The sequence below is a fragment of the Microvirga sp. GN3 genome (assembly GCF_055792825.1).
This window is the reverse complement of sequence record NZ_JBVVAK010000059.1, coordinates 1-50,193: the sequence shown is the minus strand read 5'-3', so window position 1 is coordinate 50,193 and position 50,193 is coordinate 1. Positions and strand designations below refer to the sequence as shown.

45 protein-coding genes and 1 tRNA gene are annotated in these 50,193 nt (G+C 62.1%); 19 read left to right on the top strand and 27 right to left on the bottom strand.

The window, feature by feature from the left end; all coding sequences use genetic code 11:
• Positions 1 to 30 precede the first annotated feature (30 nt).
• Positions 31 to 657, top strand: a complete 627-nt coding sequence (locus tag ACS5Q1_RS25000) for a hypothetical protein (protein ID WP_473100713.1) — start codon at positions 31 to 33, stop codon at positions 655 to 657.
• Between the two features lie 261 nt (positions 658 to 918).
• Here ACS5Q1_RS25000 and ACS5Q1_RS24995 read toward each other — a convergent pair whose 3' ends face one another.
• A complete protein-coding gene (locus ACS5Q1_RS24995) occupies positions 919 to 1,398 on the bottom strand; it encodes a hypothetical protein (RefSeq protein WP_473100709.1) in 480 nt (159 codons plus the stop codon).
• Positions 1,399 to 2,094: 696 nt separating this feature from the next.
• Here ACS5Q1_RS24995 and ACS5Q1_RS24990 point away from each other — a divergent pair.
• On the top strand, positions 2,095 to 2,778 hold the full coding sequence (locus ACS5Q1_RS24990; RefSeq protein ID WP_473100708.1) for an AAA family ATPase: 684 nt from the start codon (positions 2,095 to 2,097) through the stop codon (positions 2,776 to 2,778).
• A gap of 215 nt (positions 2,779 to 2,993) precedes the next feature.
• On the opposite strand, the gene ACS5Q1_RS24985 is transcribed toward ACS5Q1_RS24990, so the two are convergent.
• On the bottom strand, positions 2,994 to 3,278 hold the full coding sequence (locus tag ACS5Q1_RS24985) for a hypothetical protein (protein ID WP_473100707.1): 285 nt from the start codon (positions 3,276 to 3,278) through the stop codon (positions 2,994 to 2,996).
• Between the two features lie 636 nt (positions 3,279 to 3,914).
• Here ACS5Q1_RS24985 and ACS5Q1_RS24980 point away from each other — a divergent pair.
• Together ACS5Q1_RS24980 and ACS5Q1_RS24975 are read left to right on the top strand one after the other, a co-directional pair.
• On the top strand, positions 3,915 to 4,328 hold the full coding sequence (locus ACS5Q1_RS24980; protein WP_473100706.1) for a hypothetical protein: 414 nt from the start codon (positions 3,915 to 3,917) through the stop codon (positions 4,326 to 4,328).
• A 12-nt stretch (positions 4,329 to 4,340) separates the two neighbouring features.
• On the top strand, positions 4,341 to 4,676 hold the full coding sequence (locus tag ACS5Q1_RS24975; RefSeq protein WP_473100705.1) for a DUF6894 family protein: 336 nt from the start codon (positions 4,341 to 4,343) through the stop codon (positions 4,674 to 4,676).
• A gap of 122 nt (positions 4,677 to 4,798) precedes the next feature.
• On the opposite strand, the gene ACS5Q1_RS24970 is transcribed toward ACS5Q1_RS24975, so the two are convergent.
• Positions 4,799 to 5,338 carry a hypothetical protein gene (locus ACS5Q1_RS24970; protein WP_473100704.1) on the bottom strand — a complete coding sequence of 180 codons (540 nt, stop codon included), beginning with the start codon at positions 5,336 to 5,338 and terminating at the stop codon, positions 4,799 to 4,801.
• Positions 5,339 to 5,531: 193 nt separating this feature from the next.
• Between ACS5Q1_RS24970 and ACS5Q1_RS24965 the strand changes: the two genes are divergently transcribed.
• Positions 5,532 to 5,711, top strand: coding sequence for a hypothetical protein (locus ACS5Q1_RS24965; protein ID WP_473100703.1), 180 nt, complete (start codon positions 5,532 to 5,534; stop codon positions 5,709 to 5,711).
• Positions 5,708 to 5,938, top strand: a complete 231-nt coding sequence (locus ACS5Q1_RS24960; protein WP_473100701.1) for a hypothetical protein — start codon at positions 5,708 to 5,710, stop codon at positions 5,936 to 5,938. The genes ACS5Q1_RS24965 and ACS5Q1_RS24960 overlap by 4 nt, the downstream gene beginning before the upstream one ends.
• Positions 5,939 to 6,650: 712 nt before the next feature.
• Here ACS5Q1_RS24960 and ACS5Q1_RS24955 read toward each other — a convergent pair.
• The 6 genes from ACS5Q1_RS24955 to pobA form a co-directional block, all read right to left on the bottom strand.
• Positions 6,651 to 6,740, bottom strand: a tRNA-Ser gene (locus ACS5Q1_RS24955).
• Between the two features lie 118 nt (positions 6,741 to 6,858).
• Positions 6,859 to 15,351 (bottom strand): Ig-like domain-containing protein, encoded by an 8,493-nt coding sequence (locus ACS5Q1_RS24950; RefSeq protein WP_473100700.1) that lies wholly within the window; start codon positions 15,349 to 15,351, stop codon positions 6,859 to 6,861.
• Positions 15,352 to 15,359: 8 nt separating this feature from the next.
• Positions 15,360 to 16,808 carry an HlyD family type I secretion periplasmic adaptor subunit gene (locus tag ACS5Q1_RS24945; protein WP_473100699.1) on the bottom strand — a complete coding sequence of 483 codons (1,449 nt, stop codon included), beginning with the start codon at positions 16,806 to 16,808 and terminating at the stop codon, positions 15,360 to 15,362.
• A complete protein-coding gene (locus ACS5Q1_RS24940) occupies positions 16,805 to 18,991 on the bottom strand; it encodes a peptidase domain-containing ABC transporter (protein ID WP_473100698.1) in 2,187 nt (728 codons plus the stop codon). Before ACS5Q1_RS24940 ends, ACS5Q1_RS24945 begins: the two co-directional genes overlap by 4 nt.
• Entirely contained in the window at positions 18,988 to 20,652 is a 1,665-nt protein-coding gene (locus ACS5Q1_RS24935) for a peptidase domain-containing ABC transporter (RefSeq protein WP_473100697.1), read from the bottom strand. The genes ACS5Q1_RS24940 and ACS5Q1_RS24935 overlap by 4 nt, the downstream gene beginning before the upstream one ends.
• A gap of 362 nt (positions 20,653 to 21,014) precedes the next feature.
• Positions 21,015 to 22,184, bottom strand: coding sequence for a 4-hydroxybenzoate 3-monooxygenase (gene pobA, locus ACS5Q1_RS24930; RefSeq protein WP_473100696.1), 1,170 nt, complete (start codon positions 22,182 to 22,184; stop codon positions 21,015 to 21,017).
• 144 nt (positions 22,185 to 22,328) lie between these two features.
• On the opposite strand from pobA, the gene ACS5Q1_RS24925 reads away from it, so the two are divergent.
• Positions 22,329 to 23,222: a helix-turn-helix domain-containing protein gene (locus tag ACS5Q1_RS24925; protein WP_473100695.1), complete on the top strand. Its 894-nt coding sequence runs from the start codon at positions 22,329 to 22,331 to the stop codon at positions 23,220 to 23,222.
• A gap of 10 nt (positions 23,223 to 23,232) precedes the next feature.
• On the opposite strand, the gene ACS5Q1_RS24920 is transcribed toward ACS5Q1_RS24925, so the two are convergent.
• The 13 genes from ACS5Q1_RS24920 to ACS5Q1_RS24860 form a co-directional block, all read right to left on the bottom strand.
• Entirely contained in the window at positions 23,233 to 24,297 is a 1,065-nt protein-coding gene (locus tag ACS5Q1_RS24920; RefSeq protein WP_473100694.1) for a 3-carboxy-cis,cis-muconate cycloisomerase, read from the bottom strand.
• A gap of 13 nt (positions 24,298 to 24,310) precedes the next feature.
• Positions 24,311 to 25,516, bottom strand: a complete 1,206-nt coding sequence (gene pcaF / locus ACS5Q1_RS24915; RefSeq protein ID WP_473100693.1) for a 3-oxoadipyl-CoA thiolase — start codon at positions 25,514 to 25,516, stop codon at positions 24,311 to 24,313.
• A gap of 1 nt (position 25,517) precedes the next feature.
• Positions 25,518 to 26,306: a CoA-transferase subunit beta gene (locus tag ACS5Q1_RS24910; RefSeq protein WP_473100692.1), complete on the bottom strand. Its 789-nt coding sequence runs from the start codon at positions 26,304 to 26,306 to the stop codon at positions 25,518 to 25,520.
• 2 nt (positions 26,307 to 26,308) lie between these two features.
• Entirely contained in the window at positions 26,309 to 27,154 is an 846-nt protein-coding gene (locus ACS5Q1_RS24905) for a CoA transferase subunit A (RefSeq protein ID WP_473100691.1), read from the bottom strand.
• Positions 27,155 to 27,175: 21 nt separating this feature from the next.
• A complete protein-coding gene (pcaG, locus tag ACS5Q1_RS24900; RefSeq protein WP_473100690.1) occupies positions 27,176 to 27,802 on the bottom strand; it encodes a protocatechuate 3,4-dioxygenase subunit alpha in 627 nt (208 codons plus the stop codon).
• Complete coding sequence (gene pcaH, locus ACS5Q1_RS24895) at positions 27,802 to 28,527, bottom strand: protocatechuate 3,4-dioxygenase subunit beta (protein WP_473100689.1); 726 nt, start codon at positions 28,525 to 28,527, stop codon at positions 27,802 to 27,804. Before pcaH ends, pcaG begins: the two co-directional genes overlap by 1 nt.
• Before the next feature lie 50 nt (positions 28,528 to 28,577).
• Positions 28,578 to 28,946, bottom strand: a complete 369-nt coding sequence (pcaC, locus tag ACS5Q1_RS24890) for a 4-carboxymuconolactone decarboxylase (protein ID WP_473100712.1) — start codon at positions 28,944 to 28,946, stop codon at positions 28,578 to 28,580.
• A gap of 31 nt (positions 28,947 to 28,977) precedes the next feature.
• Positions 28,978 to 29,772: a 3-oxoadipate enol-lactonase gene (gene pcaD, locus ACS5Q1_RS24885; protein ID WP_473100688.1), complete on the bottom strand. Its 795-nt coding sequence runs from the start codon at positions 29,770 to 29,772 to the stop codon at positions 28,978 to 28,980.
• Positions 29,773 to 29,780: 8 nt separating this feature from the next.
• Positions 29,781 to 30,497, bottom strand: a complete 717-nt coding sequence (locus tag ACS5Q1_RS24880) for an ABC transporter ATP-binding protein (RefSeq protein ID WP_473100687.1) — start codon at positions 30,495 to 30,497, stop codon at positions 29,781 to 29,783.
• Entirely contained in the window at positions 30,478 to 31,242 is a 765-nt protein-coding gene (locus tag ACS5Q1_RS24875) for an ABC transporter ATP-binding protein (protein WP_473100686.1), read from the bottom strand. The genes ACS5Q1_RS24880 and ACS5Q1_RS24875 overlap by 20 nt, the downstream gene beginning before the upstream one ends.
• Positions 31,239 to 32,219, bottom strand: coding sequence for a branched-chain amino acid ABC transporter permease (locus ACS5Q1_RS24870; RefSeq protein ID WP_473100685.1), 981 nt, complete (start codon positions 32,217 to 32,219; stop codon positions 31,239 to 31,241). The genes ACS5Q1_RS24875 and ACS5Q1_RS24870 overlap by 4 nt, the downstream gene beginning before the upstream one ends.
• A gap of 34 nt (positions 32,220 to 32,253) precedes the next feature.
• The gene (locus ACS5Q1_RS24865; RefSeq protein WP_473100684.1) at positions 32,254 to 33,117 is read right to left on the bottom strand and encodes a branched-chain amino acid ABC transporter permease; all 864 of its coding nucleotides are present in this window, start codon (positions 33,115 to 33,117) and stop codon (positions 32,254 to 32,256) included.
• Positions 33,118 to 33,201: 84 nt separating this feature from the next.
• The gene (locus ACS5Q1_RS24860; RefSeq protein WP_473100711.1) at positions 33,202 to 34,335 is read right to left on the bottom strand and encodes an ABC transporter substrate-binding protein; all 1,134 of its coding nucleotides are present in this window, start codon (positions 34,333 to 34,335) and stop codon (positions 33,202 to 33,204) included.
• A gap of 224 nt (positions 34,336 to 34,559) precedes the next feature.
• Here ACS5Q1_RS24860 and ACS5Q1_RS24855 point away from each other — a divergent pair, with 224 nt between their 5' ends.
• Positions 34,560 to 35,336 carry an IclR family transcriptional regulator gene (locus ACS5Q1_RS24855; RefSeq protein WP_473100683.1) on the top strand — a complete coding sequence of 259 codons (777 nt, stop codon included), beginning with the start codon at positions 34,560 to 34,562 and terminating at the stop codon, positions 35,334 to 35,336.
• Here ACS5Q1_RS24855 and ACS5Q1_RS24850 read toward each other — a convergent pair.
• Entirely contained in the window at positions 35,333 to 36,205 is an 873-nt protein-coding gene (locus ACS5Q1_RS24850; protein WP_473100682.1) for a 3-oxoadipate:acetyl-CoA acetyltransferase, read from the bottom strand. The two genes, ACS5Q1_RS24855 and ACS5Q1_RS24850, sit on opposite strands and share 4 nt — an antisense overlap.
• 439 nt (positions 36,206 to 36,644) lie before the next feature.
• Between ACS5Q1_RS24850 and ccoN the strand changes: the two genes are divergently transcribed.
• The 11 genes from ccoN (at position 36,645) to ACS5Q1_RS24795 (ending at position 46,578) form a co-directional block, all read left to right on the top strand.
• Positions 36,645 to 38,312, top strand: a complete 1,668-nt coding sequence (gene ccoN, locus ACS5Q1_RS24845; RefSeq protein WP_473100681.1) for a cytochrome-c oxidase, cbb3-type subunit I — start codon at positions 36,645 to 36,647, stop codon at positions 38,310 to 38,312.
• Between the two features lie 11 nt (positions 38,313 to 38,323).
• The gene (gene ccoO, locus ACS5Q1_RS24840) at positions 38,324 to 39,058 is read left to right on the top strand and encodes a cytochrome-c oxidase, cbb3-type subunit II (protein WP_473100680.1); all 735 of its coding nucleotides are present in this window, start codon (positions 38,324 to 38,326) and stop codon (positions 39,056 to 39,058) included.
• A gap of 12 nt (positions 39,059 to 39,070) precedes the next feature.
• Positions 39,071 to 39,226: a cbb3-type cytochrome c oxidase subunit 3 gene (locus ACS5Q1_RS24835; protein ID WP_203439415.1), complete on the top strand. Its 156-nt coding sequence runs from the start codon at positions 39,071 to 39,073 to the stop codon at positions 39,224 to 39,226.
• Positions 39,227 to 39,230: 4 nt separating this feature from the next.
• Positions 39,231 to 40,127: a cytochrome-c oxidase, cbb3-type subunit III gene (ccoP, locus tag ACS5Q1_RS24830; protein ID WP_473100679.1), complete on the top strand. Its 897-nt coding sequence runs from the start codon at positions 39,231 to 39,233 to the stop codon at positions 40,125 to 40,127.
• Between the two features lie 131 nt (positions 40,128 to 40,258).
• Positions 40,259 to 41,728, top strand: coding sequence for a cytochrome c oxidase accessory protein CcoG (gene ccoG / locus ACS5Q1_RS24825; RefSeq protein ID WP_473100678.1), 1,470 nt, complete (start codon positions 40,259 to 40,261; stop codon positions 41,726 to 41,728).
• Positions 41,729 to 41,739: 11 nt separating this feature from the next.
• Positions 41,740 to 42,237 carry a FixH family protein gene (locus ACS5Q1_RS24820; protein ID WP_473100677.1) on the top strand — a complete coding sequence of 166 codons (498 nt, stop codon included), beginning with the start codon at positions 41,740 to 41,742 and terminating at the stop codon, positions 42,235 to 42,237.
• 11 nt (positions 42,238 to 42,248) lie between these two features.
• Positions 42,249 to 44,486 (top strand): heavy metal translocating P-type ATPase, encoded by a 2,238-nt coding sequence (locus tag ACS5Q1_RS24815; RefSeq protein WP_473100676.1) that lies wholly within the window; start codon positions 42,249 to 42,251, stop codon positions 44,484 to 44,486.
• A 3-nt stretch (positions 44,487 to 44,489) separates the two neighbouring features.
• Positions 44,490 to 44,639, top strand: a complete 150-nt coding sequence (gene ccoS, locus ACS5Q1_RS24810; protein WP_203439410.1) for a cbb3-type cytochrome oxidase assembly protein CcoS — start codon at positions 44,490 to 44,492, stop codon at positions 44,637 to 44,639.
• The gene (locus ACS5Q1_RS24805) at positions 44,636 to 45,289 is read left to right on the top strand and encodes a hypothetical protein (protein WP_473100675.1); all 654 of its coding nucleotides are present in this window, start codon (positions 44,636 to 44,638) and stop codon (positions 45,287 to 45,289) included. Before ccoS ends, ACS5Q1_RS24805 begins: the two co-directional genes overlap by 4 nt.
• A gap of 69 nt (positions 45,290 to 45,358) precedes the next feature.
• The gene (locus ACS5Q1_RS24800) at positions 45,359 to 45,751 is read left to right on the top strand and encodes a hypothetical protein (protein WP_473100674.1); all 393 of its coding nucleotides are present in this window, start codon (positions 45,359 to 45,361) and stop codon (positions 45,749 to 45,751) included.
• A gap of 140 nt (positions 45,752 to 45,891) precedes the next feature.
• Entirely contained in the window at positions 45,892 to 46,578 is a 687-nt protein-coding gene (locus ACS5Q1_RS24795; protein ID WP_473100673.1) for a helix-turn-helix domain-containing protein, read from the top strand.
• A gap of 168 nt (positions 46,579 to 46,746) precedes the next feature.
• Here the strand turns inward: ACS5Q1_RS24795 and ACS5Q1_RS24790 are convergent, their stop codons facing one another.
• From ACS5Q1_RS24790 to ACS5Q1_RS24775, 4 genes are all read right to left on the bottom strand, one after another.
• On the bottom strand, positions 46,747 to 47,115 hold the full coding sequence (locus ACS5Q1_RS24790) for a response regulator (protein ID WP_203439407.1): 369 nt from the start codon (positions 47,113 to 47,115) through the stop codon (positions 46,747 to 46,749).
• 113 nt (positions 47,116 to 47,228) lie between these two features.
• Positions 47,229 to 47,840, bottom strand: coding sequence for a response regulator FixJ (fixJ, locus tag ACS5Q1_RS24785; RefSeq protein WP_473100672.1), 612 nt, complete (start codon positions 47,838 to 47,840; stop codon positions 47,229 to 47,231).
• Entirely contained in the window at positions 47,830 to 49,365 is a 1,536-nt protein-coding gene (locus ACS5Q1_RS24780; RefSeq protein WP_473100671.1) for a PAS domain-containing sensor histidine kinase, read from the bottom strand. The genes fixJ and ACS5Q1_RS24780 overlap by 11 nt, the downstream gene beginning before the upstream one ends.
• 631 nt (positions 49,366 to 49,996) lie before the next feature.
• On the bottom strand, positions 49,997 to 50,193 hold a 197-nt coding region (locus tag ACS5Q1_RS24775; protein ID WP_473100670.1), incomplete at its 5' end, for a hypothetical protein.

Genomic DNA, 50,193 nt, shown 5'->3' with positions numbered 1-50,193 from the left:
CAAGGACATCCTCGATCATTGCTGTGACGCGTGGAACAGGCTCACCGAGCAGCCCTGGACGATTATGTCCATCGGCTTGCGCGACTGGGCACACGGGTTCTGATCACCAGGACGTGGTATAAGCTGGATCTCGCTAAGCTCATCCCGAGTGGTGCTGGCAAGCCCGGCAGCCACATTCAATGTGTGTTCACGTATGGTTCGGGCGAGACCATTAAAGCAATTCTAAAGCTATTCAAATATGGTGGGCTCCTGGAGTTGTCCTTCCAGGGGCAGCAGCAGGCATTTTCTCTGGTGTCTGACACGAGGCATTTTGGCGGGCTGCAATGGTACGTCGTCTGCTCAAAAACCGGTCGGCGCGTGCGTGTGCTCTATCGGCCACTCGGAGCCACGTTCTTTGGCAGTCGGTACGCCTGGGGCCGCAGAGCAGCGTATGCCTCCCAGTTTCTAGATCCGATTGGACGCGCATGGCGAACCAAGGCAAAGGTGAAAGCGGCTCTGCTCGGAAATGAAGATCCAGATGAATGGGATCTGCCGCCCAAGCCCAAAGGCATGCGGTGGCCGACATATGAGCGGTGGGTAGCCAAGTACGACGCCGCTGAGGAGATGCTCGATGCGCAGCTCGTCGTGGCAATGCATCGATTGATGAAACGACTGTAAATGAACGCGTTGGGGCGTGCTCTGGCTCAAGTGCTAGAGCACTAGAGCGGTTTGCGAATAAATGGAACTGGGAGTTTTGACGATAGTGGTCAGGGGCGTGAGCAGCGACTCTCACTATGACAGCCTGCTCTCGGATCGAGCTCAAATCTGGTGAGTGTGGCGGCAGGCAGAGAGCGCTGGCCCCGACCAGGACAGGCAGTAGTCTATGTCCAGCGCTCCCGCAGTCAATCGTGCCCCCGTCCATACTGAGCAGGGTTCGTGTTACCCCTCGCGGGTCTCCTGAAGGTAAATCACGTGGCCGTGCTCGTTGGCTATCCACAGCGGATTATTGTTGGCGCTGACGAAAATTTTCTTTGAAGGTGCCGATGGCCCATACAATACAACTTTTACGTCTTTTAGCCTATAAGCATCATCATCTTCCTTGGTGAGATTACCTTGCTTCCGAAGATAAACATAGTCCACTCTATCCATATCTAATGGATAATATGCTGGGTCATTGTTCTTCCCTACATCTGATTGTTTGGGAAACTTCGTAGTAGAATCAATAACACCCCCTTCGAATATGAACCCGAGCGCGAATTTTTCTTGTTGTCCTGTATTGAAATCCGCCTTTGGTGAATCAAGTGCGAACTCCCGCCCCCCGCCTTTGCCTACTACACCAATGTAGATGTGGTTGGGAGTGCCAGAATCGTCACTGGAAGACGTATTCAGTGTCACTGCCATTCCTGTCAATTGAACCATTACTTCAACTCCATTGTCCATATATGTACCACATTCCCACGAAGTCGGGGCAATTATGATGTTGCGCCCCTTCCACGTGAAGGAGCACTAGAACATACTGGGCAATAGACTTCTGTGACGAAGACCACGGTGAAGAAGAGCACAATCTGATATGGGCCCGCGTCACGCGAAACCGCTTCTGTGACGAAGACCACTGTGAAGAAGAGCACCGTCGGATATGGGCCCTTGTTTGCGAAACCGGTCTAAATGAACAGGTGCCCAGTGCGGGCGCCTATGTTGAGCAGAACCACTCAGCTAGGCTCGGTCAGCGAGATTTGAGAGCAAGTGGCCCCTTATCAAATATGATGCCGCTGAGATGATGCTGGATACACAACTCGTGATGGCGGCGGCGCGGCTGAAGGTGGAAGGGTAAGGGAGTGCCAAGAACGTCTGTCCGGGCACTCCGATTGCAGTGGTCGTAGATAACGAAGAAGTCCTTATAGGTCAGGGCACGACCCTTCCTCAGCATTGCTTATCGCGAGCGGACCTCAAAACAATGGTCGGCGCAGGTAGCAGGAATGAATAAACATCCGAGCGACTGGTCTAGTAATTGTTCATTTACTATAAGAGTGCAGCCTTATCTTGTGCCTCTTGGCACGGTCGTTCTCCCTGAGACGGTCGCGTCAAGCGACCGAACGGTTTGGCGGAGATGCTTCAGTGAAAATCATTTCATTCGTCACGCAGAAGGGCGGGACAGGCAAGAGCAGCCTTGCTGTCTCACTTGCCGTGGCTGCAGTGCAAAACGGCCTGAAAGCAGCTGTTCTCGATATCGACCCACAAAGTACAGCTGAAGAGTGGTACAAGCGGCGCACTGCTGAAGCTCCGGCGGTCCATTCGATTTCCTGGGCCAATCTCTCCTCTCGTCTCTACAGGCTTGGCCAAGAGGGCTACGACCTCGCCATCGTTGACACGCCGGGGTCGGAAAGCCATGCTGCGTCAGAAGCGATGAAAGAAGCGCACTTTTGCTTTCTGCCGGTCCGCCCCAGCGTCGCCGATATCGAGGCTAGCAAACCCACAGTTCGGTATCTGACCGAACACGCCAAGCCGTTTGCATTCGTTCTCAATCAATGTCCAACTGGCGGACGTACGAGCCGAACACAGAATGCACGTATGGCTCTCCAACTGCTCGGTGGGTTGTGCAACCCGACACTGGCGCACCGGTCTGACCATGTAGATGCTCTTGCCGCAGGTCTCGGGGTGACTGAATTCAGTCCGTATGGAAAGGCTGCTGATGAGATACGCGCGGTTTTGCAATGGCTCACAGCCAGGCTACGAAGGTTAGATGCCACCGAGATAGCGGATGACGAAGGCGGAGCAATCCCTCTGAGAGCAATCTCATAAGGGATCATTGCTATGATGCCGCTGAGGAGATGCTCGATGCGAAGCTCGTCGTGGCAGCGGCGCGGCTGATGAGGCGGCTATAGCGGGGAAGAATGTGTGGCCGACCTTAGCAAGAGAGGCCGGCCTGCAGTCTTTGGGCCAAACAGGAGTAGACCAAGCTCGTTCAGTCACCTGACGATGGCCTCCAGAGTGGCACCTCGCGTACAGCGCAACCTCTATGCAAACGTCCTCTGGAATTGCATCTCCAGCTTATCAAGCTCTTGCAGAAAGGAATCACGTCGCTCGTGATGGCGCTTTGCAAGTGTGGCAATGGCCCTCTGTTTGAAAGGCTCGTCGATTGCGCTCATCAGGATTGTCTCTCGGTCCTTCTGGTACTCAAAATCAATGTCAGCCAGAGCCGCCAGCAACGACTGCATCAAAGGCAGAATGTCTGGCGAGTAGGTGCCTGGAGGCTGTTGAGGCGATTCTGAGGTCAGGCGGTTGAGCATGGCAAAAGACATCGTGTTCCTCCGAGTTTTTGTTGTTCTTCCGTAACATCGCTGACACGCGACGATATGCTGCGAGCGCTGGTGGGGATCTGCGCGAGAGCAGGCTTAGCTCCTGACAGATTGGGGCCTAATGCAGCACCGGTGGGCGTTCGGTCATAAAGAGGGATGGCCGCTTCCAGAGGAGAAAGTGGTCACGGATCGCAAGGCCCAACTGCGGATCTTTTTCGAGGCGTGCAATCTGCGCCTCCACAGCAGCGAGCTGACGCTCAAGTCGCGTAAGGTCTCGTCGCTTACTCGTCGGTGTCTGTCTCGGCTTCCTGCCCTTCATAACGCACCTCACGTGCGCAGCCATGCCATTGCTCTTCCCAGAGGAAATGCTTGGCACGTGGCTGGCTATGACGTAGCGCCCCCGGTCGTTTGTTTTGGTGGATGAGTATCCTGATTCGGGAGTAACCCGTCTGTCGGGAAGCCAACAGAACGGTAAGGATTTCTTAACTTACGTAAAATTGCTGCAGCGGGTCGAATGGTAAAAGGTCAAGGCGCGGCTCCTCCAGGAAAGGGGAGTGGGAAGAGTGGGACGCGCTAAACCCGACACGATGTATTGTGATACAGGAATTCAGCCCTACCTTTTTATGAGGAGGGCTGAACATGACCGACGAGGAAGTCGAGGCTGTGGCGGCGGAGCTGGCCAAAGCCGGTGGGGTCTCCTGGCACTCAGGACAGGAGCACGGCCCCTTGAAGCTGGTCATGGACCGCTACCGGGACCGCGCCCGACTGGCGATTGCTGCTCTTGACCGCATTCGGGCAGCCAATCCGGTTATCTCTTCTGGTCGCATTGAGGGCGAGCAGCCCGGCCCCAGCACACAAGCCGCCCTTGAGCCGGTCTCCAGCGATGTTGTCTCTGAGGGGAGCTTGGTCTTGTACCGCCCTCCAGGCGACAAGAGAACCTATCCCTGTCGGGTCGAGAAGCTCGATGGAAGCCGCGCGTATCTTGTCCCTGAGATCCCGACCTGCACCGGCTGGGTGGATCTGGAAAACCTCTCCTCTCCGGCAATCCAGTAAGGCATCTCAGTCATGACAACTTTCACCAATGACAAGCAGGCTCCTGCTGAAAGCCTCATTGAAATTGACCTCCCGGTAAGGTCGTCGGGGGTATCCGCGTCCGGCGTTTCGGCGCCAGCGCGCTACTACTTCAATCTCACCAATGGTGATGCCATGATCCGCGACGAAGAGGGCATCGAGGCGTCCAGTGTTCAGGCGGCTGTGGTCGCTGCCATGGAAGCCGTCGAAGAGCTTCGGGCGCAAGATCCCTTGAACTCGGATGAGTGGCAGGGCTGGCGGCTGGAGATTGTCGATAGCACAGGTCAGGCGGTGCAGGTCATTCCGCTTGATGTTCTCTCGGCTCATTAGCTAAACATCCGAATATCGGAACCGAAGCGGCGCTGCTGATTGGCGGCTTTAGCCAAGAGATTTCGATTCAAAAATCAAGGTAATAATTGCAGACCGCACCGCATAACGTGAGAGGTCATTGCTTATTGCGATGCCGATGTGCAGTTAAGGGACCGTGAAAGGCGGGCTACAATAGGGTCATACAGAGTCTTCCTCTGTGCAGGGTATTCGATTTGGATCTCATGGGCTGCACCGCAGCCCTCAAAGACCTTCCCATAGAAGATGGTTGCTCCTTTAGTTCCGGAAAAAGCGAGCCAGTTTTTACCTTCTGCCTTGTAGGTCAGGCGGTCGAACTCAGCCTCCTTGAGCAACCACGCTTTGTACCCTTGGAAGCTATCCGTTATAGTGTACGGTCCATAGCTCCCTGAGATCCGTAATTCTGCGCCATCGTCAGCTTTGAATTCCCGGCCATCACCGTTGTTTGGCGGGGGCTCCACGGGCTTGAACAGATGGCGGGGCACCTCAGCTACCGTTCCAAACCGGTCGTTTGTATATCGCTCCCACCCCTCCCCTAAGGGTGTCCATTTGTCGTCGGCAAGGGCTGGGTTCATGACTAAAAGGGTCACAGTAACTTCGAGCGGAAATACTCTCAGCCATGTTTGGCAAGCTTGCAGGATGGTCATTGGCGCGTATCCTCCATGTGCTGAGAATGTCCCGCGATAAAAGTAGCGGCTAAGCCTGTATCATCCAGGCCCTCTTCAGGAGGCCCTTATCCTCGCTCTTCACAGGCTTGCTTGCAGGCGGGGAACCCCTCTCGACAGCTCGGCTTAACTCGATAGATGTTCGCTTTATGTTCTTTTTTGACGCGGCACGAGGATGAGCAGAACAAAGCCGACTCTGGAGCAAGTTCTGGAGGCGCGGCTGCGCTACGCTTCTGGGGAGCGGAAATTCACCAAAATGGCGCGTGAGTTCGGGGTCAGCAGAGAGGCAGGGCGCAACGCGGTCGAGGGGCTGACCTTCAAGTACCTGCCCATGCCGCCCAGGAGGCTGAGGTGAGCACCACTCGCAATCCCCGCCGCGCCTATGATGCAAATGGCAACGAGATCCCGCCTGCCACCGTCGGGCAGTGCCTTGCTGACGGCTTTAGGACCGTGATGGCCTACTGTGACGCCCACAACTGCGGACACGGTGCTGAAGTGCCGCTGGAGGGGTGGCCCCCAACTGCCTGTGCCCGACATGGCCTTGAGACTGCGATGTTCGCGGTGTGGGAGCCGACGGATTAGAATGATAGTCAATTGAGGGAACTGTATGCCAGGGGCTCACGGTGCAGGTAAAACAGGCCCATGAGCGTTCCCAGCCCGTCTCGGTAAGAATGTGTTTACCTTTCAGGCGCAGCCTCTTCGTTGTGCCATATGGCACGGTCGTTCTCCCTGGATGGTCGCAACGGCGGCCCACCTAGAGCGCCAGCCGAACGGGCGCTCTTTCTTTGCGGGGCCCAACGGCAGGCGACGGCAATTCAGGGTCAGGTGAAGAATGGTCAACCGTCACACCGAGGCCGGACCAGCGGTTGAGCCTGGTTTACGAGCCAACGCGGGCGCAGACTGACTACCCAGTCCCGGGCCGACGCTTTGGCGCTAGATAGCCCAGTATCACACTCGGTGAGCTTGGGAGCCCGAGACCGGTCATAGTGGAAGAGGTCGTCCTCAGCACGATGGCGGATAGTTCCCGCTGTGGTGTTCTGCAGGATCATGAGCGTGGCCCCTATTCTCTAGGTCAGGAAAACTTTGAACCGAGTCTTTGGGTTCCCATGCTCGCCGTTCTGATTCGGTGGCGTTAGATGAACAGACCTGAGGCAGCACAGGAAGGTGCATCCCTGAATTGCTCGGGCAGGATGGTTCGATAGCCAAGCTAGCCGCAAAGGTGGGGAAAGGGGTGGGGAAGGTTCGCAGCCTCCGCAAAATTCACTAGTCGTTTCAATAACTTCAAGGGAAATGATGGCGGAGAGGGTGGGATTCGAACCCACGGTGGACTTGTACCCACGGCGGTTTTCAAGACCGCTGCCTTAAACCACTCGGCCACCTCTCCCGGACATGGCGCATCCGCCCAAGTCCTGAGCCCCTCTCTAAGGCCGCCGGCCCCGATGCGTCAACTGAAACGGACCGTCAGCCCGAGCAGAAAGTCGACGCCTGCCCTGACTGTTCTCTCACGACCAGTTCGTCCGTGCGGTGTCCACCTGGAAATCGTCGAGCGGCTGGATGTGGTCGGCGACAGGCTGGCCGAGGTCCACTGATGAATGGGCCCCCGTGCCCGTGGCATCACCGGCTTCGACCTGCTCCGTCCATGCACCGACGGCCCCATGGCCAGGGTCGGTTGCGCCGTCCGCCATCAGCAGGAGAATGTCGGAGCCTGCCAGATCCTGCGTGGTTCCTGAATCCGCAGCGGCCATGAGGCCATGTGCCGCCGGCTGGGGCGGCGGATCATCAACGACGACTTCCACCGTTCCGGGTATCGAGGCTGCACCTTCACTATCGTGCAATGTCACCGTGATACTGCGTGCTCCGGCAGTAAGACCGGATGCATCTCCACTCTCCAGCACCAGAGCCCGTAGTACATCACCGTAAGTTGCAGGTGCAGCATTACCGCTCAGGGTCAGGGTGCCGTTGGCGGCGGAATATCCACCACCCACCACCTCGATGCCGGTATCGCCGATCATCACGCGCCCGCCCTCGTGGCGGAGGGCATAGCCGTCGAAGTCGAGACGGTCGTTATCCTGCGCTCCCGACAGCGTGATGGTCGCGCCACGGAGCTGCGAACTGTCGATATCCTTTGCATCGACGAGACCGATCGCATCCGCCTGCGGCGCTCCAGCCGTCACATGATCCGGTGCTGTCAGTGCGAGCTCGGGTGCGTCGTTCACGGCGTCGATCACTACCGTGAAAGACGTCGTTGTCGTCGCCGTTTGGCTGGAGCGCTCTGTGCTCGTGGCTTGAAGGGTGAGATTCAGCGTTCCATTCCAGTTCTGCGCAGGGATAAGCTGCAATTCGGGCAGGCTATCAGCAGGCACGCGCCACTGGCCATTTCCAAGTGCCTCACCGTGCGAAAGCTTGAAGCTTTCGGAAACCCCGAGGATGCTGACCGCCAGGGTCTCGGATCCGTCGAGGTCTACGAGCGCCGCGGACAGGTTCAGCGCAATGGCGTGATCCTCCTGCCCCGCCGCATTCTGTGCAGTCACCTCTGGCGCATCGGCCACGGCGTTCACAGTGATCGTATGCGTGCCGGTCACCTCCCGGCTCACCGAGATGCCGTTCCCGGAATCCGTGATCGTCGCCTTCAAAGTCAGCGTGAAATCCGCATCGCTATGCTCCGCCAGTTTTATCTCCACGAGGCCAGCGCACAGATCGGCGGTCGAAACCTGCCATATGCCTGGCGTGAGTTCCGAACCGCGATTCAGGCTGGCGCCGGTTGGGAGACCTGAGACTTGCGTGAACTCCGACCAGGTCTCGGAGCCGTCGTTGTCCTGAAGCGTGAAGGTCGGGTTGAGCACGATCGAGGTGTCTTCGTCTCCCGTGTTCGCACCATCGATCGTGACGGCATCCGCCACGGGATTGAGGCCTACCGTGAAATTTACCGAGGTGCGGGCAGTCGATCCCCCAGCACTCTCGGTGGCGATGCCGGTGAGAGTGAGGGTGAACTGCCCGGCCACTTGCGGTGGCGGCGTGAAGATCAACCCATTGAGTTCCGCCTGAGTGAGCAGCCAGCTGCCGTCCGACTGCTGAGTGCCCGCATTGAGACTCGCGCCGGCCGGCAGGCCGCTCAGTACGAAGGTGAGGCTTTCCGATCCATCCGTGTCACGCAAGGCGCCACCCAGGCCCGTGAGGCTGATCGCCGTGTCCTCGCTGCCGGCAAAATTGAGCACTGTCACGTCCGGCGCATCAGCGACGGCTTCGACCTGCACCCGGAAAGTCGCCTCGCTCGTAGCAGTCTTGTCATTGGTCTCTTGAGTCGTGGCACGCACGGTGAGATTGAACGTTCCGGAAAAATTCTGCGGCGGGGTGATCGCAAGGTGCGGCAGGTCAGATGGGGACACAGTCCAGGTTCCGTCAGCCTGGCGTGTGCCATGCGTGAGGATGGCGCCAGCCGGCATACCTGAGATGACCACCGACAGCACTTCGGATCCGTCCCGATCTGTCAGCGCGGCCGACAGGTTCAGAGCGATCGGCTGGTCCTCGAGACCGGACGCGTCGCGGGCGCTTACAACCGGCGTGTCAGCCGCCGCATCCACCTGTACCTGGAGCATCGTACGCGTGGTCGCCACCGAACCGTTGGAGCTCTCCCGCGCGTGCGCCAGCACGGTCAAATTCATGGTCCCGCTCCAATCGGCGGGCGGCGTCACGGTCAATCCGGCAAGCTGAGACGGCGTGAGCGTCCAGCTGCCATCGCCGTTGTTGATGCCTTTCGAGAGGCGCGCGCCTTCCGGTAATCCTTCGACGACCACCGAGAGCACTTCCGAGCCGTCGGTATCGGTGAGGGTCGCCGATAGGTTGAGGCTGATACTTCCGTCCTCCCGCCCGGTCGTGTCATGCACCGTGACGATAGGAGCATCGGCCGCCGGCGCGATAGAAATGGAGATTATCCGACTCGTATCCTGCGTATCGCCGTTGCTCGCTTCCCGAGTTGTCGTTTCGACCTTCAGAACGAAGGTTCCGTACTTGTCCGCAGGTGGCACGAAACGCAAGCTCGCGAGGTTTGCCGGATCGACCGACCATTTCCCATTGCCGATATCGATGATGCCGGTCCCTTCGAGACGAGAGCCTGCCGGAAGATCGGAGATCATGATTGAGGTGACGGTCTCACTCCCGTCGCCATCTCCTGTCGTAACGGAGAGATTCAACGGCACGGCCGAATCCTCCAACCCCGTCGACGGGTTGGCGCTGATGACGGCATTATCCGCGACCGCGTCCACGCTCACATTCAGTGCAGCCTTCGTGGTCGTCTGACTGCCTGTGGCTTCCGTGGAGACTGCGATGACATCGAGTTTGATTGCGCCTGAGAAATCTGCCGGAGGCGTCAGGGTCAATCCATCCAGCTGATCGGGGCGCAGAACCCAGGCCCCGGTAGCTGGATCTCTCACACCAACCGACAGACGCGCGCCATCGGGCACGCCTTCGATGCGAATGCCGAGAATTTCCCGACCGCCGTCTGTGTCGTCGGTGCTAGCTTTGATCGACAGGGCAACGCTGTCGTCCTCAGCCGTTGCCGCATCGGCGACTTCCAACTTGGGAGCCTGCGCGACTGGTGCGCCGCCAGGCGTCGTGCCCGACCCGCCGTCGCCGCCATCGCCTCCACCGGTTGGTGCGGTGATCGTCACCGGAACCAGTTCGGTCCAGTCGGATTGGTCACCCTCCCGCTCAACCCCAACGGCCGTTACCGTCAGATTGAAGCTTCCGCTAAATCCGGCAGGCGGACGGATGGAGAGTGTCGGAAGTGCCTCGACCGGAACCAGCCATAACTTATCGCCGGCCGGAATGCCGGCCGACAGAGTTGCTCCGTCCGGCACGTTCCGAATCCAAATATACAGCGTCTCCGACCCGTCGGTGTCGCCGGGGACCGCCGTGATGTGGAGCGGGATTCGACCTTCGTTCGGATTCACGCTGTTGTGGCCGGTGCCGTTCGACGCCGAGAACGTCAGGACGGGTTTGTCGGCATCGCCGAGTGGATCCACTCCCATCTGACCGCCGATCGTGGCCCGCACACCGCGGCTGTCCTCAATCGTCATTTTGACGGTCAGCGTAGCGGCCGTGTCACTGTCGCGCGGCATGGTCAGCGTTACGCCGGCCATATCATCGGCGGCAATCTTGTAGATGCCGGTTTCATCGGCACTGACGATTGTGCCGTCCGCCAACCGCAGGATGGCGCCGTTCGGAATGCCGCTGATCAGAATGTCGCCGACGACTTTCTCCGAGTTATCGCTGTCCCTGAGACCGGGATTGAGGTGCAGCGCTATAGGCTGATCCTCTGTTCCGTGCATGGTACCCCAGTTGCCGGAAATCCCGTCGAGACCTCCAACTGCAGGATTATCCACCACCGCGACAACTTTGACCGGAAAGTCCACCCGGGTCACGGCCTGATCGCCGCCTCTCACCTCCTGCGAGACGGCCGACACGCTCAAGTCGATGAGGCCGGCGAAGTTCGCGGGCGGCCGCAGCGTCACCAGTTTCGCCTCCGCAGCCGTCAGCGACCACGTTTCGAAGCCATTGTGGGTCCCTTGGTAGGTGCCGTGGGACAGGATAGCGCCCTGAGGAACTCCTGAGATGACGAAGCTGAGCGACTCGGATCCGTCCGCGTCAGGCAGGTTGGCCGAGAGATTGAGATGGATGGGGGTGTCCTCGTCTCCTGTGGCACCCGTGACAATCATGATCGGAGCATCTGCCACGGCCCGGATCGTGACTACGATGTCCTGAGGCTCGCTTTCGGCGTCGTCCCCGTTCGGCTCCGCCGAGATCGCGACGACCTTCAGGGTGAAGTCTTCGTCCGAATGAGCAGGAGGCGTGATGGTCAGGCTGGTCACCAGATCAGGATCGACCACCACGCTGCCATCGACGATTGCCAGCACAACACCGTTAGCTCGGATCGCAGCTCCATCCGGAATGCCCGAAATCCGAAAGCCCGTAATATTTTCGGATCCGTCGCGATCCGTGGTCCAGGCTGCGATGCTGAGCGGGATTTCAGTGTCCTCGTCTCCCACGGCCGGACTGACGCGCAGACCCGGCTCATCGGCAACGGCTTCGACCTCCACCTGAAAATCGACGCTCTGTGTGGCTGTCTTTCCGGTCGAACTCTCTTGAGCGGTCGCCTCGATCTTCAGATTCAGCGTCCCTGAGAAATCCGGCGGCGGCCTGAGCGCGAGATGCGGCAGGTCCTCCGCATCCACGATCCAGGAACCATCGGATTGGAGAATTCCTTTCGTGAGCGAGGCCTCTGCCGGCACGCCGTAGATTCTGACCGTCAGCGTCTCCGATCCGTCGGTATCGACGGGGCTCGCGGAGAGATCGAGCGGAATCTCCACGTCCTCCTTCCCCTTTACGTTCTCGGCGCTCACGTTCGGCGTGTCGGTCACGGCGTTGACCGTCACCACGTTGGTGCCCGTCACATCCTTGTCGATGGTTTTGCCATTGCCGGTATCGTTCAGGGTCGCTTTAAACGTGAGGGTCATCTCCTGGTTGCTGTGCGCCGGTGGGAGGATCGCCACTTCACCTGCCTGGAGGGCAGCTGTCGGAACCTTCCAAACGCCATCTTCCAACACGCCGCAATTAAGCGTCGCTCCGGATGGCACGCCGGAAATATAAGTGAACTCCGACCAGGTCTCGGAGCCGTCCCCGTCCGGCGTATTGAAGTTTGGATTGAGCGTGATCCATGTGTCTTCATCGCCGGTGGCGGAGCCGGTGATGGTGCCGTCGTCCAGAACTGGATCGAGGTTCACCGTGAACGTGGCCGAGTTGCTGACCGTCGAACCGCCGACCCGCTCGGTTGCTACTGCTGTGAGCGTCAGATTGATCGTGCCGGATTGGTTCGTGGGCGGCGTGAGGATCAGGCCCTCAAGCTGATCCTTCGTGAGCAGCCATCGGCCATCCGAACGCTTGGTGCCGACATTGAGCGTCGCGCCCGAAGGCATGGTGAGCAGGAAGCTCAAACTCTCCGAACCGTCAATATCCTTCAGCGCTCCGCCCAGTCCCGTGAGCGCGACGGGTTCGTCTTCGCGACCGGAAAAATTGGCGACCGTCACATCAGGCTTGTCGGCCACCGCATCGACCCGCACCTGGAATTCGACCTTTCTGGTCTCGGTTTCGCCGTTGCTCTCCGTGGCCGTCGCCTCGATACGCAGATCCAGCGCCCCCGAAAAATCCTCCTTCGGCGTGAGCTTCAGTTGCGGAACGTCGGAGGGTGATACGATCCAGCTACCGTCCGATTGACGGACGCCGTGCGACAGGGAGGCCTCGGCAGGCACGCCGAAGATGGTGACCGAGAGCTGCTCCGAACCGTCCTGATCCTTCAGCACCGCCGAAAGACCGAGCGGGATGGCCGTATCTTCCGGCCCCCGGGCGCCAGGCGCGACGATCAGCGGCGCGTCGGCGACCTCATCCACTTCGACTTTGAAGGGCGCGCGCACGATTTCTGTCGACCCATTGGAAAGTTCCCGTGCCTCCGCCACCAGGGTGAGCGACATGGTGCCACTCCAATCGGCCGGCGGCGTGACGGTAAGGCCTGAGAGCTGTGGCGGTGTGAGGCTCCAGGTGCCGTCGCCGTTGTCGGTGCCGGCGGAGAGGCGTGCACCCTCCGGCAGGCCCTCGATTGTCACCGACAGGACCTCCGAGTTGTCAGTGTCCGTCAGGGCGGCAGAAAGGTTGAGCGGAATCGCCTGATCCTCTTTTCCCGACGCGTCCTTCACGCTCACATCAGGAAGGTCCGCAATCGCCTCGACCTGCACCTGGAACGGGACATCAGTGGTGGCCGTCGCGCCGTTCGTGCTCACGGATGTGGCGCGGAGGGTCAGATCGATGGTGCCGGAGAAATTTTGAGGCGGCAGGATCGACAGATCGCCCAGATCGGCCGGATATATCTTCCAGCTGCCATCGGCCTGAGGAACACCATGCGAAAGCGTGGCGCCTGCGGGCACGTTGAGAATACTGATCGAGAGGACTTCCGAGCCATCCATGTCGGTCAGATCAGCCGAGAGGCTAAGTGCGATCCAGCGATCCTCGGACCCTGAGACATCATGGACGTCGACCTCCGGTGCGTCGGACACATTGTCGACCTCAACCTGGAAGTTGGTGCTCTGGGTCGCCGTAGAACCGTTCGAGCTCTCGCGCGCCGTAGCCTGAAGCGTCAGGTTGATCGTGCCGGAGAAATCCTTGGGTGGCGTGATGGTGAGATGCACCAGATCGTCGGAAGACACGCTCCAGCTGCCGTCAGGCTGCCGGGTTCCGTGCGAGAGAGACGCGCCGGCCGGCACACCGAGGATGCTGACCGACAGGGTCTCGGAACCATCGACATCAACAAGGGCGGCCGAGAGGTCGAGCGGGATCGGCTGATCCTCGTCCCCAGACGCGTTGATCGCCGACACCACAGGAACATCGGCGACGGCGGTAACGGTGACAGTGTGGGTTCCTGTCACGACTCGGCTGACGCTGGTGCCATTCGCAGAGTCCGTCAGCGTCGTTGTCAGGGTGAGCGTGAAATCCTCATCGCTGTGCTCAGCCGGTCGGATGCTCACGAGACCGGCGCGCAGATCTACCGTCGAGACCTGCCATACACCGGGTGCGATCTCCGAGCCGCGATTGAGCGAGGCTCCAGGCGGAAGACCTGCGACCTGGGTGAATTCCGCCCATGTCTCCGAACCGTCCGCATCCGGCGTGGCGAAAGCAGGCTGGAGCAGGATCGCGCTATCTTCCGCTCCTTGGCTCGTGCCGCCGACAGCGCCGGCATCCACAACCGCATCCAGGCTTACCGTGAATGAGGCGGAGGTGCGGGCACTCGGCACGCCCGGCTCGTTCTCGGTCGCGATGGCCGTGAGCGTGAGAGTGAATGTCCCGGATACCTGCGGCGGCGGGTTCAGGGTCAGGCCTTCGAGCTGCTCTGGAGTGAGAGCCCAGCGACCGCCGCCAAGCGATGTGCCGACGCTGAGCGTCGCACCGGCGGGAACGCCGCTGAGCACGAAGCTCAGGTTCTCAGAGCCGTCCGTGTCCCGCAATGCACCGCCCAGGCCGGCAAGACTCACCGGCATGTCCTCCTGGCCATGTGCATTGGCGACCGTCACGTCGGGCGCGTCGGCGACCGCGTGCACTTGCACTTGGAAGGTTGCGCTGACGAGAGCCGTGCCGCCATTCACTTCCTGGGAGGTGGCGCGTAGCGTGAGAGAAAGGGTGCCCGAGAAATTCGGAGGCGGAATGAGAGCCAGAAGCGGCAGGTCGACGGGAGAGACGCTCCAGCTACCATCGGATTGACGTGTGCCGCGTGTCAGCGAAGCGCCTTCGGGAACCCCTAGGATGCTGATCGACAATACCTCCGATCCGTCGGTATCGGCCAGGGCCGCCAAGAGATCGAGAGAGATCGGCTGATCCTCCTGCCCTTCCGCATCGGTGACCTGCACAAGCGGAGGAGAAGCCGCCGTATCCTGCGGCTCTACCGGCTCCGGCTCGTCGGTTCCAGGCGGAGTGATCGTAACCTGCTCGTCCGGATGAGTGCTCGGTGTCGTCAGGTGCTCGGTCGCGACTGCAAAATCAGGTGTAGAAGGAACATGACCGGGCGAGCCGCGGGACGCTGCGATCTTCGGCGGGACAACGGAATGTGATGCGACCCGTGCAACCAGGGCGGGAGTCTCAGCCAACGCGGAATCCAGCATGACTGATGTGCGTGCTTGAGCAGGGGTGTCCAGATTTTCCAGCGGCCCGTCCACCGGACGGGACATTGGCTCTGTGGGAAGAGATGCGATGCCATGCGTCCCGCCGATACCTCCTCCGGAGGGTGCTCCAGGCATCATGCCGAATGCCGCAACCGCCTCCGTTCCTCCGACGAGATTGCCGCTGGCACTCCCATCGCCGGCGGGAACCGTGCGCTGCACGGCACGCAGGGCTCGCAGGGCCTCCTCGTCGACCACGCTGGCGTCGAAGGGAATGGACAGATCGGGTTGCTGGGTCATGGATGTGCTCAGCGTTCGTGGAAGGATGCGGCCATGGCCGAATAGATCGGCTTCAGCAGATACTGCAGCACCGTTTTGGTGCCGGTGGTGATGTCCGCCTGAACCGTCATGCCCGCGACGAGCTGCGCATAGCGCGGATCGTGCCCGACATGCTGCTGCTCAAGGGCAATGCGCGCGCGGTAATGCGGCTGCCGCTGCTCGTCGAGGAAGGTGCCTGCTGACACGCGCTCCACCCTACCCTCGACGGAGCCGAAGCGGGCGTAGTCGAAGGCCTGGACCTTCACATGCACCTGCTGACCGACCTCGATGAACCCGATGTCGCGCGGCATCAGCCGGACATCGGCCACGAGTTGCGTATCCTGCGGCATGATCTCGGCGACCAGTCCGCCCGGCGGAAGCACGGTTCCGGGACGATGCACCGCAAGACCTCGCACGACTCCGCCGATGGGAGCGCGGAGCAGAATACGCTCGGCACGGTCCTCCATTCTCCGGACAACCTCCGTCGTCTCGGCAATCTCCAGAGCGACGCGCGCCGCTTCCTGGCGAGCCTCGTCGACTGCGGCCGATTGCGTCTCGACGACACGGGCTTCGGCTTCGGCGAGACTACGTTGAGCGGTGGCACGCTGGCCGCTCAGCCGCTCATGTTCGGCTTTCGCGCTCATGAAAAGCCGCTGGGCTTCCAGGACCGACAGGCGTGTCGTGAGGCCGTTGCGGGCGAGATCCTCGCGAATGCCGAGTTCTTTGGAGTGAAGCTCCATCTGCTCCTGCACGGCGGCAATCTGTCCGGCCAGAGTTGCCAGATCGCCGCGGCGCTGTGCCACCTGCTCCTGCAGAACCGAAACACGGTCGGCCAGCGCCCGCAGACGCGCGTTCAGCGCGGCGCGCTGAGGCTCAACGAAGAGTCTCGAGGTCAGGGGCGCTACGGTCTGCGCATCGCCACCGGCATGGGCGACGATCCCAGCCGTCGGTCCCTGGCGGCCACGCAGGTCGAGAGCGACGATGTTGCCTTCTGCCGCCGCCGCAAGGCGCTGTGCCTGAAGTTGCAGGGAGTCGAGCCGGTGCCGGGCCTGCGACAGCTCGGCCTGGGCCGCAGCATCGCTCATGCGCAGCAGGGGCTGCCCTTCCTCCACCGCTTCGCCCTCGGTTACCAGCACTTCGGCGACGATGCCACCTTCGAGGTGCTGAATGGGTGCTGGCGCCACCACCGGTGCGATCTCGCCTACGCTGACCGCAACTTCGGGTACATGGGCCAAGGCCGCCCAGGTCAGGCCTAAGGCAACGAGAGCCCCTGTGCCTAGAACCACGGCACGTTCCAAGCCATGAACGCGCAGTTCCTCGAGCGCCAGCACATGGCTGTCAGGGCGCGGCTGACGATTGGCGCGCGGCAAGATACGGCGATCTGCCGTCGGGGGCAGGATTTCGCCATTGGCGGCAGATGTTGCGGTCTTGCTCATCATGCAACTTTCGAGCTGTTGGCAACGGACATGTTCGCGAAGGCGGCATTTGCCAGCGACGTGCCGATGGGGGCTCTTGTGGGACGGGGACCAACGGGAGCCGTCTGCTGGTCGAGTTCTTCCACCTGTCCGTCGCGCAGGCGAAGGACACGATCAGCCAGCCGGATGTGACTCGGCCGGTGGGTCGCCATGAGGATGGTGCAGCGGCCGCGGCGCGAGGCAATGACATCGGTGAACGCTTTCGCGCAGGCATCGTCGAGGCCGGCCACAGGTTCGTCGAGCAGCAGGATCGGTGCGTCGCGCAGCAATGCGCCGGCAAGAGCAATACGTTGAAGGATGCTGCGAGGCAGACGGCCGCTCTGATTGTCTCCGACGCGGGTATCGAAGCCCTGTGGCAGCGACTCGATGGCTTCCAGCACGCCGGCCTCTTCAGCTGCTGCGCGGATCTCTGCGTCCGATGCGCTGGGGCGGGCAAGACGCAGGTTCTGCGCTACGGTGCCGTAAAGAAGCCCCGGCGATTGCGGCACCCAGCCGATGCTGCGGCGGAGCACGGCGGGGTTGAACGAGCGCACGTCGTGGCTGTCGATCCGAACCAGGCCGCCCTGTGGCCGGTAGAGGCCCGCGATCAGCAGCAGCAGGGTCGACTTGCCGCTGCCTTCGGCCCCCGTCACCGCCACCACCTGTCCCGGTTGGATCGCGAAGCTGGCGCCTGCGAGAACCGGCTCGGATTGCGGAAGGTAGCGCAGGGTCACGCGCTGGAACACGATGGCGCCCTGCTCCGGCGGCGCCATGCGCGCCTCGAGCGGTGGAGGCCGCTCCGTCTCCAGGGCCATCAGCCCGTCGACCTGACGGATGGAGGCCCGCGTCTGCTCCCAGCGGGAGAGCATGACGAAGCAGGTCTGCATGGGACCAAGAATGCGCCAGATCAGCATCATGCCGGCGATCAGCGCTCCGGCGGTCATGGCGCCTGACAGGACGGAGAGTACCCCCATGACCACCGCGGCCAGCCCCGACAGGGTGACGAGCGCCTGGCTGGTTGAGAGCACCGAACCCGCCAGCGTGCTGACCCGTGCCGAGGATACAGCGGCAGCGGCAGCAGCAGCCGAATAACGGTCGATCCAGCGCTCCTCGGCTCCGACGAGCTTCAAGGTCCGTACCGTTTCGAGCGCCTCAACCGCCAGCGCTTCCCTTGCCTGGTTGGCGCGGGCGGCCTGCTCGATCGCCAGCCGCATCGGTCCGCGGGTAACCAGGAACAGGATGACGAAGCCCGCAGCCGTGCCGACCGGCACGAGAGCAATCCAGCCACCCAGCACTACCATGAGCACGATAACGAGCAGCGTGAATGGCATGTCGAGCAGTGCAACGGCGAAACTGCCCGTCAGGAATTCGCGGATCGCCGCGAAGTCGCGCAGACGCGATACCTGGGAGGCCGTGCCGGCGCGCTCTACAAGTGCAGTCGGCAAGGACATGAGCTGCGTGAAAACGGCGCTCGGAACCAACCGGTCGAGACGCTCAGCGATGCTGAGCAAAGCGCGTTGCCGCATGGCACGGAAGGCGACCTCGAGAAGAATGGCTGCGGATGCGCCCGCAACCAGCATAGGCAAGGTTTTCGGGCTATAGCCGGCAATCACCGTATCGAACACCGCCATGGTGAAGACCGGCACGGCGAGACCGAGCACCGCCATCAACCCACTAACGGCTAGCAGGGAGGGCAGATCGCCACGGAAACGGCGTGCGATGCCACTGAACCAGCTCTGACGCGGAGCCCCGGCATCCATATCGATGACGAGCATCAAAGTACCGCGCAGTGCCTTTGGATCGCAGGGCTCCACCTCCCCCGTAGCACCATCGAGAATCAGGACCCGCCCTTCTTCGTCGCGATAGACGACGGCAGCCGCATCGCCCGCCGGCAGCAGGATGGCGGGCAGGCGCCTCGGATCGAGAGAACCCCGCGACACACGTTCCATCCGGGTCGGATAACCCAGGATGACGAGGGTGTTTCGCACGTCGGTCAGGTCGATATCCGGTTTGACATGCGGCAGAGCCGACAGCAGATCGTCCGCGCTGCCGGGCCATTCCATCAGCCACAGCATGGTCGAGAGGCAGCGGGCAAGATCGGACAGAGCCAGCAGATCTTCCGGCAGTTCCAGCGGCGTGTGTGAGCGATTTTCTCTCAGTGGGCTCATGACACACGCTCCAATCGGCCGTTCCGGATCGCATAGACCCTATCGGCGATATTCAGGGTGGATGGCCGGTGCGTGACGATGACCACCGTCACCCTGCCCCGCAGGTCCGCGAGCAGGCGGGCGAGCCGCGCATCGCTGTCGCCGTCGATCTGCGAAGTGATGTCGTCGAGGAGCAGAATGCGTGGCTCTTCAACGAGAGCACGAACGACGCCGATGCGCTGGGCAGCACCGCGCGGCAGTGGTGTGGCCGCCACACCAACCTGAGTGTGCCAGCCCCCCGGCAGAGCGCTGGCAACCTGATCGAGACCGAGCTCCGTTGCCAGACGAAGGGCCAAGGCATCGCGGTGGGGCTGGTGCATGGTCAGGTTCTGCAGCAGCGTGCCGCGCACCAGCGCCGGATCGGGCGGTACCAGCGCTACCAATCGGCGCGAAGGCCCGATATCGACCTCGGCGAGATCCTGTCCATCGATCTGGACCTGTCCACTACTCGCCTTCAGGTCGCCCGCGATCAGACGCAGCAGCGCCGACCGGCCGGACCCGTTGGAGCCCGTGATGCCGACGATCTCGCCGGGCAGCGCTTCCAGGCCGAGACCGTCAAACAGCCAGTCGGCATAATGCGGGGTACGGAACCGGACATCCTGCAGAGCGATGTGTCCCGCGGACACTTGCAGCAACGACCTGCCGGGACTGCGCTCCTGCGGCAGTGCGCCAATCTCTGCGACGCGACGGCGGCTTTCCGCGAGCGATTGCAGGCGCGACCACAGCGCGACGCCGCCGAGCAGCGGCTGCATGGTGCGGCCGACCAGCATGGTGCATGCGCCGAGGCCGCCGACACTGAGTTGACCGTTCAGCACCATGTGACAGCCGAAGGCCGCCACGCCGATTGTGGCAGCCTGAGCCAGCAGCATGCCGCCCTCCTGCCCCGTCGAGATGATGTGCGCCAATCTCCGGCGCAGGTGAGCGGATCCATTCTGCAGGCGCTCGTAGCGACGCTCGAGCAAGGGCTCGGCGCCTAGCACCTTCATGGAATGAATGCAGTTCAGAGTATCGAAGAGAAAGTTGAAGCGGCGCTCCTCTGCCATGGCGAGGTTATGTGCCGCTTGGCGCACCCGCTGGCCCGTTAGGACCGCCACCAGTCCGACGCCGGCGAGCAGAACCAGAGGCACCAGAACCAGCGGTCCAGCGAGATACCAGATGCCGATGAGATAAAGCAGCGCGAAGGGCAGATCGAGCACGGCCTGCAATGCGGGGCCCGACCATGCCTCGCGCAGGGTGCCGATGGCGGAGAGGCGTTCTGCATAATAGCCGTTTCCGTGTGCCTCCAGCGCGGAGAGCGGGGCACTCAGCAGGCGTTGCATCGCCTGACGATGAGCCTGTGCTTCGGAGGTTGCCGCGACACGCGCGAGAATCCGCCCGCGCACTTGGCGCAACAGCGCCTCCAATAGGATGGCGATAGCGACGATCGTTGCGAGCACTGCCAGAGTGCCGACCGCTTTGTTCGGCAGGATCCGATCGTAGACCTGCAGCAGCGCAGCGGGCAGTGCCAGAGCCAGCAGGGTGATCAGCAGGGTCGCCTCGAGCACCGGGAGAAGGAACCCGATCCCGAATCGGGCAACCAGCCCCCTGAAAGGGCGTGTCAGCCAAGGGCCGGAGGACACCATCGATGGTGCCCCGGAAGAAACGGCGGACCGATCCATAACGCTACCAGTGGCCTTTCGGCCGAGAGAATACTGACGATATCTTTGGTGAAATATCCGGTCTCTCACCGGTATGGCGGGGCGGCATCATGCCTTTGGATCTGTCTCACCTCAGTGAGTACCCAATCCGCCATGAGTATGAGCGTATTGCTACACTAGAATTCGGAAATATTTTCTTATGTGTCAACGAAACGGCCTTTACGGGATGATGCTAATCATTCGGTAAAGTTAATGATAAGTACGCTCAAGCTTTCACAAATTCATGATATGATGTTGCGATAGGCAATGAATATCTGTGTGAGAATTCTTGGAGAGATCCTGATCGATCAGATCGGAAGCCCCGTATAGTTCTCCGCCAGCGAACACGCGGCGGCTTTTGAACTCTTGAGATAGTCGAACTCCGCCCGTTGGACTCGGCGGCTGAAGGTGTCGGTGTCCGGGAACGTGTGGAGGATGGAGGTCATCCACCAGGAGAAGCGCTCGGCCTTCCAGATTCGAGAAAGCACACGGGCAGAATAGCCATCGATTCCGGCCGAGGATCGCTCGGCGTAGAACTCAATGAGGGCTTCGGCCAGAACGCCGACATCGCTTGCGGCGAGGTTCAATCCCTTGGCGCCCGTGGGCGGAACGATATGAGCCGCATCGCCTGCCAGGAACAGGCGACCGAACCGGAGCGGCTCGGCGACAAAGCTCCTCAGCGGTGCGATGGACTTCTCGATGGAGGGACCTGTCACGAGATTGTCGGCTGTTTCTTCATCGACCCTGCGGCGCAGTTCGTCCCAGAAACGATCATCCGACCATTCCCCCACCTTTTCATCCGCCGGCACCTGAACGTAGTAGCGGCTGCGGGTGTGCGAACGCATGGAACAGAGGGCGAAGCCGCGCTCGTGGTGGGCATAGATCAACTCATCGGCAACGGGTGGTCTTTCGACAAGAATGCCGAGCCAGCCGAAGGGATAGACCCTCTCGAACGTCCGGATGGATCCTCCGGGCACACTGGCGCGGGAAACGCCGTGGTAGCCATCGCACCCGGCGATGAAATCGCAGGCAAGCTCATGCTCGACACCATCCTTGACGTAACGCACCTTGGGCTTGTCGCTGTCGAAATCATGGATGGACACGTTCTCGGCTTCGTAGACCGTTTTCGCACCTGAGACATCGCGGGCCTGCATGAGATCACGAGTGACTTCCGTCTGTCCGTAGACCGTCACCGTTCTGCCGATCAGCTCGCGAAAGTTGAAGCGGTGCTTGTCGCCGTCGAAGCAGAACTCGACGCCGTCATGGACGAGACCGTCCGCGTGCAGCTTCTCGCTGACGCTCGCCTTGTCCAGGAGCTCCACCGTGCCCTGTTCGAGAACGCCCGCGCGGATGCGTCCGAGCACATAGTCCTGGCTGCGCCGCTCGAGGACGACAGTGTCAACTCCGGCATTGTCCAGAAGGCGGCCGAGCAGCAGCCCGGCGGGGCCTGCGCCAATGATGGCGACCTTGGTCCGCATGCGCGATTTCCTCCGACATGGCGGCCAGAGCCACCTCTTTCATTTCGCGCAGAATGAACCCCGCCCGCCGAACGGCCAATAGACAAAGCGAGCATCAGATTGGACAATTCGAACATTCAACAGTACATAGCGGGCTAACTAATCTTGGCTATCGGCGACATTCCAACCTACGCGCTCTATGGGGAAGCCGGTGACGATCCGACGGCGGACTGGGTCCATTGCGAAACCATCCAGATCCGGAGTCGCTTGCATAATTACAGGATTCAGCCTCACCGGCACGAGAAGCTGTTCCAGATCCTTCATCTGCTCGGCGGTGCAGCTGAGATCGTGGTCGATGGCCGCAGCACAAGGCTGACCGGACCTGTCATCGTCGCCCTGCCCCCGATGACGGTGCATGGGTACACATTTTCGCCCGATGTGCAGGGGACGGTGCTGACCCTGTTCGACAGCCGCCTGACCCATATTCTCGCTGAGATGGACGGCGTTCGAGAGACTTTTCGATCCGTTCATTTGATCAGCCTTCATGACCACGAGGATGCTGCCTGCGCCTTGACGGCGGACATCGCTTCTCTTGCGGCCGAACTTGCTGGGCGCGGATCCGCACGCTCGGAAGCGATCCAAGCCCGCCTAATGCTCATTCTGATCGCGCTCCATCGGATGCAGGGGGCGAGCCAGACAGATGGCGGTCGCAGTCCCGTGCGCCGGGCACTTCAGCATGCTCTGCGCTTTCGCGAACTCGTCGATCTACACTTCCGCAGCCATCAGCCGATCGAGATCTATGCCAGTAGGCTGGGCCTGACATCGCCTCATCTCAACCGCATCTGCCGCGAGCATCTCGGCGATACGGCGCTTGGTGTCATTCATCAGCGGATCATCCTTGAGGCCAAACGCTACCTGACCTTCACGAGCTTGAGCGCCAAGGAAATCGCCCTGGCCCTCGCCTTCGACGACCCGGCCTACTTCGCCCGCTTCTTCAAGCAGAAGACCGGGCTTCCGCCCCTCGCCTTCCGGGCCATGCAGCAGGATGCGATGGCGTGACCTGACGCTGCTATCCGGCGGTTTTCGATGGCACGAAGCTCAGGCCTGCGATGAGGCCTTGAGCCCTGCTTAAAGCCGCGGCCGAGGCGACGACCATTTGCGGAAGCACCATCCATTCAAGCGTCCAAGCTGCTCCCGAGCGCTCGTTCTCGTGCACTAGCGCCTGATGCAGGGTACCGAGCAGGCCGGCATTGAAGCGGGCAAGCGTCACCAGTACTTCCGCCGGAACTGGGTTGGACTTGTGCGGCATAGCGGACGATCCGCCGCCCGTTGCAAGCTGCACTTCACCGACCTCGTTCTGTGCCATGAGCGCAATATCCTGCCCGATCTTTCCGAGCGTGCCGGTGAGGAGCGAGAGAAACGCTCCGAACTCGCCGATCCTATCCCGCTGCGAATGCCAGGATGGAGCAAGGCCAAGTCCCAGGATCTCGGCCATGGCATCGGCTACCGCATCGCCGTAACCTTTCAACTCACTGCGGGTTCCAATCGGCCCGCCGAGTTGGAGGACCAGCAGACGCCGTGCAAGAGCCTCCAAGGTTCCCCTGTGCCGCTCCAGAGGTTGGATCCAGGTATCGATCTTGTCGGCTGCCGGAAAAGGGAGTGCCCGCTGCATCCGGGTATGCGCCATGAGGCACACCGAGCCGTCCCGACGCTTCAATCCGTCGAGGGAATGGATCAGCGTATCGAGACGGTGCCCGAGGATCTCGAGCACTTCCTTGAGACGCAGCACCAGTGCCGTATCGATGATGTCCTGACTGGTGGCCCCGAGGTGAACGGATTTGGCATGAGGTTCGTCGACGGCCGCACGCAGCTGCCTGACGAAGTCCGGAACGATGACGCCATCCCGCGCCAGGCCTTCGGCAAGCTTGGTCCAGTCCGCCTGAAAGGCGTGACAGACCTCGCCGATCCGCGATGCAGCATCCTCGTCGATCAGCCCGACCTTGGCCTCGGCCTCGGCAAGAACGGCCTCGACCTGCAGCATGGCCGAGAGTTCGGCCTCGTTGGAAAAGAATGCCCCCACCTCCTCGTCGCCGACGAGGGTCTGCAGCACGGGATATGGGAGCGCTTGTTTCATCAGGTGCCTCGCGTCACACGGCTTCGACGGCGACGGCGATGCCTTGGCCGACGCCGATGCACATGGTGGCGAGTGCGCGCTTCTTGCCCCTGATCTTCAGCTCGAGCGCCGCCGTGCCGGTGATGCGGGCGCCCGACATGCCGAGCGGATGCCCAAGCGCGATGGCGCCGCCGTTCGGGTTCACGTGCTCGGCATCCTCTGGAATGCCCAGTTCACGCAGGACCGCGATCCCCTGGCTGGCGAAGGCCTCGTTCAGCTCAATCACGTCGAAATCGCTCGGCTTGAGGCCGAGACGGGCGCAGAGCTTCTTGGTGGCGGGAGCCGGCCCGATGCCCATGATGCGCGGCGCGACGCCGGCGGTGGCGCCGCCGAGCACGCGGGCGATGGGCTCGAGCCCAAATTTCCGAACCGCCTCTTCCGAGGCAACGATCAGGGCCGCCGCACCGTCATTGACGCCGGAGGCGTTGCCCGCGGTCACGGTGCCGTCCTTGCGGAACGGGGTCGGCAGCTTCGCCAGCTGCTCGAGCGTGGTGTCGCCGCGGGGATGCTCGTCCTTGTCGACGATCACCGGGTCGCCCTTCCGCTTCGGGATCGTGACCGGCACGATCTCCTGCGCCAGCCGGCCATTGGCCTGGGCCGCGGCGGCCTTCTTCTGCGAGCGCAGCGCAAAGGCGTCCTGGTCCGCGCGCGAGACGTTGAAATCGGCAGCCACGTTCTCGCCGGTCTCCGGCATGGAATCGACGCCGTATTGCTGCTTGATCAGCGGGTTGATGAAGCGCCATCCGATGGTGGTGTCGTAAATCTCGGCATTGCGCGAGAAGGCCGTGTCGGCTTTCGGCATCACGAAGGGCGCGCGCGACATGGATTCGACGCCGCCGGCGATCATGATCTCGGCCTCGCCCGCCTTGATGGCGCGGGCAGCGGCGATGACCGCATCCATGCCGGAACCGCAGAGGCGGTTCATCGTGGTTCCCGGGATCGAGCCGGGCAGCCCGGCCAGCAGCACCGCCATGCGGGCGACGTTGCGGTTGTCCTCGCCTGCCTGGTTGGCGCAGCCATAGATCACGTCGTCGATGGCCTCGAAGTCGAGGTTCGGCAGGCGCTCGCGCAGCGCCTTCAGCGGCACCGCAGCGAGATCGTCGGCGCGGACGCCGGAGAGAGAGCCGCCATAGCGGCCGATGGGCGTACGCACATAGGCGCAGATATAGGCTTCATGCATCTCAATTCCCCTTCTTGCCGCCGTGAGCTTTCTCGGTCCGGGCCTGAAGCTCGCGCAGGGTGGTGAGTTCGAGTTCGGACGGCGGAGGCGTTTCCTCGAGGCGCTCGGAGAATCGCACCTTCCAGCCGCAGGTTTCCTGCACCTTATCGCGGGTCACCCCGCGATGCATCGAGACGACGGTGAATTCCTTGGTCTCGGGATCAGGCTTCCAGATCGCCAGATCCGTGATCAGGAGCGTCGGGCCCTTGGTGGTGATGCCAAGCCGCTCGCGGTGGTTGCCCCCCTCGCCATGGCCGAAGGAGGTGTAGAAATCGATCTTTTCCACCATGCCGCGGGTCGCCTGCTTCATGGTGATGAAGACCTGCTTGCAGGAAGAGGCGATCTCGGGAGCCCCGCCGCCGCCGGGCAGGCGAACCTTGGGCTTGTGGTAATCGCCGATCACGGTGGTGTTGATGTTGCCGAAGCGGTCGAGCTGGGCCGCGCCCAGGAAGCCGATGGAGATGCGTCCGCCCTGGAGCCAGTAGCGGAACATCTCCGGCACCGAAACCGTAGTCACGGCCGTCTCGCACAGCTCACCGTCGCCGATGGAGAGGGGCAGCACATTCGGCGCCGTACCGATGGTGCCACTCTCGTAGATGAGCGTGATGTCCGGCGCATGGGTTAGCCGCGCCACGTTGCAGGCAGCCGAAGGGGCGCCGATGCCGACGAAGCAGACATCGTCGTTCGACAAAGCCCGGGCTGCCGCGATGGTCATCATTTCGTTGGGCGTGAAGTCGGAGAGGCTCGTCATTCTTACAATCCCTTCACGCGGCCGGCGAAGGCCTCGGGTCCCACTTCGAGCACGTTCTCCTTCATCCAGGCGGTGAAGAGATCGCGGTCGGCGGAGATCTTGTCCCATTCAAGATAGGCGGCGTTGTCGCGGTCATAATAGCCGTGGGTGTAGGACGGATGCGCCCCGCCCGGCACGTGCACAATCGAGGTCACTGTCCAGTGCGGCAGCACGCAGAGGTTTGGATGAAGGTCGTCAAAATCCTCCACGATTTCCTCGACGGTCACCACCGAGCGCTTGGCCGCGAGAATGGCTTCCTTCTGCACGCCGATGATACCTTCCACCAGCACGTCCCCTCGCCTGCTGGCCTTCTGGGCGTGGATGAAGGCCACGTCCGGACGATGCGCCGGCACGGCGGCCAGCTCCTCGCCGGTGAAGGGACAGGTGATGCTCCTGATATTCGGGTTGACGTCTTTCAGGCCCGCGCCGCGATAGCCCCGGAAGACGGCGCAGGGCAGGCCTGCGGCACCTGCCTCATAGGCATTGGCCATGGATGCGTGGCTGTGCTCCTCGGTCTCGATGCCGCGCGGCCAGCTGTTCTCGATGGCATCGCGCATGCGGCGCAGCAGGCCGACGCCTGGGTTGCCGGCGTAGGAGAAGATCACCTTCTTGGCGAGCCCCATGCCAATCATCTGGTCGTAGATGATGTCGGGGGTCATGCGGATCAGGGTCAGGTCCTTGCGGCCCTGGCGGATCGCCTCATGGGCGGCCGCGTGCGGAATGAGATGGGTGAACCCTTCGAAGGCGACGGTATCACCATCGCGCAGGTTTTCGGCAACGGCCTCTTTGAGGCTCTGGAACTTGGCCATGATACGCTTTCAAATCGGCAATCAGATATCGAAGAAGACGGTTTCCTTCTCACCCTGGAGGTGGATGTCGAAGGTGTAGGTCGGCATGCCGCTCTCCTCGCTGCGCGAGGCGATCAGGGTCGGAACCCGGAACTTGTGCTCGATGCGCGCCAGAACCGGGCATTCCGCGTTGGCAGCCTCTTCGTCGCCGAAATACAGGCGCGTGTGCAGGCCGATATTGATGCCGCGCGCCACAATCCAGATCGTGATGTGCGGCGCCATGAGGCGGCCATCCTTGTAGGGCACGCGGCCCGGCTTGATCGTCTCGAAGCGGTACTCGCCCGTGGTGCCGTCCGTCGGCTGGCGGCCCCATCCGACGAAGTTGGGATCGGCCTGGCCGCGCTTCTCCTCGGGGCTGTTGTAGAGCCCCTCCGCATCGGCCTGCCAGATCTCGAGCAGGGCGTCCTTGATCGGGTTGCCGCTGCCGTCGAAGACACGGCCCTTGACGATGATCCGCTCGCCCTTGGTGTCGGGACCGACGAGGACGAGGCCGAGATCCTCGTCCCACACGCCGGTGATCTCGACCCAGTTCGGCGTCGCGCCGATATGGACGTAGGGGCCTGCCGTCTGGGAGGGCGATTCCTTGAGCGTCGTAAGCTTCTGAAACATCAGTTCCCCTCCATCCGGTTCTCGAACATGGTCGAGCGGCGGCCGCGCAGGACGATGTCGAACTTGTAGGCGAGCGCGTCCATGGGCAGCGTGGCGTTGCGGTCGAGCACGGCGGTGAGCTGGTCGATGGCCGCCTTGTCCGAGATCGTCGAGACGATCGGGCATTGCCAGATCATCGGGTCGCCCTCGAAATACATCTGCGTGATCAGGCGCTGGGCGAAGGCGTGGCCGAAGAGCGAGAAGTGGATATGCGCCGGGCGCCAGTCGTTGACGCCGTTCGGCCAGGGATAGGCGCCGGGCTTGATGGTGCGGAACCAGTAGCGTCCCTCCTCATCCGTGATCGCGCGGCCGCAGCCGCCGAAATTGGGGTCAATGGCGGCGAGATAGGTTTCCTTCTTGTGGCGGTAGCGCCCGCCCGCATTGGCCTGCCAGAACTCGACCAGAGTGCCGGGCACGGGCCGCGCGTTCTCGTCGAGCACGCGGCCGTAGACGATGATGCGCTGGCCGATGGCCTCGCCGGTCTTGGCAAAGTTGCGGATGAGGTCGTTGTCGAGCGGCCCGATCGTGCCGTGGCCGAAGCGCGGGCCGGTCATCTCGGAAATCGTGTTCTCAAGCGCGAGAAGCGGGTATTGCGGCGAGCGCAGCACCGACGTCTTGTATTGCGGCGTGAGCGCGGCTGGGTGCCAGCTCCGGTCCCGCTGATAATATGATCCTTGATCCGACATTTGGCTCTCCCTGGCAGCGCCGGACAGCGCCGCGCCAACAACCCGTCCCGCTATTTCTTGGGCTCGGGATTTGCTTCCATTTCCGCAAAAGTCTTTTTGACGATCTTGATCGCGTGGTTGGCGGCAGGCACGCCGGCATAGACCGCCACGTGCAGCAGCGCCTCCTTGATGTCTTCCTTGGTCGCGCCCGTATTGCGCGTCGCGCGGACATGCATGGCAACCTCATCGTCCTGCCCGAGCGCGGCCAGGAGCGCGATGGTGACGATGGAGCGCTCGCGCTTGGTGAATCCCGGCCTCGCCCATACCGAACCCCAGGCACCTTCGGTGATGAAGGTCTGGAAATCCTGGTCGAACTCCGTCATCTGCGCGCTCGCCCGGTCTACATGAGCATCCCCCAGAACCTGACGGCGCACCATCATGCCCGCCTTGTAGCGCTCGCTCTGTTCCTTTTCAGACAAGTCCGGCCTCCTGGAGATGCTGGCTGATGAGTTGCGACAACACGGCGGGCTTCTCGACGCAGGGAATGTGCCCAGCCCCATTGATCAGCGCGAAGCGCGCGCCGGGGATGAGGTCCGCCGTGCCCTTGACCACCTCGGCCGGCGTCGATCCGTCCTGATCGCCGGCCACGCACAGGGTCGGAGCCTTGATCCGGCCGGCATCTGGCCTCAGATCCGCATCGCGGATCGCCGCGCAGGTTCCCGCATAGCCATGGGCCGGCGTGCGCACCAGCATGTTGCGCCAGCCGGCGACCTCATCGGCATGAGTTTCGCGGAACAGCGGTGTGAACCAGCGCTGCAGGACGTTGTCCGCAAGCGGCTCGATGCCGCCGTTCTCGACACCGGAGATCCGCTCGACCCAGAGTTCCGGCGTCCCGATCTTCGCGGCAGTACAGCACAGGGTAATCGTCTGGACGCGCCCGGGGCAGCGCACAGCCAGACGCTGCGAGATCAGGCCGCCAACGGACAGGCCGACGAGGGAGAAGCGCTCGATCCCGAGGAGTTCGAGAAGCCCCAAAAGATCGTCCGCATGCTCGTTGATCGAATAGGGAGCCGGCGGTGCGTCGGAGAGGCCGTGCCCGCGCTTGTCGTAGAGGACGACGCGGAATCGGTCGGTAAAGGCCGGCACCACGTCCTGCCAGATGCGGAAATCGCTCCCGAGCGAATTGATGAAGACGAGAGCGGGGCCGTCGGAGGGCCCGAGATCCTGGTGGTGCAGAACGATTCCGTTGACGCGTGTGAATGCCATACCCCACCTCAATGCAGCGAACCGACGCCGATATAATGCTCAACCAAACCCTGATCGGCGCGCAAAGCCTCGCTCGTCCCCTGCCAGGCGATCCGCCCCCGCTCTAGGACCAGGACGGATTCCGCGAAATCGAGCGCACTTTCGAGCCGCTGCTCGACCAGCAGGATCGTCATGTCGCCACTGGAGGCAAGCCGGGTAAAGGCGGCCATGAGCTCCTCGCAGATGACCGGAGCCAGGCCCTCTAATGGCTCGTCGAGGAGAAGCACGGACGGGCGGCCGAGGATGGTGCGAGCCGTCGAGAGCATCTGCTGCTCACCGCCGGACAATTGCCAGCCGAGATTGCTCCGTCGCTCGTGGAGGCGGGGAAACATGTCATAGGCTTCCTGAATGACGCTGCGCGGCCGGTCCTTCAGCCCGACGATCAGGTTCTCCTCCACCGTCAGCGAGCGGAAGATATCCCGCGTCTGCGGCACGAGGCCGATGCCTCGGCGGGCACGCTCTGAACTCTTGAGGGATGACACATCGGCACCGCCGACTAGGATCTCGCCGCCATAGCGCCGGTTCATACCCATGAGCGTGGAGAGCAGCGTGGTCTTGCCCATGCCGTTGCGGCCGAGAATGGACAGGCGCGCGCCGGACGGCACGGAGAACGACACATCCTCCAGGACCACCGTCGGGCCGTAGCCCGCACTCAATCCGCGGACTTCAAGCGACGCTGCGGGCATGGGCGTAGTTCCCCAGATAGGCCTCACGGACCTTTTGGTTGGCGGCGACCTCCGATGGCAGCCCCTCGAAAATGATCTCGCCCGCTGCCAGCACGACCACGCGCTTGGCGAAGCGGAAGACAAGATCCATGTCGTGTTCGATCATCAACACGGCGAGGCTCGGTGGCAGGCGCTCCAGCGCCTGTTCAATTCTCGGCGTGTCGCTCGACGGCACGCCGGCGGCCGGCTCGTCGAGAAGCAGCACTTTCGGCCGCAGCGCCAGCGCGATGCCGATTTCCAGCAGGCGCTGCTGTCCATAGGCGATCTCGCCGACCCGGCGCCGCGCCACATCCAGCAGACCGAGCGTGGAGAGAATGCCCTCGACCTCGCCTGCCACTTCGGAATTGCCCGTGAAGCGACTGAGAAACCGGTTGGCCTTGCCCTCGCGCTGCAGCACGGTCAGGGTCACGTGCTCCTCGGGTGTCATCTGCGAGAACAGTCGCGTGACCTGGAAGGTGCGCACGAGCCCTTTTCGGACGCGCTGCACGGCACCGAGCCTCGTGACGTCCTCGCCGTTGAGGACGACGCGCCCGGCGCTCGGCTGGATCTGCCCCGTCACCAGATTGACGAAGGTGGTCTTGCCAGCGCCGTTCGGGCCGATCAGGGCGAGGCGCTCGCCGGGCGCCATCGTCAGAGAGATATTCCTGCTGACGGCGAGGCCGCCGAAATTCTTGGTCAGGCCCTCGACGCGAAAGAGATCGCTCATGCCTTCCCCCTCTTCGCGCGATGGCCCGATGCGGAAAACCTGTCCAGGAGCCCGCTCAGCCCGCCGGGGGCTGCCAGCACCACCGCGATCAGCAGCGCGCCGACCATGGTCATCCAGTGGAACGGGTTGATCGCCGAGACGATGTGCTCGAAGCCCATGAAGATCACCGTGCCGACCAGCGCCCCGTAGAGGGTGCCGAGCCCGCCGAGCACCAGCATGACGAGGGCATTCGCGGACAACTCGAAGCTCACGCTGTCGAGGCCGACCACCTGAGTGGAGATCGCTGCCAGTGCGCCGCCCATGCCAGCGACGGCCCCCGAGATCACGAACATCTTCAGGAGCACCGGGAACACGAAGGAGCCCATGGCGCGAATGCGGATCGGGTCCTGCTTGATGCCCCGGCACAGCATGCCGAAGGGCGAGGCGATGATGAATTTCAGGACGATGAAGACGAGAACCAGCAGGGCGAGGCCGAAGAGATAGGCGGTGCGGCCCCACAGGTCGAACTCGAACATGCCGAAGAGCGGGCTCACCATCAGCCCTGCCAGCCCGTCGCTGCCGCCGGTATAGGTGGACGCCTTGTTCGCGGCCTCGTGGAAGAGCTGGACGATGGCAATCGAGAGCACGAGCTGAGCGAGCCCGTGCGCCCGCAGCATGATCGTGCCCATGAGAAGCCCGGCCACAGCGCCGGCAACCGCGCCGATGAGGATGAGCGTCAGGGGCTCCGTAACGCCGTTCACGCAGGCGATGCCGGCCGCATAGGCGCCGGCCCCGAAGAGCGCAGCCTGCCCCAGGGTTGCGACACCGCAATATCCTGTGATGAGATCGATGGAGAGGACGAGGAGCGCAACAGCAATGACCCGGGTCAGGAGCGCGAGGTTGTCCGGGAACAGCCAGTATCCTGCAAGGCCCGTGGCGATGATGAGCGCCGTGCCTATGACATCCCGCAGCCAGCGCCGTTCGGACGAAACAGGCACTGCCACTCTCTCCGTTTGAGCAATCACCTGCACGTTACTGAGCCCTTCCGAAGAAACCGCGCGGGAACACGCAGACGATGGCAATCACCGCGGCATAGAAGAAGAAGTTGCCGAACTCCGGCATCAGATAACGCCCGGTCGTATCCACTGCGCCGAGGAGAAGGCAGGCGACGACCGCGCCGGGGATGGAGCCCGCGCCACCGACCGAGACCACGACGAGGAAGGTCACCATGTAGCGCAGGGCGTAATAGGGTTCGATGGGCAGGAACTCTGCGCCGACCACGCCGCCGAGCGCCGCCAGCCCGATGGCGATGGCGAAGCTGATCGCATAGACCACTTGCGTGCGCACGCCGAGCGCATCGGCCATGGCCGCGTTGTCGACGGTCGCCCGCAGCTTGATGCCGAAATCGGTCTTCTCGATGAGAAACCAGAGCCCGCCGGCGACGACAATACCGCAGGCCATGACGAAGAGCCGGTGCGCGGCGATGGTCTTGAAGCCGACATCCACCGGCTGGCTCAGGCTGCCGGGAAGCGGAATGGTCTTCAGGGTCGGTCCGAAGAAATAGTTAGTAATGCCGATGACGCAGAAGGTGATGCCGATGGTCATCAGCACCTGGGTGAGCTCGGGGCTGCCGTAGATCCGGCGGTACAGCAGGCGCTCCAGGGGGATGGAGATGATCACCGTGCCGATGATCGCCAGGAAGATGGCGACCGCATATCCCATCCCGAGATCGCGCGCAGCGTAGGACGCGATATAGCCCGCGATCATGGCGAAGGCGCCATGTGCCAGGTTCACCACCCGCATCAGGCCCATCGTCAATGACAGGCCGATGCAGATGATGAACAGAGCCATGCCGTAAGCAAAGGCGTCGATCGCGATGCTGAGGATGGTCTGCATGGAATATCCCGGACGCGTGGCGGATCGGCTGATGGGAGAGCGCGACTTCAGGTGCAGCGCCCTCGGAGTTCACTTGTGTCGCGCTTACTGGGTCGCGAGACCAGGATCCTTCTGGTTCGGGAAGGTCTGGATTTCCTTGTTGATGGACTTGCCGTCCGCACCCTTGGCGACTTCGCGCAGATAGATGTTCTGCGTGATGTGTCGCGTATCAGGCTCGATCCGCGCAGGCCCGCGCGGGCTCGTCCACGCGAGTCCCTTTACGGCGTCCACCGCCTTCTGGGCATCCTGCTTGCCGCCCGTGGCCTCGATCATCTTGTAGATGACGTGCATGCCGTCATAGGCGCCGACGGACGGGAACGAAAGCTGGTCGGCCGAGCCGATGGCCTTGGTGGCGGCCTCGACGAACTTCTTGTTCTCCGGGCTGTCATGCGACACCGCGTAATGGAAGCTGGTCTTCAGGCCGTCCGCCGCATCGCCGAGTGCCGGCAGATCGGATTCCTGCGTGAGATCGCCCGGCGCATAGAACTTGATGCCGGCCTTCTTGAGGCCCGTCTCGTTATAGGCCTTCGCAAAGCCGAGGGTCGGCGGGCCGGAGGGAAGGAAGGCGAAGAGGCCGGCCGCGCCGGAATCGCGCACGCGCTGCATGATCGGGCTGAAATCGGTGGTGTTCATCGGCATGCGGATGGATTCGACCACCTGCCCGCCGGCAGCCTCGAAGGCCTTCTTGAAGGCGTTCTCCGCATCGACGCCCGGGCCGTAATCGCTGACGATCGTGATCACCTTCTTAACGCCTTCATCGACGGCAACCTTGCCGAGAGGCGTTGTCGTCTGCGCCGTGGTGAACGAGGTGCGGACCACAAGCGGCGAGGTATTCATGATCGCGGAGGTCGCCGCGTTGAAGATGACGAGCGGCGTGTTGGCCTGAGCGAGCAGCGGCGTGATCGCCATGGCATCAGGCGTGAAATAGACGCCGCCGAGGTACTGCACCTTCTCCTTCACCACCAGTTCCTGCGCCAGGGCGCGCGACTGGGCCGGGTTGGCGGCGGGAAGATCGCGGTAGATCACCTCGATGTCGTTGCCCTTCACCGACTTGCCGTTCAGCGCCATGTAGGCCTCGACGCCGGCCTGGAAATTCTTGCCCTGCAGCGCGAAGGGGCCCGAGAACGGGCCGATGATGCCGATCTTGATCGTCTCGGCATAGGCCGGGACCGAACCCATCAGCAGAGCGCCGATGGCAGCGCCAAGAATTCTTTTCGAAGCTTTCATTCCGTTCCTCCCTCTGAGCTGCCTCGATCTCATTGTCCAGGATCGCGGTTTTCTCATCCTATCGTCTAGCCTTTTGTGCGCATTGCGAACATTGAAAGCTATATCGCACATGTAGTACGGTTTAGACAGCTGGTGTCAAGGCTACCAAAGTCCAGCATACCCTTTTGGAGGACGAGATGCAGGGTGAAGTGGAGAATCAGGGCGGCGACCGGGACTTCGTGGCAAGTCTCGAGAAGGGCCTCCTCGTGATCGAAGCTTTCGATGCCAGCAGGCCGCGGCTGACCCTGTCGGATGTAGCGAAGCTGACCGGCATTACCCGAGCTGCCGCCCGCCGCTATCTGCTGACGCTCACCAAGCTGAACTACGCCGATTTCGACGGGCGCTATTTCACCTTGAGCCCGCGCATCCTGCGTCTCGGCTACGCCTATCTCGCATCCGCTTCGCTTCCGGCCCGGGTCCAGCCCTTCCTGGAGCGTATTTCCGAGGAGACGGGCGAGTCGAGTTCGGCCGCGATTCTGGATGGCGACGACATCGTCTACATCGCCCGTTCCGCCACGCGCCGGATCATGTCCATCGGTTTGGGGGTGGGAAGCCGCCTCCCCGCCTATTGCACGTCCTTGGGCCGCGCGATCCTGGCCTACCAGCCCGAGGCCGCGATCGAGGCTTACCTCCAGCGCGTCCGCCTGGAGGCGAGGACGCCAAAGACCGTCACCGACAAGTCCGAGTTTCGCGCTGTCCTGGAGGCCACGCGAAACCAGGGCTATGCCCTCGTGAATGAGGAACTCGAATTCGGCCTGCGTTCCATTGCCGTGCCGGTGGTGCAGAAGAACGGTCAGGTGACGATTGCGCTCAACCTCAGCGCCCAGGCCGGGCGTGTATCGGCGGACGAGATGCGGGAGCGCTTCCTGCCTTCGCTGAGCGCGGCGAGTGAGGCACTTCGATATATGCTCTAAGGTATGGCGACAGGCTGGCAACCGAGCAGAGCGCGAGCCTCCTCGGGCGTTGCGATGCGATGCCCGTGCCGCTCGACGGCGAGTACCGCATGCTCGACCAGTTCCGCATTGCTGGAAGCGAGCCGCTCCTTGGTGGTGCGGATATTGTCCTCAAGCCCGGTACGCACCGCGTCTGCTCCACGGACGAGAGCCCAGTCCATCACCTTGGCCTGCTGACGGCCGATTCCCGCCGCCGTCCAGGTGCAGTTCGGGAAAAGGTGCTTGGCTTCTTTCAGAAGAATGTCGAGCAGCCGCTCCTCGGCCGGCAGCGCATTCTGCACGCCGAGGACGAACTGGATATGCGGCTGTTCGTCGAGCAGCCCTTTGTCGACCAGACGCCTGGCGCTGTGGAGATGGGAGAGATCGAAGATCTCGATCTCCGGGCGGATGCCGAGCTCCCTCATCTTGTCGGCCATCTCCTCGACCAGCACCGTGTGGTTCTCGTAGACGATGGCGGGAAAATTCACGGATCCGGTCGAGAGCGAAGCCATATCGGGACGCAGCGCGAGGGCGCTGCTGCGCTGGCTCGGGTCACGCCCTCGCCCGCCGGTCGAGAACTGGATGATCATGCCCGGGCAGTGCCTGACGATTCCGGCTTGCACGACAGCGAAGCGCTCCGGATCGGATGAGGGCGTCTCGTCGTCGTTGCGCACATGGATATGGACCAGGGTGGCGCCGGCTTCAAAGGCCTGCCGGGTCGACTCGATCTGCTCGGTCGGCGTGATCGGCACCGCCGGATTGTCCGTCTTGCGCGGGACCGATCCTGTAATCGCAACGGCAATGACGATGGGCTTCACGCGTTTTCTCCCCACCGGCTCTGAAGGCTGCATGGGCTCCAGCGGGACATAGGGCATCCACCTGGAAGAGCGAGGAGAAGGATTGAAAATTCTGCTTGGGGCTAAGACACATCCGATTGCGGCGTCCAACCGGTCTTTGATTTGGATCAAGGCCTCTGACATTTCTGTTAGGCACGATGTCGGCGCCCCTGAACCCCTCGCCTGCTGCATAGGCACATCTACTCTGCACCAGGTTTCCCACTGCTCCTCATTTCAAGCCGGGTATGACCCGCGAGATCGCGCATTCGGGCTTGAAGACTAGGCGTCGGACGGCTTTTGTCCCTGTCCTTGCAAGATGCCGGACAGGTGGGCCGCTTGAGAGCCGCCAGTCTCGTTTGATCTGCATCAATGCCCCTTCCCGGCCCCCTCCTTAAACGAATCTGCTGACGGCAAAGCTCGCGGCTTCGCCGATGTTCTCAAAAGGTTGAAGCCTATGGCTCAAGCGGTAGCACCCTCAAAGGGAATGACTTTCGGCGAAATGGGCTCAGCCCTTGCCTTCGCCGGATTGGCGCTCCTCAGCATCATCATCGCGGCGAAGGCCTATACGCCCGAATACGCCTTCCATGCCTATCTCTTTGCCGCAGCCAGCGTGGCGGCGGTTTTCGCCATCGTGAACCGCTACTACGAGCGCCCTGCGGAGCTGCCCCCGCTGACCATCGGCGGCAAGCCGAACTACAACATGGGCCCGGTGAAGTTCGCGACCATCGCCTCTGTGGTCTGGGGCATCGCCGGCTTCACCATCGGTCTTCTGATCGCGACCCAACTCGCCTTTCCGGCGCTCAACTTCGACACATCCTGGCTGTCGTTCGGGCGCATGCGGCCGCTGCATACGTCGGCGGTGATCTTCGCCTTCGGCGGAAACGTGCTCATCGCCAGCTCGTTCTATGTGGTGCAGCGCACCTGCCGCGCACGCCTCGTCGGCAACATCGCACCCTGGTTCGCGGTTCTCGGCTACAACTTCTTCATCGTGATCGCGGGCACGGGTTACCTGCTCGGCATCACGCAGGGCAAGGAATATGCGGAGCCGGAATGGTACGCCGACCTTTTCCTGACCATCGTATGGATCACGTACTTCCTCGTCTTCCTCGGCACCGTCATTCGCCGCAAGGAGCCTCATATCTACGTGGCGAACTGGTTCTATCTCGGGTTCATTCTCGCCATCGCGGTCCTGCACCTCGGCAACAACCCGGCGATTCCCGTTTCGATTTTCTCGCCGAAGAGCTACATCCTGTGGTCCGGCGTCCAAGATGCTCTGGTGCAGTGGTGGTACGGTCATAACGCGGTCGGGTTCCTGCTCACTGTGCCCTTCCTTGCCATCGTGTACTACTTCATACCGAAGCGGGCGGAGCGGCCGGTCTATTCCTACCGCCTCTCTATCATCCACTTCTGGTCCCTGGTCTTCATGTATATCTGGGCGGGACCCCACCACCTGCACTACACCGCCCTGCCCGACTGGGCGCAGACGCTGGGCATGGTGTTCTCGGTCATGCTGTGGATGCCCTCTTGGGGCGGCATGATCAACGGTCTCATGACCCTCTCGGGCGCCTGGGACAAGCTTCGCACCGATCCCGTACTGCGTCTCATGGCCGTGTCGCTGGCCTTCTACGGCATGGCGACCTTCGAGGGCCCCCTGATGTCGGTGAAGGCCGTGAACTCGCTGTCGCACTACACTGACTGGACCATTGGCCACGTGCATGCCGGAGCTCTCGGCTGGGTCGCCTACATCTCGTTCGGAACCGTCTACTGCCTGGTTCCTTGGCTGTGGAACAAGAAAGAGCTCTATTCCATGAAGGCCGTTTCCTGGCACTTCTGGGTCTCGACCCTTGGCATCGTGCTGTACATCTCGTCGATGTGGGTCGCGGGCATTCTCCAGGGCCTCATGTGGCGCGCCTATACCAGCCTCGGCTTCCTCGAATACTCCTTCATCGAGACCGTTGCAGCGATGCACCCCTTCTACATCATCCGTGCACTCGGTGGCGCTCTCTTCGTGGCCGGCAGCCTGATCATGGCCTGGAACGTCTGGAAGACGATCACCTCGGCTGAATCGGCTGTCGCGGACGGGGCCCTCCCCGCGCAACCCGCACTCATTGCTGCGGAATAAAGGAAACGATCATGTCACTCTGGTCCCGTCACAAGATATTCGAGACCAACTCGATCATCCTCATCATCGGTGTGCTGATCGTCATATCCATCGGTGGCCTCGTGGAAATCGTGCCTCTTTTCTACCTGAAGAGCACGATCGAGAAGGTGGAGGGCGTCAGGCCCTACACTCCGCTCGAGATGGCCGGCCGCAACATCTATGTGCGTGAGGGCTGCTACAACTGCCACAGCCAGATGGTCCGCCCCTTGCGCGACGAGGTGGAGCGCTACGGTCACTACTCGCTCGCGGCCGAGAGCATGTACGATCGGCCGTTCCAGTGGGGCTCCAAGCGCACGGGCCCGGATCTCGCCCGTCTCGGCAACAAGTATTCCGACGACTGGCACAGGGATCACCTGAAAGATCCCCGCGCCGTCGTGCCCGGCTCGATCATGCCGAGCTATCCCTGGCTTGAGAAGACCGAGCTCGATGCATCGGCGATTGCTCAGGAGCTGAAAGTGCAGGCGACCCTCGGCGTGCCCTACAGCGAGGAGATGCTGAAGAATGCCGAGAGCGACATCCGCGTCCAGGCCAATGCCGACGACCCGAATGCCATTGATCTCGCCAAGCGCTACCCGAAGGCCCAGTCGCGCACCTTCGACGGCAATCCGCAGAAGGTGACCGAAGCCGACGCTCTGATCGCCTATCTGCAGATGCTGGGCACGCAGGTCGACTTCAAGCTCTACGACAACAAGGCCAATGTGCGCTGAGGACGAACGATCATGCCAGCAGCCTACAAATTCTTCGCTGAACTCGCCCAGACCTGGGGGCTCCTCTACTTCGTCGCCGTCTTCCTGGCGGTGCTGATCTACGCCCTCGCTCCCTCGCGGAAGGACCGCTTCGATGCGGCTTCGCGCATGCCTCTCCAGGAGGATTGATCCCATGGCCCAAAGAACCTACGAAGGGCATCATGAACAGGTCGACGCCGTCACCGGCGTCGCCACCACCGGGCATAGCTGGGACGGCATCCAGGAACTCAACAATCCGTTGCCGCGCTGGTGGCTATGGACCTTCTATGCCAGCATCGCCTGGGCGATCGCCTATTGCATCGCCTATCCCGCCTGGCCGCTGGTCTCGTCCTATACCAAGGGCGTCCTCGGCTGGCAGTCGCGGGATGCGGTTGTCGCTGATCTCGACGCTCTCAAGCAGCAGCGTTCCGGCATGACGGCGAAGCTCGCTGGAGCTTCTCTGGAAGAGATCAGGCAGAATCCTGAAATGTTTGCCTTCGCACTGGCTCAGGGCAAGACGGCGTTCGGCGACAATTGCGCCCCCTGCCACGGCGCGGGTGGCGCTGGTGCAAAAGGCTATCCGAACCTGAACGACGACGATTGGCTCTGGGGTGGCTCGCTCACGCAGATCGAGCACACGATCCGCTACGGCGCCCGCTCGACAAGCGATCAGGGCCATACCGGCTCCATGCCCGCCTTCGGTCGCGACGGGATGCTCAAGCGCGAGGAGATTTCCCACGCGGCCGACTACGTCCGTTCCCTGTCGGGCTTACCGACGGACAAGGGCGCCAATCTGGCAGCCGGTGCCAAGGTCTATGCCGACAATTGCGCGGCCTGCCACGGCGACAAGGGCCAGGGCAGTCAGGATCTCGGTGCGCCCAACCTGTCGGATAAGATCTGGCTCTTCGGCTCCGACAAGGCGACCATCGTAGAGGGCCTGATGAACGGGCGCGGCGGCGTCATGCCGACTTGGCACGGACGTCTGGACGACACGAGTATCAAGGCACTGACCCTCTACGTTCATTCTCTGGGCGGCGATCAGAGGCCTTGAACCTGTTCGGACACCGATCGGTAAGCGGCCGGAGGGTGACCTCCGGCCGTCGCTTGATTTGAATCAAGGCAGCTTGGCTTGCCGCATCGTATCCCGTCGTCATTCAGATCGAGACGATTGCGACAGATTCGATGGCTGACGCCCCCCTTCCTCATAATCTCGGAGCTGCCTCTCCTGCCCAGGCGGATGATGCCCCGCTCTACGCTCCCCGCAAGCAGATCTACCCCACGGCCTTGAAGGGCCGTTATCGCACGATCAAGTGGATCGTACTCGCCGTCACCCTCGGCATCTATTACTTCCTGCCCTTCATTCGCTGGGATCGCGGCCCAAACGCGCCCGATCAGGCCATCCTGGTCGATCTCGCCAACAGCCGGTTCTACTTCTTCTTCATCGAGATCTGGCCTCAGGAAGTCTATTATATCACCGGCCTTCTGGTGCTGGCGGCTCTCACACTCTTCCTCATGAACGCCGTCGCGGGCCGCATCTGGTGCGGCTATCTCTGCCCGCAGACTGTCTGGACCGACCTGTTCTATGCCGTCGAGCGCTGGGTCGAGGGCGACCGGCGCGAGCGGATGCGCCATGACAAGGAGAAGTTCACCATTGGCGTCCTCAGCCGGAAGGCCCTGAAGCACTTCATCTGGCTCATGATTGCCTGGTGGACCGGCGGTGCCTGGGTGCTCTATTTCGCCGATGCGCCAACCCTGGTCTATGAGCTGGCGACCTTCCACGCGCCCTTCGTGGCTTATGTCTGGATCGGAATCCTCACCTTCACGACCTACACGCTCGCCGGCTTCATGCGCGAGCAGGTCTGCACCTATATGTGCCCCTGGCCGCGCATTCAGGCTGCGCTGACGGACGAATATGCGCTGAACGTCACCTACCGCTACGACCGCGGCGAACCCCGCGGCTCGGTGAAAAAGAACGAAGCTCTGAAGCTCCAGGGACTGCCCGCAGGCGATTGCATCGACTGCAGTCAATGCGTGGTCGTGTGCCCGACCGGCGTCGACATCCGCAAGGGTCTGCAGCTCGACTGCATCCAGTGCGGCCTGTGCATGGATGCCTGCGACAGCGTGATGGACAAGATCGGCCGTCCGCAGGGCCTGATCGCCTACGATACGGACATGAACGTCCAGGCGCGCATCGAGGGCCGTCCGGAGGTTCGCCGCATCCTGCGCCCACGCACCCTCTTCTATGCCGGTCTCATCGCCCTCGTCGGCGCGGTGATGATCGCCTCGCTTGCCATGCGCCAGAGTCTGTATCTGACGGTAATGCATGACCGCAACCCGCTGTTCGTGCGCCTCTCCGACGGCTCGATCCGCAACGGCTTCACCATCCGGATCGCCAACAAGAACCTCGACGTACACCGCTACGTTCTCAGCGTAGAAGGATTAACCGAGGTGAAGGTCGATGTGGTAGGCGGCGAGATCGACCAGCAGGGCCGTTCCATCATCACCGTCGGACCGGACCAGACCCTGGAGGCCCGCGTGCTGGTGACGGACACCGCGTCGACAGCGGAGGACTCGACCTCGCTCCGGTTCGTCCTGACCGACCTCGCCACCGGCGATATCGCCAGCACGAGCGATCACTTCAAGGCACCTTAAGGATAGGCCCCATGTCCACCACAGCCGCCACAACACGGTCGCCGAGACCTATCACCGGGCGCACGGTCCTGCTCTATTTCGTGTCCTTCTTCGGCATTATCTTCGCCATGAATTTCTACATGGTCCGCGTCGCCATCTCGAGCTTCAGCGGCGTCGAGACGGAGAGCGCCTACAAGGCCGGATTGTCGTTCAAGAACGATGTCGCAGCGGCCCATGCTCAGGACGCGCGCCACTGGTCGGTGGATGCCGCCCTGCAGCGGGGAGATGCCGCTGGTCTCATCATCACGGCAAGGGACGCCCAGGGGCAGGTGCTGGCAGGCCTCACCCCAGAGATCCGGTTGGCTCATCCCACGGACAAGCGCCGCGATATGCCGCTCGAGTCCGTCGAGCTGACACCGGGCCGGTTCAAGAGCCTCACCTCCATGCCGGAGGGCCAGTGGGATCTCGTCATCAATCTGAAGCGTGAGACGGAAACCGTCTTCCGCTCCAAGAGCCGCATCTCGCTCTGAGGATTTTCGCAATGGCCGAGACCCTCGACCTCTCCATCTACGTGAAACGCCAGGACGACGGCACAGCCCATCTCGACCTCGCAGTCGAAGGCATCGACTGCGCCGCCTGCATCGACGAGATCGAGGGCGGCTTGTGCCGGCTGCCGGGCGTTCTGGACGTGCGGCTGAACTACACCAACCATCGCCTTGCCGTTGAATGGCGCGACGGAGAGCTTTCACCAGGCCATGTGGTGGAAGAACTGCAGCGGCTCGGCTACCGGGCTCATCCTTTCCAGTCCAGGCTTGTGGAGGAAGAGGAGGACCGCCGCGCCAAGTGGCTTTTGAAGTGCCTCGCGGTGGCAGGCTTTGCCTCCATGAACATCATGCTGCTGGCGGTCTCCGTCTGGTCGGGCAACGTCACGGATATCACGCCTGAAACCCGTGACTTCTTTCATTGGCTAGCTGCGCTCATCGCCCTCCCGGCTGTCGCCTATGCCGGTCAGCCCTTCTTCCAGAGCGCCATGAATGCGTTACGCAACCGGCGCACCAACATGGACGTGCCAATCGTCATTGGCATTCTGCTGGCACTCACCGTGTCAGTGGTCGAGACAATCAATTCTGCCGAGCACACCTATTTCGACTCGGTGGTCATGTTGCTCTTCTTCCTGCTCTGCGGCCGTTATCTCGATCAGGCCATGCGCCGGAAGACCCGTGCGGTCGCGAGCAATCTCGCCTCGTTCCGGGCTGAAGTCGCGCACAGGATCGAAGAGAATGGCGAGGTCATCCTGCTGCCGACCGCTGCCTTGAAGGCCGGCGACCGGGTACTCGTGCGTCCGGGTGAGCGCATTGCGGTTGACGGGATCGTACTCTCCGGTTCTTCCGAGGTCGACGAGAGTCTCGTGACCGGCGAGACAGCCCACCGCGCTGTCAGAGCCGACAGCCAAGTCTATGCAGGAAGCATGAATTACAACGGCACCCTGACCCTGCGCGTGACCGCTGCGGGCAAGGGCACCCTGCTCGATGAGGTCGAAAGGCTTCTGGAGAATGCGGCCGCCGCGAAATCACGCTACGTGCAACTGGCCGACCGGGTCGCGAAGATCTACGCGCCGGTCGTGCATACCGCAGCAGCAATCACGGCCCTGACCTGGATCGCGACCGGCGCGTCGGTCCATGACGCCCTGATCACGGCCATTGCCGTCCTCATCATCACCTGCCCCTGCGCCCTGGCGCTCGCCATCCCCGTGGTCCAGGTCGTCGCCTCCGGCGCGCTCTTCCGCTCCGGCGTGTTCCTCAACGCGGGCGATGCCTTCGAGCGTTTGGCGAAAGTGGACACCATCGTCTTCGACAAGACCGGCACACTCACCCTGCCCACCATGAGCGTGGTCAATGCGTCCGATGTGGAGCCCGGTCTTCTGGAGGCAGCGAGCCGACTCGCGCTCTCGAGCCATCATCCTCTAGCCGCGGCTGTAGCGCAGCTGACTCCTGATCGCCGCCCCTACGACGGTGTGACCGAGGAGCCAGGCCAGGGCGTCCGGGCCGTGGTTGACGGCATGGAGATGCGCCTCGGCAGTCCCGCCTTTTGCGGCGCTGAAGACGTTGCAAACGAAGCCGCTGCGACCGATCCGACGGCTTCCGTGATCGCCTTTTCCTGGGGCAGGCAGCAGGCTGTTCTGCTCGTGCGACAGGCCCTGCGGCCGGATACCGTCGCTGTTGTGCAGAATCTTCTCCAGCGCGGCTTTGACTGTCGCATCCTGTCCGGCGACCGGCCGGAGGCCGTGGCTCCCATCGCCGCGACGCTTGGCATCGCGTTGTGGCGCGGCGGCTGCAAGCCGGCCGACAAGATCGAAGCGCTTGAGGCGCTCAAGAGCGAAGGCCGCAAGGTATTGATGGTTGGCGACGGCCTCAACGACGCTCCGGCACTCGCCGCAGCACATGTGTCGCTGTCGCCGATCAGTGCTGCCGATCTGACCCAGGCCCAGGCCGATGCGGTCTTTCTTGGCGACAGGCTGAAGCCTGTGCAGGACACCATCGAGATCGCCCGCCGTGCCCACAGCCTTATGCGCCAGAACCTGGGCATCGCCCTCGTCTACAACCTGATTGCCGTTCCCCTCGCCTTTCTCGGCTATGTCACGCCCCTGGTTGCGGCGCTCGCCATGTCGGGCTCCTCGACCATTGTGACCCTCAATGCCCTTCGAGCCCGCGGAAGCACACCTGCATCGCGCCCGGCACCAGCGCAATCTGATGTCATTCCGGCCGTACAAGGAGCCTGATCCATGGAAGTCCTGCTCTATCTTGTTCCGATGGCCCTCCTGCTCGGCCTGTCCGGCCTTGTGGCCTTCATGTGGTCGCTGAAGAACGGTCAGTATGACGATGTGCAGGGCGCGGCCGTGCGTGTCCTGTCTGATGACGATGTCCGGAAATGACCTCTCTGACGGCCATGCCCCGGGCGGGACAGCTCGAATGCATCTGTGAACCGGGAGCGCTGGGCGACACGGCCTCGGATCACCGCGGGACGGCGCTTCTCGCGGCGGGCTTTGCCTTCTCCGTGCTTGCCCAGGTCCTGATCCTGAGCATTCTGCCCTTGGCAGGACTATCGTTCGCACCGGGTGGGGGCTTGGCTACTCTTCCCTATGCCGCCTTCTATGTCGGTGCGGCCGTCGCGAGCCTTCCCGCCTCGTTCCTGCTCGATTCCTTTGGCCGCCGGGCGGCTTTTTCTCTTGGAGCAAGCCTCGGCGCCGCTGGTGGCCTGGTACTTGTGTGGGCGCTCGTGTCCCAGCATTTCGGGGCCCTCGTGCTGGGCGCGTTCTGGCTCGGAATCGCAGGCGGTTTCAGCCTGTTCTACCGCCATGCCGCCGTGCCAGTTGGCGGCAGGGGAGCCAGCGCACTCCTGATCATCTTCGGCGCCGCAACCCTTGCAGGCTTGATTGCCCCGACCATCGCTGGCCTCGCCGAGGCGCTGGCCGCGCCGCAGATCTTTGCGGGCACGGCTGCTGCAGCCGCTCTGGCACATGTGGGCTCCCTCATGATGACCGCATCGCTGCCCTATCAGAGGCACCGGGAGCGGGACGCATAAACGGCAGGCTCGCAGGAATGGCGCTCTATCCTTTTGCCGACCGCCATCGGCGCCCTCGGATGGTTCGCCATGACGGTCCTTATGGGTGCGACTCCCCTGGCCGTGATCGGCTGCGCGCCTTCAGAAGCCGTCGTGGGCGCCGTGGCATGGCATGTCATGGCCATGTATGCCCCGTCGCTGGCCCTGGCCGTCCTGCCGCGCCTTGCTCTACCAGTCCCCCTGTCTGTCGCCGGATGCCTTCTGCTGATGGCTGGGGCTCTGGCCTTCGTGCTAGCCGGTACAGCGGGAGGGTTCTCGGTCGCGGCGGCCCTTGTCGGCGCCGGATGGTCATTGGTCATGCTCGGCACCACGCTCTGGGTCCATGGAGGCGCTCCCGTCTCGCGAGTTCTTCTCGGCCTTCACGACGGCACGCTGCTGACGGGAGCGATCCTGGGTGCCCTGGCAGCCAACGTCTTTGCGTAGTTTTCAGCCGCTGGAAGCCGCCTTGATCATACTGCGCTCGACCTAAGGAAAACCCCTTAGGTATCAGACCTGAATTTCAGCCCAGCCTCGGCGGCAGTACCCATGAACTCACATCACGTTCACGAGTTCGCGAGGGTTCGATGCACACTGCGCTCCTCACCAAAGCCTCTTCTTCGGCCCTTCCCCTGTTCGCCCTGGAGGTTCCTCAGTTTCGCAAGCCCGCCGATGCTCCTCCCGCGTCGGTCGGCTCGGTACAGTCCTTCGCCAAGGATGAAGAAATCTTCGCCGAGGGCAACAGAGCCGCTTTCGTCTACAAGGTTCTCTCGGGTGTGATACGCACCTCCAAGCTCCTGACCGACGGACGCCGTCAGATCGACGCTTTTCATATGGCCGGAGATATCTTCGGCATCGAAGCCGGAGACGAGCATCGGTTCTGCGCCGAGTCCGTCGGCGATTGCGTCGTCGTCGCCTATCGCCGCAGCCATCTCGCGGCCTTGACCGGAAGAGACGCTCAACTCGCTCAGGACATGACGATGGGAATGATGCGCGCTCTCGTTCGTGCCCAGAACCATATGCTGCTGCTCGGCCGCAAGTCGGCCCTGGAGAAGATCGCGACCTTCCTTCTCGACCTGGCGGAGCGCACAGCCGATGACGACGCTCTGGATCTTCCCATGTCGCGCATGGATATCGCAGACCATCTTGGATTGACGATCGAGACCGTTTCGCGCTCCTTCACGCAGCTCGAACGGCAGGGTGTCATTGAGCTTCCTTCCGCCCGCCATGTGGTGCTGAGCAACAAGGCTGCACTCGAGCGCCTGAACGCATAGGCTAGGCTCAGGAACCTTCCTGGATGCAGTAGATCTTCCCAAGCTCAAGCATACCTATCGTGCCCTGCCGTTATAGCAACAGCAGGGCGCGATGCATTTTAGAAGAAGACGGTGCATTGAGCCGGCATAGAGCGATGCCGAAGCCTCAAACATATCGCTAAGAAAATGTCACGCGAGGGCCGCGTGGATGCTGTCGAGCAACTCACTGTCATGCAGCGGCTTCTCCAGCACGACCCGAAAGCCCGACCGGGCGGCGCGGCTATAGAGATCGTCGCTGACTTGGGAAGCGATGAGAATTGCAGGGCAGTCGATCCGGCGCTGCCGCAATTGTCCGACCAGTTCGATCCCAGTCATGCCCGGCATGTTGTAATCGATCACGAAGCAACCACCCTGCGGTAGATCCGACGCCGCAAGAAGTTCCGCGCCATCCTTGAACAGATGCACGGACAGGCCCTCAAGCTCCAGGGCGAACTTCAATGAGTTTCGGACCGCGTCATCGTCATCCACGACGATGACCGGTCCCGAGAGCTGAGACATCCGGAAAGCCTGTGTGATCCGTGGTCGTGGCCTGAAGATAAGAGCATTCGGCCAACATCGCGGATTATGCACAGCGCTTTCCGTTTCCCCACTCAGGAATATTCCTTAAGGGGCTATTTCGCCTCGATCAGGAGAGCGAGGCGGACGAGTTCCGACAGACTCTTGGCCTGCATCTTCGCCATGACATTTGCCCGGTAGATCTCCACCGTACGCGGGCTGATTCCGAGATCGTAGGCGATCATCTTGTTGGCCTTGCCAGCCACGAGCCCGTCGAGAACCTGGCGCTCCCGTTCCGACAGAGCATCGAACCGGCCTTGGATCTCGGCCACCTGGGCACCAAGATGGCTGTTCCTTTCCTGGCGCGCGAGAGCGGAACGGACAGCGGCGAGGAATACTTCGTCTCCGAACGGCTTTTCGAGGAAGTCGATTGCCCCCTCCTTCATGGCCTCGACCGCCATCGGCACGTCCGCATGACCGGTCATGACGATGACAGGGAGCGCAATCCCGCGTGCCTTCAGGCGCCGGATCAGTTCGATGCCGTCGATGCCCGGCATGCGCACGTCGGTAACAATGCAGCCCGCCTCTACACTTGGCGCATCATCGAGAAAGGCCGAGGCGGATTCGTGCAGGCGGACCGGAAGTCCCTCCGAGGCCAGCAGGAATGCCAGCGACTTGCGGACAGCCACATCGTCATCAACCACATGCACGGCCACATCATTCTGCATGCGCCATCTCCTCCCGTGCGACAATTCTTAGCGTGAAGCGGAAAGCGGTTCCCTCGCCCTGCTTCGATACGGCCCAGATCTTACCACCATGCGCTTCCACGATCGTACGGCAGATCGACAGGCCGACACCCATTCCATGCTTCTTGGTGGTCACGAAGGGTTGGAAGAGCTGAGCGGCCACCTCGGGCGCAAGACCAGGGCCGGTATCTTCAACACTCAACTCGACATGTCCCTCGTCCATCACGCGGGTGGCGACCCGGAGTTCCCGACGCTCCGTTTCCTGCATGGCTTCGATGGCATTGCGGATCAGGTTCAGCAGAACCTGCTGGATCTGAATCCGGTCGGCGAGCACGAAGGGCGCCTTGGGATCGAAATCGAAAACGACCCGGACGCCTTGCTCCTTGGCCCCGACAAGCGAGAGGGCACTCGCCTCCTCGATGAGCTTGGGCAGATTCTCGATATGACGCTCACTTTCGCCGCGAGCCACGAATTCGCGCAGATGACGGATCACCTGCCCTGCCCTCAGCGCCTGCTCCCCTGCCTCGTTGACGGCATCCCGGAGCATGGGGACGGTGTCCCCGTCCATCCGTTCAAGGATGCGGCGGCAGCCTTTGAGATAATTGGTGATCGCCGTCAGCGGCTGGTTGATCTCGTGGGCGAGCGTCGAAGCCATCTCACCTAAAGCCGTGAAACGTGACATGTGGACGAGCTCGGATTGAAGCTCCTGTAGACGTGTTTCCGTCTTCTGTCGTTCGGTCAGATCACGAATGAAGCCGGTGAAGTAGCGTATGCCCCCGGAATGCATCTCGCCCACGGCCAGTTCCATAGGAAAGGTCGAGCCGTCCTTGCGCTGACCGACGACGACGCGTCCAACCCCGATGATCCGCCTCTCTCCTGTATTGCGATAGCGCAACATATAATTGTCATGCTGGTCGCGGTACGGGGCAGGCATGAGGATTTTGACATTCTCACCAATGACCTCGTCGGGCTGATATCCGAAGAGACGCACAGCCGTCGCGCTGAAGGACTGAATGCAGGCCTGCTCGTCGATGACCACCATGGCATCCGGAACAGTCTCCAGGATCGACCGCAGATGTGCCTCGCGCGTTTTCAGTGCCTCCTCGGCCATGACCCACTCGGTGATATCCCGTGTGGTCATGGCAATGGCGCCTCTTCCGATATCCGTACCATCAATCGGCGTCATCGTGACAAGGGCCATGAAGGCTGAACCGTCCCTGCGCAGCCGGAGGCCTTGAGCCTCGTGGCGCCCTCTCTCATGGGCGGATTGGAGGTCCTGACGAAGGGTACCAGCACTATCGTCCGGCATGTACAGAATGGAAGCTGAACGCCCAATGACCTCTTCACCGCTCCATCCATGGATATGCTCGGCGCCGCGGCTCCAACCGGCGATGTTCCCATCGGAGTCGAGCACGATGAAAGCGGTATCCGTGACAGCATCGATAAGAAGCGTAGCAATCTTATCGTGGACGGATGGCTGGCTGGGTTTTGAACTTGTCTCTGACACTAAGACCTCACTGCGCAGGACATAGCATAACGATCCCGAGCCGTAATCCACCAGCGCGCATTCCTCACGACATGTCGTCGGGCATGTTAAATCGCCGCCGCCCTTGTAACCGCAGGAATGCTAACTATATTACTTTCTCGGGACCTTGACTTCGAGCTTGTTGGCTCAGCAGCATATTTCTCCGGACGAGCTTCAAGTCCCTCTTGCATTTCGATTCAAAGCCTTTATATCGGCGCCTCCTTTGTGGCGTTGCGCGAGCGGGGCTGCGGGATTTTTCCATCATGGCGGGTGTCCGGGTTGCGGGGCAGCGATGCTCCGGGGCGGGATCCGGCTGGTGCGTGGACCGGGGGCGATCCCGGTCGGTGGCCATGAGCTTTTGCGAGCTCCTCTGGCGGTCTTTTCCAGTCATGGCGGCGGGATTTTTGGTCCTGCGGCAGGTTTGGCGCAGCAACGACACCGTTTCTGCGCGCGGGATGACTTTGTCTCGACTTGGGTTGCGGCAAGAACATCTTCGAACGGCGTCGCGAAAGCTTCAAAAAACTTTCACGAGGCCGGTTGACAGGAATGAGGCCAGCGACTAGATCAGCGTCATCGGCGGCGCGGTTCGGTTCGAACGGCCTGCCCCACGGCCTCAAGAGTTCGATCCTCCTTCGGGACGGGTTGAGCCTCTCGCGGTTGTTTGGTCGTCTCCTCCTGGAGGCGTTTGTTCTTTGACAAGTGAAGAGAGAAGAGAAGCGTAGGCGGCGGTGTCCTTGCGGATCGTTCGATGAACGATCGTGAGAATATCGACCTGTTCTATGCTTTGGTGAGTACACCGCTTCAGTGGCA

What these genes read in the sequence shown, in the direction of transcription:
- ACS5Q1_RS24815 (WP_473100676.1), top strand. Translation starts at nt 42,249, where the DNA reads ATGGCCGAGACCCTCGACCTCTCCATCTACGTGAAACGCCAGGACGAC.
- ACS5Q1_RS24935 (WP_473100697.1), bottom strand. Translation starts at nt 20,652, where the DNA reads ATGGTGTCCTCCGGCCCTTGGCTGACACGCCCTTTCAGGGGGCTGGTT.
- ACS5Q1_RS24800 (WP_473100674.1), top strand. Translation starts at nt 45,359, where the DNA reads ATGACGGTCCTTATGGGTGCGACTCCCCTGGCCGTGATCGGCTGCGCG.
- pcaH (WP_473100689.1), bottom strand. Translation starts at nt 28,527, where the DNA reads ATGTCGGATCAAGGATCATATTATCAGCGGGACCGGAGCTGGCACCCA.
- pobA (WP_473100696.1), bottom strand. Translation starts at nt 22,184, where the DNA reads ATGCGGACCAAGGTCGCCATCATTGGCGCAGGCCCCGCCGGGCTGCTG.
- ACS5Q1_RS24980 (WP_473100706.1), top strand. Translation starts at nt 3,915, where the DNA reads ATGACCGACGAGGAAGTCGAGGCTGTGGCGGCGGAGCTGGCCAAAGCC.
- ACS5Q1_RS24850 (WP_473100682.1), bottom strand. Translation starts at nt 36,205, where the DNA reads ATGCAGCCTTCAGAGCCGGTGGGGAGAAAACGCGTGAAGCCCATCGTC.
- ACS5Q1_RS24945 (WP_473100699.1), bottom strand. Translation starts at nt 16,808, where the DNA reads ATGATGAGCAAGACCGCAACATCTGCCGCCAATGGCGAAATCCTGCCC.
- ACS5Q1_RS24865 (WP_473100684.1), bottom strand. Translation starts at nt 33,117, where the DNA reads ATGCAGACCATCCTCAGCATCGCGATCGACGCCTTTGCTTACGGCATG.
- ACS5Q1_RS24920 (WP_473100694.1), bottom strand. Translation starts at nt 24,297, where the DNA reads ATGAAACAAGCGCTCCCATATCCCGTGCTGCAGACCCTCGTCGGCGAC.
- ACS5Q1_RS24995 (WP_473100709.1), bottom strand. Translation starts at nt 1,398, where the DNA reads ATGGTTCAATTGACAGGAATGGCAGTGACACTGAATACGTCTTCCAGT.
- ccoG (WP_473100678.1), top strand. Translation starts at nt 40,259, where the DNA reads ATGGCTGACGCCCCCCTTCCTCATAATCTCGGAGCTGCCTCTCCTGCC.
- ACS5Q1_RS24975 (WP_473100705.1), top strand. Translation starts at nt 4,341, where the DNA reads ATGACAACTTTCACCAATGACAAGCAGGCTCCTGCTGAAAGCCTCATT.
- ccoS (WP_203439410.1), top strand. Translation starts at nt 44,490, where the DNA reads ATGGAAGTCCTGCTCTATCTTGTTCCGATGGCCCTCCTGCTCGGCCTG.
- fixJ (WP_473100672.1), bottom strand. Translation starts at nt 47,840, where the DNA reads ATGCAGAATGATGTGGCCGTGCATGTGGTTGATGACGATGTGGCTGTC.
- ACS5Q1_RS24985 (WP_473100707.1), bottom strand. Translation starts at nt 3,278, where the DNA reads ATGTCTTTTGCCATGCTCAACCGCCTGACCTCAGAATCGCCTCAACAG.
- ACS5Q1_RS24880 (WP_473100687.1), bottom strand. Translation starts at nt 30,497, where the DNA reads ATGCCCGCAGCGTCGCTTGAAGTCCGCGGATTGAGTGCGGGCTACGGC.
- ACS5Q1_RS24855 (WP_473100683.1), top strand. Translation starts at nt 34,560, where the DNA reads ATGCAGGGTGAAGTGGAGAATCAGGGCGGCGACCGGGACTTCGTGGCA.
- ACS5Q1_RS24860 (WP_473100711.1), bottom strand. Translation starts at nt 34,335, where the DNA reads ATGGGTTCGGTCCCGGCCTATGCCGAGACGATCAAGATCGGCATCATC.
- pcaF (WP_473100693.1), bottom strand. Translation starts at nt 25,516, where the DNA reads ATGCATGAAGCCTATATCTGCGCCTATGTGCGTACGCCCATCGGCCGC.
- ACS5Q1_RS24795 (WP_473100673.1), top strand. Translation starts at nt 45,892, where the DNA reads ATGCACACTGCGCTCCTCACCAAAGCCTCTTCTTCGGCCCTTCCCCTG.
- ccoO (WP_473100680.1), top strand. Translation starts at nt 38,324, where the DNA reads ATGTCACTCTGGTCCCGTCACAAGATATTCGAGACCAACTCGATCATC.
- ACS5Q1_RS24970 (WP_473100704.1), bottom strand. Translation starts at nt 5,338, where the DNA reads ATGACCATCCTGCAAGCTTGCCAAACATGGCTGAGAGTATTTCCGCTC.
- ACS5Q1_RS24950 (WP_473100700.1), bottom strand. Translation starts at nt 15,351, where the DNA reads ATGACCCAGCAACCCGATCTGTCCATTCCCTTCGACGCCAGCGTGGTC.
- ACS5Q1_RS24940 (WP_473100698.1), bottom strand. Translation starts at nt 18,991, where the DNA reads ATGAGCCCACTGAGAGAAAATCGCTCACACACGCCGCTGGAACTGCCG.
- ACS5Q1_RS24905 (WP_473100691.1), bottom strand. Translation starts at nt 27,154, where the DNA reads ATGGCCAAGTTCCAGAGCCTCAAAGAGGCCGTTGCCGAAAACCTGCGC.
- ACS5Q1_RS24820 (WP_473100677.1), top strand. Translation starts at nt 41,740, where the DNA reads ATGTCCACCACAGCCGCCACAACACGGTCGCCGAGACCTATCACCGGG.
- ccoP (WP_473100679.1), top strand. Translation starts at nt 39,231, where the DNA reads ATGGCCCAAAGAACCTACGAAGGGCATCATGAACAGGTCGACGCCGTC.
- pcaC (WP_473100712.1), bottom strand. Translation starts at nt 28,946, where the DNA reads ATGATGGTGCGCCGTCAGGTTCTGGGGGATGCTCATGTAGACCGGGCG.
- ACS5Q1_RS24965 (WP_473100703.1), top strand. Translation starts at nt 5,532, where the DNA reads ATGAGCAGAACAAAGCCGACTCTGGAGCAAGTTCTGGAGGCGCGGCTG.
- ACS5Q1_RS24910 (WP_473100692.1), bottom strand. Translation starts at nt 26,306, where the DNA reads ATGACGAGCCTCTCCGACTTCACGCCCAACGAAATGATGACCATCGCG.
- ccoN (WP_473100681.1), top strand. Translation starts at nt 36,645, where the DNA reads ATGGCTCAAGCGGTAGCACCCTCAAAGGGAATGACTTTCGGCGAAATG.
- ACS5Q1_RS24805 (WP_473100675.1), top strand. Translation starts at nt 44,636, where the DNA reads ATGACCTCTCTGACGGCCATGCCCCGGGCGGGACAGCTCGAATGCATC.
- ACS5Q1_RS24790 (WP_203439407.1), bottom strand. Translation starts at nt 47,115, where the DNA reads ATGTCTCAGCTCTCGGGACCGGTCATCGTCGTGGATGACGATGACGCG.
- ACS5Q1_RS24835 (WP_203439415.1), top strand. Translation starts at nt 39,071, where the DNA reads ATGCCAGCAGCCTACAAATTCTTCGCTGAACTCGCCCAGACCTGGGGG.
- pcaD (WP_473100688.1), bottom strand. Translation starts at nt 29,772, where the DNA reads ATGGCATTCACACGCGTCAACGGAATCGTTCTGCACCACCAGGATCTC.
- pcaG (WP_473100690.1), bottom strand. Translation starts at nt 27,802, where the DNA reads ATGTTTCAGAAGCTTACGACGCTCAAGGAATCGCCCTCCCAGACGGCA.
- ACS5Q1_RS24875 (WP_473100686.1), bottom strand. Translation starts at nt 31,242, where the DNA reads ATGAGCGATCTCTTTCGCGTCGAGGGCCTGACCAAGAATTTCGGCGGC.